Source organism: Neobacillus cucumis, from assembly GCF_023715505.1.
Genome location: NZ_JAMBOH010000033.1, coordinates 1 through 53,979 on the forward strand (window position 1 = coordinate 1; position 53,979 = coordinate 53,979).

The 53,979-nt window shown below is 38.9% G+C and carries 48 protein-coding genes and 1 tRNA gene; 8 read left to right on the plus strand and 41 right to left on the minus strand.

Annotated features, from left to right (window positions below; genetic code table 11):
• Positions 1-133: 133 nt before the first annotated feature.
• Positions 134-496, minus strand: a complete 363-nt coding sequence (locus M3226_RS26930; protein ID WP_251571954.1) for a group I truncated hemoglobin — start codon at positions 494-496, stop codon at positions 134-136.
• 146 nt (positions 497-642) lie between these two features.
• Here M3226_RS26930 and M3226_RS26935 point away from each other — a divergent pair, with 146 nt between their 5' ends.
• Positions 643-1,695 (plus strand): DUF3231 family protein, encoded by a 1,053-nt coding sequence (locus M3226_RS26935; RefSeq protein ID WP_251571956.1) that lies wholly within the window; start codon positions 643-645, stop codon positions 1,693-1,695.
• Positions 1,696-1,717: 22 nt separating this feature from the next.
• Here M3226_RS26935 and M3226_RS26940 read toward each other — a convergent pair whose 3' ends face one another.
• Positions 1,718-2,617, minus strand: a complete 900-nt coding sequence (locus M3226_RS26940) for a TIGR01777 family oxidoreductase (RefSeq protein WP_251571958.1) — start codon at positions 2,615-2,617, stop codon at positions 1,718-1,720.
• 12 nt (positions 2,618-2,629) lie between these two features.
• Complete coding sequence (locus tag M3226_RS26945; RefSeq protein ID WP_251571960.1) at positions 2,630-3,130, minus strand: hypothetical protein; 501 nt, start codon at positions 3,128-3,130, stop codon at positions 2,630-2,632.
• Positions 3,131-3,294: 164 nt separating this feature from the next.
• Between M3226_RS26945 and M3226_RS26950 the strand changes: the two genes are divergently transcribed.
• A complete protein-coding gene (locus M3226_RS26950) occupies positions 3,295-3,447 on the plus strand; it encodes a hypothetical protein (protein WP_251571963.1) in 153 nt (50 codons plus the stop codon).
• A gap of 64 nt (positions 3,448-3,511) precedes the next feature.
• Here M3226_RS26950 and M3226_RS26955 read toward each other — a convergent pair whose 3' ends face one another.
• The gene (locus M3226_RS26955; protein ID WP_251571966.1) at positions 3,512-5,668 is read right to left on the minus strand and encodes a sensor domain-containing protein; all 2,157 of its coding nucleotides are present in this window, start codon (positions 5,666-5,668) and stop codon (positions 3,512-3,514) included.
• Positions 5,669-5,890: 222 nt separating this feature from the next.
• On the opposite strand from M3226_RS26955, the gene M3226_RS26960 reads away from it, so the two are divergent.
• Positions 5,891-5,975: transfer RNA gene (locus tag M3226_RS26960), tRNA-OTHER, on the plus strand.
• Between the two features lie 76 nt (positions 5,976-6,051).
• Here M3226_RS26960 and M3226_RS26965 read toward each other — a convergent pair.
• The 4 genes from M3226_RS26965 to M3226_RS26980 form a co-directional block, all read right to left on the minus strand.
• On the minus strand, positions 6,052-7,134 hold the full coding sequence (locus tag M3226_RS26965; protein ID WP_251571968.1) for an inorganic phosphate transporter: 1,083 nt from the start codon (positions 7,132-7,134) through the stop codon (positions 6,052-6,054).
• 454 nt (positions 7,135-7,588) lie between these two features.
• Positions 7,589-9,151, minus strand: coding sequence for an acyl-CoA synthetase (locus M3226_RS26970; protein ID WP_251571970.1), 1,563 nt, complete (start codon positions 9,149-9,151; stop codon positions 7,589-7,591).
• 345 nt (positions 9,152-9,496) lie between these two features.
• Positions 9,497-9,790: a Dabb family protein gene (locus M3226_RS26975; RefSeq protein ID WP_251571971.1), complete on the minus strand. Its 294-nt coding sequence runs from the start codon at positions 9,788-9,790 to the stop codon at positions 9,497-9,499.
• Complete coding sequence (locus M3226_RS26980; RefSeq protein ID WP_251571973.1) at positions 9,787-11,052, minus strand: flavin-dependent oxidoreductase; 1,266 nt, start codon at positions 11,050-11,052, stop codon at positions 9,787-9,789. The genes M3226_RS26975 and M3226_RS26980 overlap by 4 nt, the downstream gene beginning before the upstream one ends.
• 176 nt (positions 11,053-11,228) lie before the next feature.
• On the opposite strand from M3226_RS26980, the gene M3226_RS26985 reads away from it, so the two are divergent.
• Positions 11,229-11,711, plus strand: a complete 483-nt coding sequence (locus M3226_RS26985; RefSeq protein ID WP_251571975.1) for a DUF2798 domain-containing protein — start codon at positions 11,229-11,231, stop codon at positions 11,709-11,711.
• A 421-nt stretch (positions 11,712-12,132) separates the two neighbouring features.
• On the opposite strand, the gene M3226_RS26990 is transcribed toward M3226_RS26985, so the two are convergent.
• Together M3226_RS26990 and M3226_RS26995 are read right to left on the minus strand one after the other, a co-directional pair.
• Complete coding sequence (locus tag M3226_RS26990) at positions 12,133-12,843, minus strand: DNA alkylation repair protein (RefSeq protein WP_251571977.1); 711 nt, start codon at positions 12,841-12,843, stop codon at positions 12,133-12,135.
• Positions 12,844-12,858: 15 nt separating this feature from the next.
• Positions 12,859-13,014, minus strand: a complete 156-nt coding sequence (locus M3226_RS26995; RefSeq protein ID WP_374110694.1) for a hypothetical protein — start codon at positions 13,012-13,014, stop codon at positions 12,859-12,861.
• A gap of 333 nt (positions 13,015-13,347) precedes the next feature.
• Here M3226_RS26995 and M3226_RS27000 point away from each other — a divergent pair, with 333 nt between their 5' ends.
• Entirely contained in the window at positions 13,348-13,791 is a 444-nt protein-coding gene (locus tag M3226_RS27000) for a GNAT family N-acetyltransferase (protein ID WP_251571979.1), read from the plus strand.
• Positions 13,792-14,026: 235 nt separating this feature from the next.
• Here M3226_RS27000 and M3226_RS27005 read toward each other — a convergent pair whose 3' ends face one another.
• A complete protein-coding gene (locus M3226_RS27005; RefSeq protein WP_251571981.1) occupies positions 14,027-15,421 on the minus strand; it encodes an MATE family efflux transporter in 1,395 nt (464 codons plus the stop codon).
• A gap of 386 nt (positions 15,422-15,807) precedes the next feature.
• On the opposite strand from M3226_RS27005, the gene M3226_RS27010 reads away from it, so the two are divergent.
• A complete protein-coding gene (locus M3226_RS27010; protein WP_144565205.1) occupies positions 15,808-16,278 on the plus strand; it encodes a divergent PAP2 family protein in 471 nt (156 codons plus the stop codon).
• Between the two features lie 59 nt (positions 16,279-16,337).
• On the opposite strand, the gene M3226_RS27015 is transcribed toward M3226_RS27010, so the two are convergent.
• A complete protein-coding gene (locus M3226_RS27015; protein ID WP_251571983.1) occupies positions 16,338-17,333 on the minus strand; it encodes a hypothetical protein in 996 nt (331 codons plus the stop codon).
• A gap of 535 nt (positions 17,334-17,868) precedes the next feature.
• On the opposite strand from M3226_RS27015, the gene M3226_RS27020 reads away from it, so the two are divergent.
• Both M3226_RS27020 and hemG read left to right on the plus strand, forming a co-directional pair.
• Positions 17,869-18,294 (plus strand): YfmQ family protein, encoded by a 426-nt coding sequence (locus M3226_RS27020; protein ID WP_251571986.1) that lies wholly within the window; start codon positions 17,869-17,871, stop codon positions 18,292-18,294.
• Positions 18,295-18,469: 175 nt separating this feature from the next.
• Positions 18,470-19,852: a protoporphyrinogen oxidase gene (gene hemG, locus M3226_RS27025; RefSeq protein ID WP_251571988.1), complete on the plus strand. Its 1,383-nt coding sequence runs from the start codon at positions 18,470-18,472 to the stop codon at positions 19,850-19,852.
• Positions 19,853-19,901: 49 nt separating this feature from the next.
• Here the strand turns inward: hemG and pdxR are convergent, their stop codons facing one another.
• The 29 genes from pdxR to rpiA all read right to left on the minus strand — a co-directional run bounded on the left by pdxR (position 19,902) and on the right by rpiA (position 53,215).
• Positions 19,902-21,335, minus strand: coding sequence for a MocR-like pyridoxine biosynthesis transcription factor PdxR (pdxR, locus tag M3226_RS27030; RefSeq protein ID WP_251571989.1), 1,434 nt, complete (start codon positions 21,333-21,335; stop codon positions 19,902-19,904).
• Positions 21,336-21,537: 202 nt separating this feature from the next.
• Positions 21,538-23,040: a malate:quinone oxidoreductase gene (locus tag M3226_RS27035; RefSeq protein WP_251571991.1), complete on the minus strand. Its 1,503-nt coding sequence runs from the start codon at positions 23,038-23,040 to the stop codon at positions 21,538-21,540.
• 358 nt (positions 23,041-23,398) lie between these two features.
• Positions 23,399-23,761 (minus strand): MmcQ/YjbR family DNA-binding protein, encoded by a 363-nt coding sequence (locus M3226_RS27040; RefSeq protein WP_251571993.1) that lies wholly within the window; start codon positions 23,759-23,761, stop codon positions 23,399-23,401.
• Between the two features lie 41 nt (positions 23,762-23,802).
• Positions 23,803-24,198, minus strand: a complete 396-nt coding sequence (locus tag M3226_RS27045) for a VOC family protein (protein ID WP_251571995.1) — start codon at positions 24,196-24,198, stop codon at positions 23,803-23,805.
• 169 nt (positions 24,199-24,367) lie between these two features.
• Positions 24,368-25,114 (minus strand): hypothetical protein, encoded by a 747-nt coding sequence (locus tag M3226_RS27050; RefSeq protein ID WP_251571997.1) that lies wholly within the window; start codon positions 25,112-25,114, stop codon positions 24,368-24,370.
• Between the two features lie 88 nt (positions 25,115-25,202).
• On the minus strand, positions 25,203-26,258 hold the full coding sequence (locus M3226_RS27055) for an acyltransferase family protein (protein ID WP_251571999.1): 1,056 nt from the start codon (positions 26,256-26,258) through the stop codon (positions 25,203-25,205).
• A gap of 156 nt (positions 26,259-26,414) precedes the next feature.
• Positions 26,415-27,314 carry a formyltetrahydrofolate deformylase gene (gene purU, locus M3226_RS27060; RefSeq protein ID WP_251572000.1) on the minus strand — a complete coding sequence of 300 codons (900 nt, stop codon included), beginning with the start codon at positions 27,312-27,314 and terminating at the stop codon, positions 26,415-26,417.
• 152 nt (positions 27,315-27,466) lie between these two features.
• Positions 27,467-28,462, minus strand: coding sequence for a D-2-hydroxyacid dehydrogenase (locus M3226_RS27065; protein WP_251572001.1), 996 nt, complete (start codon positions 28,460-28,462; stop codon positions 27,467-27,469).
• Positions 28,459-29,682, minus strand: a complete 1,224-nt coding sequence (locus tag M3226_RS27070; RefSeq protein WP_251572002.1) for an aminotransferase-like domain-containing protein — start codon at positions 29,680-29,682, stop codon at positions 28,459-28,461. The genes M3226_RS27065 and M3226_RS27070 overlap by 4 nt, the downstream gene beginning before the upstream one ends.
• A gap of 60 nt (positions 29,683-29,742) precedes the next feature.
• A complete protein-coding gene (gene dat / locus M3226_RS27075; protein WP_251572003.1) occupies positions 29,743-30,588 on the minus strand; it encodes a D-amino-acid transaminase in 846 nt (281 codons plus the stop codon).
• A complete protein-coding gene (locus tag M3226_RS27080) occupies positions 30,566-31,807 on the minus strand; it encodes an MFS transporter (protein ID WP_308211995.1) in 1,242 nt (413 codons plus the stop codon). Before M3226_RS27080 ends, dat begins: the two co-directional genes overlap by 23 nt.
• 119 nt (positions 31,808-31,926) lie before the next feature.
• Positions 31,927-32,922 (minus strand): ABC transporter ATP-binding protein, encoded by a 996-nt coding sequence (locus M3226_RS27085; RefSeq protein WP_251572005.1) that lies wholly within the window; start codon positions 32,920-32,922, stop codon positions 31,927-31,929.
• Positions 32,922-33,911 (minus strand): ABC transporter ATP-binding protein, encoded by a 990-nt coding sequence (locus M3226_RS27090; protein WP_251572007.1) that lies wholly within the window; start codon positions 33,909-33,911, stop codon positions 32,922-32,924. Before M3226_RS27090 ends, M3226_RS27085 begins: the two co-directional genes overlap by 1 nt.
• 19 nt (positions 33,912-33,930) lie before the next feature.
• Positions 33,931-34,815, minus strand: a complete 885-nt coding sequence (locus M3226_RS27095; RefSeq protein WP_251572009.1) for an ABC transporter permease — start codon at positions 34,813-34,815, stop codon at positions 33,931-33,933.
• A gap of 68 nt (positions 34,816-34,883) precedes the next feature.
• Positions 34,884-35,822: an ABC transporter permease gene (locus M3226_RS27100; RefSeq protein ID WP_251572011.1), complete on the minus strand. Its 939-nt coding sequence runs from the start codon at positions 35,820-35,822 to the stop codon at positions 34,884-34,886.
• A gap of 17 nt (positions 35,823-35,839) precedes the next feature.
• Positions 35,840-37,495: an ABC transporter substrate-binding protein gene (locus M3226_RS27105; protein ID WP_251572013.1), complete on the minus strand. Its 1,656-nt coding sequence runs from the start codon at positions 37,493-37,495 to the stop codon at positions 35,840-35,842.
• A 775-nt stretch (positions 37,496-38,270) separates the two neighbouring features.
• Positions 38,271-38,927, minus strand: a complete 657-nt coding sequence (locus M3226_RS27110; protein WP_251572015.1) for a DUF2306 domain-containing protein — start codon at positions 38,925-38,927, stop codon at positions 38,271-38,273.
• Positions 38,928-38,930: 3 nt separating this feature from the next.
• Entirely contained in the window at positions 38,931-39,440 is a 510-nt protein-coding gene (locus tag M3226_RS27115; protein ID WP_251572017.1) for a GNAT family N-acetyltransferase, read from the minus strand.
• A gap of 72 nt (positions 39,441-39,512) precedes the next feature.
• Positions 39,513-40,112 (minus strand): TetR/AcrR family transcriptional regulator, encoded by a 600-nt coding sequence (locus M3226_RS27120; protein ID WP_251572019.1) that lies wholly within the window; start codon positions 40,110-40,112, stop codon positions 39,513-39,515.
• 32 nt (positions 40,113-40,144) lie between these two features.
• Positions 40,145-40,789, minus strand: coding sequence for a VC0807 family protein (locus M3226_RS27125; protein ID WP_251572021.1), 645 nt, complete (start codon positions 40,787-40,789; stop codon positions 40,145-40,147).
• A gap of 457 nt (positions 40,790-41,246) precedes the next feature.
• Positions 41,247-42,314, minus strand: a complete 1,068-nt coding sequence (locus tag M3226_RS27130) for an NAD(P)H-dependent flavin oxidoreductase (protein ID WP_251572023.1) — start codon at positions 42,312-42,314, stop codon at positions 41,247-41,249.
• A gap of 121 nt (positions 42,315-42,435) precedes the next feature.
• Positions 42,436-44,316 (minus strand): sigma-54-dependent Fis family transcriptional regulator, encoded by a 1,881-nt coding sequence (locus M3226_RS27135; RefSeq protein WP_251572025.1) that lies wholly within the window; start codon positions 44,314-44,316, stop codon positions 42,436-42,438.
• A 254-nt stretch (positions 44,317-44,570) separates the two neighbouring features.
• Positions 44,571-45,950: a dihydrolipoyl dehydrogenase gene (gene lpdA / locus M3226_RS27140; protein ID WP_251572027.1), complete on the minus strand. Its 1,380-nt coding sequence runs from the start codon at positions 45,948-45,950 to the stop codon at positions 44,571-44,573.
• A 15-nt stretch (positions 45,951-45,965) separates the two neighbouring features.
• On the minus strand, positions 45,966-47,189 hold the full coding sequence (locus M3226_RS27145) for a dihydrolipoamide acetyltransferase family protein (RefSeq protein ID WP_251572028.1): 1,224 nt from the start codon (positions 47,187-47,189) through the stop codon (positions 45,966-45,968).
• Between the two features lie 15 nt (positions 47,190-47,204).
• The gene (locus M3226_RS27150) at positions 47,205-48,233 is read right to left on the minus strand and encodes an alpha-ketoacid dehydrogenase subunit beta (protein ID WP_251572030.1); all 1,029 of its coding nucleotides are present in this window, start codon (positions 48,231-48,233) and stop codon (positions 47,205-47,207) included.
• 69 nt (positions 48,234-48,302) lie between these two features.
• Positions 48,303-49,295: a thiamine pyrophosphate-dependent dehydrogenase E1 component subunit alpha gene (locus M3226_RS27155; RefSeq protein WP_251572032.1), complete on the minus strand. Its 993-nt coding sequence runs from the start codon at positions 49,293-49,295 to the stop codon at positions 48,303-48,305.
• Between the two features lie 259 nt (positions 49,296-49,554).
• Positions 49,555-50,217: a fructose-6-phosphate aldolase gene (gene fsa, locus M3226_RS27160; RefSeq protein WP_251572034.1), complete on the minus strand. Its 663-nt coding sequence runs from the start codon at positions 50,215-50,217 to the stop codon at positions 49,555-49,557.
• A 123-nt stretch (positions 50,218-50,340) separates the two neighbouring features.
• On the minus strand, positions 50,341-52,335 hold the full coding sequence (gene tkt, locus M3226_RS27165; protein WP_251572036.1) for a transketolase: 1,995 nt from the start codon (positions 52,333-52,335) through the stop codon (positions 50,341-50,343).
• A gap of 208 nt (positions 52,336-52,543) precedes the next feature.
• Positions 52,544-53,215, minus strand: coding sequence for a ribose-5-phosphate isomerase RpiA (gene rpiA, locus M3226_RS27170; RefSeq protein WP_251572038.1), 672 nt, complete (start codon positions 53,213-53,215; stop codon positions 52,544-52,546).
• Positions 53,216-53,979 lie beyond the last annotated feature (764 nt).

The following is a 53,979-nucleotide window of genomic DNA, read 5'->3' on the forward strand; positions in this document are numbered from 1 at the left end:
AAGAAAATTCACTGCCAACAACTAAGATAATAAAAGAATTAAAGCCCAAAAATAGAGAAAGGTGAATTTGAGGACGTTCAAATTCACCTTTCTTACTATTTGAAGCTAGTTATGTCCCAGCCTCTTTATAATCTTACTGGTAAATGATATCATCTCTTAAGGATGCTACTCTTGTTAAAGCTTGATCAATATCAGCTTCACTCACACCATAATGAGCAAGGGCCTTATGTAAATGGTTGACAATTGCATTAAAATGTTCTGGCTGCAAATTCATCCCTTGATGAGCTTTCGCCATGGATTGACCAGAATATTGTTTTGGACCACCGAGAGCAAAGCTGATAAATTTGGTTTGGTGACTCTTTTGTTTTTCCATATTGGTATGTTCAAAAAATTGATTAACAGTCTCATCCTTTAACACTAGTTCATTATAAAAATAGTCGACCACTTTTCCAATTGCCTCTTCCCCGCCAATCTTTTCATAAAGACTATCTTCCATGAATAATCACTCCTGTTCAGTAAAGTACAAAGCTATTTTCCTCAGAAAAATGGTTAATATACACACTTAACCCTAAACCTCTTCAATTGAATAAATTTCTATAGTTAGAAAAAGATAAGAAAAAATTAGTTAAGGGGTATTTTTAAATGCAAACCAATAAGGTCCTTAAACCGTTAAAATTAAGCCCAAATAAGCTAAAACCGGATGCAAAATTAACCGCACCAGAAATGGGAAAACTCTGGGCGACATATGTTGGCAATAGTATGTCATCCTGGATATTAAGGTACTTTCTTAAACATGTGGACGATGAGGATATTACATTATTACTGGAAAACGGCTTAAGTTTATCTGAGGATTTTATGCAGAGAATCGAGCAAATTCTTTCAAAAGAGAACTTTCCTGTTCCCATTGGTTTTACAAAAGATGATGTGAATCTTGGAGCTCCCCGCTTATTCCAAGATGAATTTTACGTTCACTATCTAAAGTATGTAGCAAAAGCAGGGTTAAGTTTATATAATGTGGCAATTCCTTTAGTGCTAAGAGAAGATATCAGAGACTTTTTTGTTTATTGTAATGTCTCTACGATTACTTTTCTCGGTCAGCTGAACGATGTTTTGATGATGAAAGGTCTTATCATCAAACCTCCAATGCTTCCCATACCCGAAAAAGTAGATTTTGTTAAAAAACAAAACTACTTAAAAGGATTTTTGGGAGAAGTTCGTCCACTCCACGCACTGGAAATCACACATCTTTACGATAACATTGAAAATAACACGACAAGTAAAGCCTTATTAATTGCATTTTGCCAGATTGCAAAAGATGAAGAGGTCAAACAATTTTTCATGCGCGGCCGTGAAATAACAGATCGATCCGTCAAGCAATATAGTGAAAAATTACAAAAGGATAATTTACCTTTTCCCACTCAGTTAGATCATTTAGTAACAGAATCTACCTTCTCACCATTTTCAGATAAATTAATGGTCTTTCACAAGGTGGATATGTTCTCGATGAAGATAAGGTCGTTTGGAAATTCAATAGCGGTAAATGGAAGAAGAGATATTGGGTCCATGTATATGCGCTCACTGGCAGAAATGTTGGTATACGTTGAGGATGGAGCAAATATATTGATTGAGAATGGCTGGATGGAGGAGCCCCCTAAAGCGGCGGATCGATCCGATTTAGCATCCAATAAATCTTAGTTATTGGATGCTATTACTATGATTATTTGACCAGTAAATCCTCTAAAGCGGGTTGGAGAGAAGGGTAGGAGAATTCAAAGCCTTCTCGTTTCAAAACTTCCGGAACAACATGCTGTCCTTCTAAGACAAGTGCACTCTTTTGCCCAAGTACCCATTTCATTACTAAGGTTGGTACCCGCAGCCAATGCGGGCGGTGTAATACGGATCCAATCGTTTCACCAAACTCCTTCATTCTAACTGGAGCAGGTGCTGTGACATTGACCGGACCATGTAATGGTTTTTCTAAAACAAAATGAATCGCCCGAATAACATCCATCACATGAACCCAAGAAACCCATTGCTCACCTGAACCAACGGTCCCTCCCGCAAACAATTTATATGGCATTACCATTAATGGAAGTGCCCCGCCTTCTTGGCCAAGCACGACTCCAAATCTCATTAAAACTGCCCGAATACCAGCTGCTCCAACTTGCCCCGCTAGCTTTTCCCAGTCATGAACCGTTCTACCTAAAAAATCATCGGCAATTTCTCTAGATTCTTCCGTATATACAGTATTTTGGGATGCTGGGTATACTCCGATGGCACTTGCATTGACAAGAACGCTGGGCCTTTTTTCCAATCTGTTGATAATCCGAATCAGTTCCTTTGTAGCCTTCATACGGCTCTCATATATTTGCTTTTGATGACTCATATTCCATCTTCCCTGATTGATCGAAACACCTGCTAAATTAATAAATGCATCTGCACTCCTTATTTCATCCTCAGGTGATGCCCCTTCGGTCAGCCAATTCACATAGGTAGCTTTTCTAGATGGTCTATGTGCCGTTCTTGTTAAAATAACTATTTCATGCCCTTTTTTTAAAAGGAAGTTGGTCAATTTTTGGCCGATAAATCCTGAACCGCCAGCGATAACAATTTTCATCTAGTCCCCCCATCATTCATCCACCTTTTTCCAATGATTATAAATGAATTCCTTAAACAATTGATTGATTCGCGCCTTTTTTTGTTTTTTCAACCATTCTACCTGATCAATCGGCAGTTTTAGTTTTAATTGAATATCTTCATCCGGCATCTCAACTTTTCTAATTTCTTCTAAAGTGATGCCTTCTTCGATATTCGGAAACCAAGGATCATTCTCATTCACCTGGTCCAAAAAATAATAGTCACCAGGGTCATCAAGCTCACTAAATAAATTCAACTGCGGCAAGCCCCCTGCTAAGACTTTTACATGCATAATCGAATGAAGCACTCTGCCATCTTCTAATTCTATTTCAATAATGAGATGATCTTCCTTTTTATATTTCTTTACGACAACCTCACTGACGATGAGGTCCAACTCTAAAGTGAATCCTGAACTTGCTGCAAAAACATAGATTGCACTTTTAAATACGTGGATGTTTTCCCCATCAATTTTTACTGATTTAACTACTGCCATAATGGTTCCCCCAAAAAGTTGTTTCTTCGTAAATAGTAATAAATATGTATTGGATTATCTATCATCATAACACCAAATGAGCTTTTTGAGGATGAAAAATGGTCTGGATAAATGTGAATAAGGGAGTAAAAACTAAATCATAACTAAAAAAGGAGTGTTTACTGATGGTAAACGAAAAAAATAATCAAAGTAATGATGACAATACAACGGGACAGCACAAAAAAACATTAGATGATATTAAAAAGAAAAGTCCGATGAATTGGGGTGTCATAGACTTTGCGGAAAGTGTTCAGCATCAAAATACTAGAAAGGATTAATTTTATACACCCAAAAGGAGAGTGGTCAAAAAAGCCCGCTCTCCTTTTCTATTAAGAAGTCTATTTAAATTTTAGAGATAATAAAGGTTTTATTGTTCACAAGCAGACCTTTTACTTCCTGGGGCTCAACAGGTTTGCTAATATAGTTCCCTTGAGCATAGTCGCAAGATCTATTAACAAGGAAATCATACTGTTCCCAATTTTCCACGCCTTCGGCAACGACATTAATTTTTAAACTATGGGCTAAGGAGATAACAGCGGAGGCAATCTTTGCATCTGCGTCGTCCCTCTCGATATTAGCCATAAAGGAGCGGTCAATCTTCAGTGTATCAATTGGGAAAAATTTCAAATAGCTAAGTGAAGAAAACCCGGTGCCAAAATCGTCAATCGATATCTTAATCCCTAGTTGTTTTAATTCTTGTAAAACAAGCACTGCTTCTTCCGGATTCTTCATGACAATTCCCTCTGTCACCTCCAATTCCAGCGAGTTAGGTGACAATCCTGTCTCTTTAAGAAGAGAGATGATGATTCCAACCAAGTTCTGTCTTTGAAATTGTTTTGGTGATAAATTAACACTAATTGTTAAATCGCCGAAGCCTGAATCCTGCCATTCTTTACACTGCCTACAGGCTTCCCGTAATACCCATTCACCAATTGGATTAATGAGGCCCGTTTCTTCGGCGATAGGGATAAAGGCATCTGGAAGAATAATTTGATCCAGTTTATTTTTCCATCGAATTAAAGCCTCCATCCCGTTTATTTCACCTGTATGTAAGTTTACTTTGGGCTGATAATAAAGGATAAATTCATTATCATCCAATGCTTTTCTTAACAAAATCTCTAGGTCCATCCGTTTATTAGCATGATGTTTCATATCAGGATGGTATAAACTATAGCAGTTTCTTCCGAGTTCCTTCGAACCATACATCGCGAGGTCAGCATTTTTAATAAGCGAATTAAGGTCTGTCCCATCTTTTGGATAAAAACTAATCCCCATGCTTGTTGAGATATTGAGCTTTTGTCCATTTATCAAGAAAGGGGCTGCCATCACTTCCATAATTCGATCGCATATCTCAGTTATTTCTTTCTCACTAGATAATTGCGGGATAAGAATGATAAATTCATCCCCGCCAAACCGGGCGAGTTTTACCTCTCTATGATCTGTCGCGGCGTGCAGCCTTTTTGAAACTTCCTTTAGCAGCAAATCGCCCGCTTCGTGCCCCAAGCTATCATTTACGACCTTGAAATAGTCTAAGTCCAGTAAAATAAAACCCAATATGCTAGAGTGTCCGTTCTTTTCGGTGATATGCTCCTCTAAAATGGACTGGATTGCCCATCGATTAGGCAGATTCGTTAAGGCATCATGAAAGGCCATATGTTTGATTTGTGCTTCAGTTCTTTTTTTATCACGAATATCTCGGCATAAAGCAAAATACATTTGATTTTCACCAATATGTATCAGGCGAATATTGATATCAACCGGAATTTGAGTATTGTCTTTCCCCGTCATTAAATCCTCGAAATTGCTGGAGGCCTTCTCTTTGGAATCAATTTTTAAATGTTTTATTTTTTCAGGAAGTTTGGAAAAAACCATTTCCGTACTCATTCTAAGTAGTTCTTCCTTGGAAAAGTTTAATACTTCACAAGCAGTTGGATTGACTTCCGTAAACATTCCATCTGTTCCAATTAAGAAAAAACTATCTGCTGCTTGCTCAGTTAAGCTTCTGAACTTCTCTTCACTTTCTTTTAAGCGATTTTCAGCTCTGACACGATCGGTTATCTCTAAAGCAAAACCCAGTAAAAAGTCCTCATCAGATTCATCAATGTGGATGATCGTTTTTCCAGAAAACATATGATGTTCCTCACCTTTGTATCCACTTGGAAATTCCCTGGTGATCAGCCGCCGCTTCTTCCAAACCTCAAGGTCATAAGCTCGATTAAGTTTGGCGATTTCAAGGGGAAAGTAATCAAAGATTGTTTTTCCAACGATTTTATCTAAACTTACCCCATTCGAAAGGCAAACTTCCTTGTTAGCATAGATGGTGCGCCCTTCTGGATCTTCTAAAAAGATATTAATGGGTAAAGCATCGAGTATACTAAGATATAAGGATTCATTTACGCGTATTTGCTTTGAAAGCTCATGGTTTTGCCGTTCAAGTTCCGCGACTTGTGAACGCAGTTTTTCTAATTCCATTGCTTGCTGATTAGACTGAAAGTTCATCTATACCCTCCTCCAAAAAGATACGATCTTGTATTTTTATTTAATGTAGTTGATTTTAGATTTGTAAAAATGATTACATATATTTCTATTATATAACATTATATAATAGTAATATTTGCTCACTTTTTTACTTTAAGAGCGATTTATGAATTTGAAAGAAAAAAATTGAAGTGCGAGCGTGGGTACTGTATAAAATATCTTATTAAGGGCATTTTATAAATAGGACTTGTAGCTCAATGATAGAGCAACTTGCAGTCATCTATGAAGACTGTAACGTATCTTGTGGGTTTGAATCCCACCAAGTCCTATTAAATGAAGAAGCTCCAGACATCATCATTCATTGGATGAAGTCTGGAGCTTTTTTTTCGTGTAATTGGAACCGATTATATCCCGCCACCCTCGTCATGAATCGTGCTGTTTTCTTTACGGATGTTGGCATATAGGCTTAATGTCCCTAAAGCAGCGATTAAAGTACTTAAGATCACAATGATATTGTAAAAATTAGTCTTGATCAATAGGTTAATCAATGTATAAGAAATTACCAATGACGCTAATGGTGAAATCAGCCATACCTTCAAAATCTTTCTAATTACTGCTTTTTGCCAAAAACCAATCCCATTTTGTGATGCCCCAATTCCTAAGATCCCACATGTGGTGACTTGAGTTAAAGGAATCGGCAGTCCAAAAATAGAGGCAATCGTAACTAATGCTCCACCTGTAAAAGAAACAGCACTACCCTCTAATAAGGATAGCTTTGTGATTTTCTTTCCATTGGTTTCGATCACCCTGCCCCCCAAAAGAATTGCACCTAATGCAACAAATAGTCCGCCGATCCAAATCCCTTTAGATGTAGAAAGCATTCCTGCTCCAACTAATGGTCCCACCGCATTGGCCACATTATTCATCCCTGCAGAAAAGGCTTCAAAGCAGCCCCCTAAGACAAGGATTCTTCCCAGCCATTTTTTCCATGTCCCTTGCTTTGTCAAACTTGGCCAGCGCTTTTCGGATTTGGCAATGATCTTCCCAAAAATAAATGTAATGATGAATGAAATAACTGGAACAATGACCCAAAATGCAATAATAACGATTAGACTATTAATGAATAAACTTTTAAACGCAATTCCGGCACCTACAATGGCACCAACAGTAACTTCGCTAGTCGATAATGGAATTCCCATTAGATTTGCTATAAACAATGTTAGGGTTGCCCCTGACAGAATAAGAACCACTAGTTCAATTGTAAGTATTTTTGAAGGAATGATTCCACTTCCAATCGTCTTTACGACCTCTCCGCCTCCAAGAACGGCACCTAAAAAAGCGGCGATGGCTACTAACACCATTGCAAGCCATTTATTCTTGATCGCATCTGCACCATAGGCCGACCCCATTGATGCGGCTGTTCCGCTAGCTCCAATGTTCATCGCGAAGAAGAATGCTATGATAAAAGCTAAATACGTCCAAAACATATCAATCTCTCCTTATGTATGTCTATCTATCTAGTAGAATAAATCTCGCAATGTTCCGAAACTTCAATTCATACTATTCAGGTAGGATTAATTTTATATTATACAATTCTTTTTTATATTAATCAACAACCAAATTACTTATGTCACAGAATTTTTTAAATATTTCTTATTAAAGCTCGTTTGATGTGAAGTGTTTTAAAAGTTGATAAGGGAACCGCGCAAGCGCTTGAACAGCCCCGACAAGCATAAGACGCTCAGGAAAAGAAGGCATTCTTTACCTTCATTCCCTGAGTGGCTGTAGACCATCGAGGGGCTAGGCGCTGGAGCTGGACGACGATAGTCCGTTTTTAATAGTTATCCACAAGCGAAAATTTTAAATTTCCTGTAATTTCCTTAACGACAAAAAATGCTATAACCCAATAAGGCTATAGCATCCTTTATCATATTTATAACTCTATTGCTGCGCTCTTAATGCCACACGGCGAATTTTTCCTGAATCGGTTTTAGGCAGTGCTTCCATATATTCAATAACACGTGGATACTTGTATGGAGCAGTTAAGTTTTTTACAAAGCTTTGCAATTCTTTTGTTAACTCAGGTGTACCGTCAATTCCATCTTTTAATACCACACAGGCTTTTACAACATTACCTCTAACAGGATCCGGGGATGCGACGACAGCGCACTCTTTTACCGTTTTATGTTTCATTAATGCATCTTCCACTTCAAAAGGTCCAATCGTATAACCGGAGCTGATGATGACATCATCTTTTCTTCCTTGGAACCAATAATAGTTTTCCTCATCTTTATATGCCCTATCTCCTGTTAGAAAATATTCACCAAGATAGGATGCTGCAGTGGATTCTGGATTTTTGTAATAGTGTTGAAAAAGGGCAGGGAAATCCTTTTTAATCGCAATGGTCCCAACTTCCTTTACAGGAGCAGGCTGGCCTTCTTCGTTAACAACTTCAATATAATTTGGCATTAATGGCTGGCCCATTGAACCTAATTTACTCTCATCAATATTTAAATTAGCTATCAATAAAGTGCTTTCGGTCTGGCCATACCCGTCACGGATAAGGATGTTAAATTCATTTTTAAAAACGTCAATGACTTCACGGTTCAGTGCCTCACCAGCGGAAACAGCAGTATGTAAAGCTGCTAAATCGAAAGTTGAAAGATCATCTAATTTTGCCATCATCCGATATTCGGTAGGTGTACAACATAATACATTGACCTTATTGTCCTGAAGAAGCTGTAAATATTTATGAGGTTGGAATCTGCCATTATAGACAAAGCCTGTTGCACCGGAACCTAAAATTGATAAAAACGGACTCCAAACCCATTTTTGCCAGCCTGGTGCAGCTGTTGCCCAAACAAGATCTTCTGCACTAATATTCAGCCATTTTGAGGCAGCAATTCGTACATGTGCATAACCCCATCCATGACTGTGAACAACACCTTTTGGCTGCCCGGTTGTTCCAGATGTATAGGCCAGGAAGGCTACATCTTCTTTCAAGGTATCGGCATCGGTAAAGGTTTCTGATTCATCCTCAGTTAGTGATTCCATAGAAAGCCAGTTAGGTACTTCCTCACCGAAGGCAATCTTAAATTGAAGGAATGGTGTTTCCTCTGTTATATTTTCAAATTCTTTAACCAAATTATAATAAGAAATAACAGCTTTTGCCTCTGAGTGATTCAAGCGATATAATAAATCCTTTGCCCGCAGCAATTCAGAAGATGGACTTATGACAATCCCTGCTTTTAAACAAGCTAAATAAATCACATAGGACTCAATTAAACGAGTCGTCATGACAACTACACGATCGCCTTTCTCTAGTCCTAATTTCGTTAATCCATTTGCCAGCTTATTTGCTTTCTTATTAAGTTCATCATATGTAATTGTTTGAGTATCACCGGATTCATTTACCCATTTCAGAGCAATTTTATCGGATACATGCTTTGAGATTTCACTTGCTAAATTAAAGTGTTCTGGTGCAATTAATGATTTTAAATCCACGGTTGTCAATCTCCAATCAGTTAAATTAAAACACACATATGGTTAATTAAAATTTTGTGCATTTTGAGAATTAGTACCTAGTAATAGTACAAGCCTTTAAAAATTATATACATACTATAATACCACTTTGAATTTGAATGTAAATTATTTAACATCGAAGTTCACCTAATCGTAGGATGTATTAACTAGATAATTGCTATTCCCCTTAAACAAATGGTGCCTGTCACCATTTATAATCTCGGCATAAAAAAAATAGGAGAAAATCAGTGCGATTTACTGATTTCCCCTATTACTAAAAAGCAAAAACGTTTTACAGTGTCAAAGTGCTTATTCAAAAAAATATAACTAGATTTCAAAATCGACAATAATACTATCTTCCAAGCCAATCTCCCTCAAGTAGCTAAAAACTTCTTGATGTGCTGGATGCGGCCCATAGTTTGCTAAGGAAGTTTTGTCCTCAAAGCGGACCGTCAAGCCCATTTCATAACCCTGACTACGGTTTGAAAAATTGGCCCCCTGCTGAATGTCTATAATCCCAGGGATCACATTTTTTAATAATAACGTCCGGCGAATTAATTCGTCTTTTTGTTTTTCAGTCGTTTTTGCTAAAAACTTTAGTAAGACAATATGCTCAATCATGATGTGACTCCTAGTTTCTGATTCAACTTCTCCTTATCAAAACCGGCGATTTGCTTGTATCGATTAGAAATTTCCTCCAGTTCCTGATAGGAAACCACATCTTCTAAATCGGTAAAACCATTAGGGGCACGTTCTTCGACAATTTGCATCACCACTTCTGGACCATTCTTCCGATTTAACAGAACAATATTTGCAGTTGGTTCTAACCTAGACTCTTCATAAACCTTCAATGCTAGCTCAGCATCACGATATTCCAAAATTGCTTCTCCCAAAGCATCAGCATCAAGTATCGCTTGTGAAGCACCATTCGATCCAATTGGATACATTGGGTGTGCCGCATCACCTAATAAGGTTACCCGCCCAAAGGTCCATTGTGGCAGGGGATCACGGTCAACCATTGGGAATTCATATACAGCATCTGTAGTTTCAATCAGCTTTGGAACATTCAGCCAGCCAAAATCCCAAGAAGCAAAGGCTGGTGCAAAAATCTCCTTATCGATTTTCCGATTCCAATCTGCCCTTGAAGGCATTTCATCACCGACCGCTAGTTCCGCAATCCAGTTAACAAGCGATTTACCTTTCGCAGCGGTATCAGGGCAAACGGGATAGGCGACAAATTTTTGATCCTGGTAGCCTGCCATAATCATCGATCTTCCTGAAAGGAAAGGTGTAGATTCTGTAATACCACGCCATAATATACGGCCGCTAAATTTAGGTAATCCTTCATCCGGATAATAAAATTTTCTCACAACGGAATGAATACCATCCGCAGCGATCATGATGTCTGCATGGTGAGTCCCAAGACTCTCGCCCGTTTTTCGGTTTTCAAACTGGGCTACCACTATTTCACCAAAGGTTTGGAAAGATTTCAAATGGTGTCCAGTAAACACCGACTTCTCCCCAAGTTCTTTTTTGACCGCTTCTAATAGCAGCATTTGCAGCCTTCCGCGATGGATGGAATATTGCGCCCAGTGGTACCCCGCTTCAACTCCCCGCGGCTCCCGCCAAATATTTTGACCGAATTTGTTAACATAAATAAGTTCGGCTGTAGGCAAGCCAATCTTTTCTAGTTCACTCGCTAAACCTAGTTCGGTTAAAACTCTTACTGCATGTGGTAAAAGATTAATCCCAACACCTAGAGCTTTAATCGTTTCCACGCTTTCAAAGACACGCACTGACACGCCAATGCGGTGAAGTTTCAGGGCGGTCACTAGCCCGCCAATACCACCGCCAACTATCATGGCTGATTTGATATTAGTCATACAAATCTCTCCTTGTTCTACAAAACTAGCTGATTATTCTTAATTATTACATAAATAATAAATTTATCAATAATAAAAATTCGAGATTCGAAGCAATGTTCACAAAATTTTCACTTACGAGAAAATAAACGCTTCCGCTATAATACGTAAGATAAAATGGAAAGGATGATCGTGTATTGCCATCAACTAGGAAAGAAAGTATTTTATTTGGTACAATAATGTTTTTTGGAATGGTTTTAGTGATGACGATTTATAATTTATTTTTAAATGGATTGTTTGGTGAACTCCCATTAGGTGAAATGGTTGTCGAAGGGATCATTGGGTTTATCATTGCCTTGTTGTTAGATCTATTTATTGTAGGTCCAGTAGCTAAAAAAGTGGCCTTCATACTTCCTTATGACAAATCTAAAAAATTCAATGTGATTTTAGTAATCTCATTTAGCATGGTAGTAGGAATGGTTCTGTTTATGTCCCTATATGGATTAGCAACTGCCTATCTGGAAAACGAACTAAGCTCAAGCGTTATTTCAGACTACTTATCCATAGTAGTTAAGAATTTTATAGTTGCTTTCCCTCTACAATTTTTAATTATGGGACCAGTTGTTCGGTATTTATTCATTAATTTTGTAAAGGGTAAGAAACCTATGAAAGTTGCATAGCAAAATGTGCAACAATAAATATAAAAGGCCTAATTCCTCTTATATTTGAGAAATTAGGCACTTTTTCTGTACTCCATTAAAACAACGACTTTACTTTTTTCCCTTCGGGGGTTATGAACCCTTCTTATCCTTCGAACGACTCTTCTTTTCTCTTCTTCGGGGGTTATGAACCCCTCTTATCCTTCGAACGACTTTACTTTTTTCTCCTTCGGGGGTTATGAACCCCTCTTATCCTTCGAACGACTCTTCTTTTCTCTTCTTCGGGGGTTATGAACCCCTCTTATCCTTCGAACGACTTTACTTTTTTCTCCTTCGGGGGTTATGAATTCCTATTGAATAGCCACTAATCCTTACTTGTCAGCAACCTTCGATTGATGGATGAAGTTCTCGTTTCAGTTAATTTAGTTACACTATTAATGTGCTAACACCTGACATATTTTCGTTTGAAACCCAGCCTCCCTCCTCTATCTATTTCCTTTTGAATATTTTCGGAAGCAAGTAGAATACTGCTTTTTTTCTTGTCCCTCCTGATTTCGACTGGACCAACTGCCCTTGCGGTTTCAACCGCCTTATCATGGAGCGGCAAATAGGAAATCCCAACCGTGTAAATAAAATTATTCATAGCGGATTTTGTTCGATCAGGAGAATTATGTATCGTGTTTTCTACCTGATCAAGCATACCGGAAATCTTGTTTGCACTAAATTCACTGTCAGGACGATTCCCCAAAAGCCAGCAGTAACAGCTCCAGCCAGCCGACATTCTAAGTTCTTCACCGCTAGAGATCCATTTATCAGCAACACCTTGGGCTATATCGGTTTCAGCCAAAGTTACTGCAACCACAAAATCGGACAGCATATAAAAATACGCCGCATCCATCCAACGCTCAAAATCAGCCTCAGTCATTGTCTTTGGGTCTGCAATGATGCCGGCAAAATACATGGCATCGTAGTTCCCAGTGGCATAAAGCTGCTCGGCTAAAGGCTGATTTTTCTTGATTTTCTTTGCAAGCGGCTTCATTGCGCCTGTTGCTACCCCAAAAAGCGGCTCGTGTGCACCATTACGTAAGTAAGTCTTCTTTATTCGTTCCTTGCCGAGCGCTTCCAGTTCTTGCATAACCATTTCGAAATCCATCGTTTTGCACTTCCTTTATAACATATCCATTTCATTGTAACCAAATATATCAAACAAGGCATTAACATAATGTAACTGTTCTTTTGTTAGCTCTTTTTCTTTAAATTCTATTTTGCTTATAGAATCTAATGCCCTAGCTGTCAGCCCAATTCCAACTAAATTTCCCTTCAAATTTAACTCCATAATGCATATTTTTTATTGTATTTGCAATAAAATTGTTATAAATTAGACTGTGTTAAAGTTTATTTTTGATTTTGTAACGATGTTGATTGGAGAGGAAGGCGCGTAGACTCCTGCGGGAGTACGGAACAGGGGAGACCCCGCAGGCGCTGTGGCGCCGAGGAGGCTCCCCTGACCGCCCGCGGAAAGCGAAGCGACCGGAGCGGAAATCAACATCCAAGATTAACACAGCCATAAATTAAAAGTAAACTGATTTTGTTGCAATTACAATAAAATTATCACACTAATTCTTACTGAACAATTAAATCTAAAGGACTGACAAAAATGAATGCAAAAAGAATTAGCTTTGATGAAGATTTAAGGGCAGCCTTTCTGATACGAAAAGAAGTATTTGTGGAGGAACAAGGAGTACCACTAGAAGATGAATTTGATCAATTCGATATACTGAATGGATTTTGCGAACACATATTAGTCCATTACAATGAACAACCGGTAGGAACGGGAAGGATTAGGTTTGTTGATGGCTCAGGTAAATTGGAAAGAATTTGCATCCTGGAACCTTATCGTAAATTTGGTCTTGGCAAAATAATTATAAAAGCTTTAGAAGAAATTGCTGAAGAACGCGGAGCATCTAAGGTTAAATTGCATGGACAAACACAGGCAGAGGGCTTCTATAAAAAACTTGGCTATCGGACTTCATCTAATATATTTATGGAAGATGGAATCCCACATATATTAATGCAAAAAGAATTATCTAACAAATTATGATAAAGACGTTAGTAAAGTGAATATTGCCAGCTAATTTTGGCAATATTCCCAAATTGTAGAGCACTTATTTCATAATTAAATATGATGTCAAGTGTAACTCCAAAACCCTTGGTAAATATAGAAAATGACGTGTTCCAATTCACACGTCATGTCCTATACCATTAAAAAAAATGCAAAAGATTACGGAACCCTTAACCAAAATTCAGGAGTCTTTTTCAAAAATATTCCCCTACCGTCACACGAGCTTATGCGCATACCACTTCTTCCCTTTAAATCGCCAAACAAAGATCAGTGTCCGCATCCCCCATTCAATATTCATCGCCACCCAAACACCGATGATTCCATAACCAAAAGCAATCCCCAATAAATATCCTAGGACGACCCTCAATAGCCACATCGATAGCAAGGATGCAATCGATGTAAAGGTGGAATCCCCTGCTGCCCTTAAAGCTGAGGGCATAATGAAGCTTGCTGGCCATAACAATGGATGACCGACTGCAGAGATTAAAATCAGCATAAAAATGGTTGGGACAATCTCAGCCGGGGGACTGAACAGTTTGACTAATAATGGAAACAAAGGTAGTAACACGGCATCCGCCAGCACAAACAGAATCGTGCCAAGTCCAATCATGGACATAATAAATTTCCTTGCATCCTGGACGTTCCTTCTTCCAATACATTGTCCCACAACTGTTACAATGGCAATACTTAATGAATTGGGTCCTATTTGAAATAGCAAGGCAATCGAATTCCCAATGGCATAAGACGTCAAAGCAAGGGTTCCTAATTGCACAATAAATGTTTGAGTTAACAGCTTACCACCATTGAAAAATAACTGTTCCGCCGCGAATGGAAGCCCTATAAACATTACCTTCTTTAAAATAGCAATATCAATATGTACCGCATTCTTCAACTTAAATCGGATCGTATCGTTGTATTTAATGATATAGATTAAAGAAGCCACTACACCTAGTAATCTTGCAAAAATAGTGGAAATCACAAGCCCTTCTACGCCCATATCAAAAATGGTAATGAGTAAAACATTGAGAATGGTATTGGTTAAATTCATTAATAAGGATAAATTCAAGCATGGTTTGGTCTCGCCGACTCCTCTTAATGCCCCCGTTACAGCTTGGAATATGGCAATAAGCGGATAAGAGAGACAACTGCCGATTAAATAAATTCGGGCATTATGAAAAACATCTGCATCTGCTTTACCAAATAAAAGGTTTAATGTTGGTGTATGAAAACTAATTACCAGTGCACTAAGAACAACTGAAAATAAAGTAACGGCTGTTATAGCTTGTGTCGCTGTTTTGGACACCATCTCCGCATTTCCACTGCCCTTATATTGGGCAACCATTACGGTACCACCTGTTGCGACCGCAATAAAGACGTTCACTAGGAAGATATTCAATGAATCTACCATACTAACAGCACTAACTGCAGCAACCCCTGCCGAGCTAATCATAGCTGTATTTAACAGACTCATAATGATCAAGAATGCCTGGTCAACAAAAATCGGCATGATGATCGCAAATAATTTTTTGTAATCAATCGATTCCCCAGTAAAATACTTATCCAACAAAAAAACAGTTCTAGGTTTTATTCTCACTGCGAGTTTATTCATACGCTACACTTCTTTTCGTTTAATATGTATTCAATCATAATAGTCAAATTAATATGGACTATTATAGCACTAATTATGGAAGAGATAAGGGATTTTTTTGTTATTGTATTTTTTAATATTTATATTTGTAAACTAAAAACAAATCCAAAGAATGAAACACTGCTCTTATCTATATGAATTCCTTCAGATAATTATTATCTGATTTCAAATGGCAAAACACCATGAACAAAAGTCATATTTTTCAAAAAAAATACCACCTCTTGTTTTAAATGGTCTATATTAATAAAATGAAGGGTAATAAAATAGTGGATACATAAGCTCACTTCTCTATATGGATGTAAAAAGGGCTTGTAATAAATTTAATAAGAGGATAAGGAGGATCATCTATGTTTTTATCCTGTCCCATTTTGGCTGCACTTTTAGGGATGCTGATTGCGCAATTTGTAAAAATACCGATCCATTTTATCTCAACAAGGGAGTGGAAATGGAATTTGATGTTTAGCACCGGCGGAATGCCGAGCTCCCATACATCTACCATAATCTCCTTAACGACAGCGATTGGATTAATTGCTGGCTTCAAATCAAATGAATTTGCGATTTGTGTTGTTGTGTCTGCGATTGTTATGCATGATGCGACTGGTGTTCGCAGACATGCAGGCTACCATGCGGAAATTTTAAACACGCTTTTAGTTGATTTCAATAAACTAATCGAGGCATTAAAGAACCCGAACATAAAAATGCCCGAGTCTCGAGAGAAGTTAAAAGAATTATTAGGTCACCAGCCAATAGAGGTTTTTGGTGGAGCCATAACAGGCATCATCATTGGTATGGTTACCTATTATCTATATCCGTTCTAAATCTAAACACAAAACAATCCACCGTAATTCAACGGTGGATTGCTTTAGTAAATAATGATTTAAGCGAATCGATAATAAATTAATAAAAAAGTCGCAAGGACAAAAATAAAATTCAAGAAAACAAAGATAAACTGATCTATTTTTGTTTTGTGCATTTTAATTGGCGGGTTGTAGAATGATACACCTTCAATGATGAAGATTAATAACACAATATGAATCATAAAATGACCAATCACTTCAGTCATACCAAATAACATGGTGGTAGAGATAAAAATACCTGTTACAACAAATCCTAATACTCTATTTAAAATACCCACCACTAATAAATAACCTACGACAAATTCTATAAACGCAGCCATGACTACAAATAAATCTGGTGCAAAACCAAACGTAGGTACATGATGGTGAATAACAATATCTAAGGCCATATCTGGGTAAACCCATTTTTCAACCGCTACCCAGCTAAGCGATAAACCAGTTCCTAAATATAAGAACGGAAAACCTACTTTTTCCAGCTTAGTATTTCCTACTAATAAGACACCAATGATGGCAACATAGAAGCCGTAGTCTAACATATAGAAAATACCATGGTGAATGGTTACATAAATAAATAATCCTAATAATAAAGTTGCACCCATTTTGGTCGAGATATGGTGTGGGATTAATAAAAATCCAATCGTAATCCATGTTAAGATCACAGCCACAGTGTTATGAATATGAATCTCAGGAGCAAATAATGTTCCATTGACCATCTGGATGATCAGCGCTATAGCTGTTCCATATTTTAGGATATAGCGGGAATACTTTCTTAAACTAGAGAGACGGTCTTCCCACTTTTTCATCGGTCCCCAGTCAGCCATTTTCGGAATAATTAGCGTCAATGAAGCTAACACAACCGCTGCCACTATGGCTAAAAATATAAACGCCGGTGATACGATATGTTCAATTGACTCCTTATGCGGCTCAACATTCGTGAACCATTTCACATGAGCTTCGGCAAAAAAAGGAGTCATAATAAGGCCTAACATTAATAAAATCTGAAATATTTTTTTCATCAGTAAATCCCCCTTGGTAACATAAACAATATGAATATAATGTTAATATACATGATAAAATAGTCCCGTAACCGGATCATTTTTGAACATTATGTGAATAAATTCACATAAAATGAAATCAGGAATCTGAATAACATATTCAACCGTAAAAAAAAGAGATTGTCCATCCAACCTCTAAACAAAAAACTTTAAAGTGGATGGTATTATTTTAGGTTAATTGGATGGTTATTTAAGGGTGGTGTTTTGTTATTATTAATATAAACTATATTGATTTAATAAATTTACTGTATCGAGGTGTATCATGAATATAATGCTTGCTTTGGTTACGCTTATTTTAATTTTCGCTGTAGTTTCTACTATACTATTAACTGGGAAGTCAGATGAAAACTACAGCAGTTCCACAAAAAGAAATACGATGAACCTGACTTTAATATATGTTGTCATCATTTTTCTAGCATTAATTTCACTAGGAATCTACATTTGGTTAACCTAGTGAATAATAATTTAATATGATGTTAAACGGAGATGATTAGATATGACATGGACAATTATTTCAATAATCCTCATTAGTCTATTAAAAATATTAATTACCTGCCTCCCAACCGGTCCAGTAGAATGGTTAATCAGGAAATTCGAAACCCATTCAAAACTTGGTGACAAGAATATCACCTTGAGCATTGACGGAAGACGTCTCGAAGGTGAAGACAAAACGAAGGTGATTAATGACTTTAACGAAGCAATATTTCTAAAGAAACACTATATATTTCCAGGCACCGAGGAATTATATTTAAATCCTGAAAACAGTGACAGTCCTATTGTGATTGAAACTAAAAGAGGCAATAAAGAGGTGAAGTTATTTGTGTACCGATACAAAGATCACGTTGATGTAGTAAAACAGTTTAAAAAGAAATTGGTTGCATATAGTCTTATGTCTGAGAGTCTTCAAAAGTTCTCTATGTAATCGAAAGCCCAAAGATGGTAAACGGTTCAATATCTATCAGAAGAAAAAAGGCTCAGTTCAGTTTACTGAGCCTTTTCTTATACTTTCATGCTTTTTATTATCTATATGATTTCAACTTCCATGGTATGGTACACTAGAAGGTACAAAGTATCAGATTACATAAGAGGTGGCAAGCGTGAAAACAGTTGTAGTGATTGGCGGCGGTATTACAGGATTATCTGCCATGTATGAGTTACAAAAATGGAAGTATTCCAATGGAATAGATATCAGGCTGGTTCTGGCAGAAGCATCCAATCAACTCGGAGGGAAAATTCGAACCCTAGCACAAGATGATTTTATCATGGAAGCCGGAGCGGATTCGATTGTTGCCCGTAAAATGGAAGAAATGACATTATTTGAAGAACTTGGTCTAGGAAAGGAAGTCGTTTACAATGCGACTGGCCGTTCCTTTATCTACACAGATGGTGAATTGAAACTGATTCCTGAGGATTCTGTCTTCGGAATCCCTGCAAGCATTGAATCGTTGGCGAAAAGTACACTCGTGTCTGCAGAGGGAAAAGTGGCCGCACTGCAGGATTTTTATACACAAAATGAGACGTTCACCAAACATGATTCCATCGGTTCCTTTCTTGAGTATTTTCTTGGAACAGAATTGGTGGAAAAGCAAATTGCCCCTGTCCTTTCCGGCGTCTATTCAGGGAAACTTAGTGACTTAACACTGGCATCAACCCTACCATATTTGATCGATTATAAGGAGCAATACGGAAGCATCATAAAAGGGCTCGAAGCGAATAAACAGAAATTCAAAGGCAGAGATAAAAAGTTTCTTTCCTTTCAAAATGGCTTAGGCTCTGTGATTGACGCGTTGGAAGAAAAGCTTGATGAAACTGAAATCTTAAAAAATACAAAAGTGATTAAAATTGAAAAAAACAACAGTGGATATCAAGTGTTTCTTAACAATCAGGAAATCATCGAAGCAGATTTCGTAGTACTTAGTATTCCGAATACAGCTGCCGAAAATCTAATCGATGATCCGGACCTTAAAAACGAATTTTCAAGATTCAAAAACAGTTCACTAATTAGTGTTTATGTGGGCTTTGATGTGCCTGACAGCATCCTTCCCGCAGATGGAACGGGGTTTATCACGGCGGGTACGGATGAATTGTCCTGCAACGCCTGTACATGGACAAGCCGGAAATGGGAGCATACCTCAAAATCTGGCAACTTGCTTGTTAGACTCTTTTATAAGAATAGCCATCCTTCCTACGCTTTGTTAGAGAAAATGGATAAAGAGGAACTGCTTGAGATTGCACTTGGCGATATTTATAAAAGTCTTGGGATTAGTGCCACCCCAGTTGCAAGTGAGGTCACGAAATGGGCCGATCAAATGCCCAATTATTTAATTTCTCATCCTAAAAGTGTAGAGACGCTTGAAAGCAAAATGGAAGCCGATTATCCAGGAATCATCCTGGCTGGTTGTTCCTATTATGGAGTCGGTATCCCAGACTGTATCCAAAACGGGATAGATTCAGCAAGGAAAATCACTCAAACTTTATAATAGAAAAGGATAGCTGCCTGTTACAGCTATCCTTTTCTTATTTAACCTTTTATTTAACAGAAAGCAGGGCATCGGCAAATCTTTTGATTCCTTCATGAATATTTCCTTCATTCTCCCTAGAAAAGGTAAATCGGACAAATCCCTTCTCTGAGCCCATTGTGGAACCCGGGACAAAAATCACGCCTCTTTTAATGGACTCTTCTAATAATTGAATTTCATTCACCGCTTTTTTTATCCTGCACCAGATATGAATGCCTCCATTTGGAATCGTAAATTCAACCTCTTCCTTTAAAAAGGACTGAAGACTAACAACAATTTGATTTCTTCTGCTTTCTAACTGTTTAGCCAAACCCTTGATATGTGATGTAAAATCACATGATTCTAAAAAGTCATTTGCAACCCATTGACTATAACTGGCATGTCCAAAATCAACTTGCTGCTTTGCATCAGATAACCTTTCAATCACCGCTCTTGGTCCTATAATCCAGCCTATCCTTAATCCGGAAGCCACTATTTTTGTTAATGAGCTAATATATAAAACATTCCCATTATGATCTAGTGATTTAAGCGTCTTCATCTTTTCTCCACTAAAAGATGTTAAACTGTACGGATCGTCTTCCACTAGAGGAATGCCATATTCAGATGATATTTCAAGTACCTTTTTCCGCTTGTCCAAGTCCAATAGAGTACCAGTAGGATTTTGAAAAATGGGACTCAAAAAAATCATTTTAATTCTATGTTTTTTATATAAAGCGGTAATTTCCTCAGGGTTTATTCCGTCATTATCCACTTTTAAAAAATAAGGTTTAATTCCAGCAGATTTAAAAACTGGCAGATTGTAATGATAGGAAGGATTTTCAATCGCCACTGAATCTCCTGGTTTTAACAAACATTGAACGACAAGATGCAATGCCTGCTGTGCCCCTGACGTAACTAAGATTGATGATGGGTCCGTTTCTATTTCGCGATACTGTTTAACATGTTTGGTAAGTGTATCCCGGAGAATCGCATTTCCCTGCGGATGGTCATACCCTAACGATCCAATAAAAGACCTATTCGATGTAATTTCTCTAAGCGAGGTCAATGGAAATAAATCCTGAGACAATTCCCCACTGGCTAGATTGATGAGTTTATGTTCTGCCATTTCTTTATGGATTCTTTGTGTTACAGGAAGATTTGGTAAAAACGAACCGGCCTCAATATACCGGTTCCAACTTGGAATCCGTTTCTTAGTTATTCCCCAGATGTCTTTACTGACGGTGGTTCCACTGCCCCTATTTCGATTAATGAGTCCATTTGATTCCAGCTCATCATAGGCAGCTATTATCGTACTTCTGTTGATTCCAAGTTCTTTCGCCAAGCCTCTTTCCGAAGGCAAAGGTTTATCAGGCGGAAAAGTCCCATCGGCAATTCCGTTCTCGATAAATATAGCAAGCTGTTTATAAATCGGTGTCTTTGATTTTCGATCAGGTTTCCAATCCATTTGTTACTTCCTTTAATTTAATTAACTCTCTCTATTTTATCATTCTGCTAATTTTAAAAAAAGAACCTTTAATCCAAAGCTAGATCAAGGTTCTGTGTTTTGTTTCCATTCATATTCAATTATTACTCAATTCCTTAAAAAATATTTTGAACTTGTTTTCCCAACTAATACCACTAATACCCTGGTTTCGCATCCATCAAATTTAATTAAAGACCAGCTCTTTTTCGCGAAGGCCAAGCGTCTGTGCTGTTGAAGCATGAATTTCCTTCAGAAGTTCTGGGTTTTCCATTAGTGACACACCAAAAGAAGGAATCATTTCTTTAATTTTCGGTTCCCACTCCTTCATATTCTGCGGGAAGCATTTTTTGAATACCTCAAGCATAACATGAACGGCGGTAGAAGCACCTGGAGATGCGCCAAGTAAGGCTGCAATTGAACCATCAGCTGCAGTAATTACTTCCGTACCAAATTGAAGAGTTCCTCTTCCGCCCGCTTCAGTATCCTTGATCACTTGCACACGTTGGCCCGCTACTACTAAATCCCATTCCTCACTCTTAGCGTTAGGGATAAACTCACGTAACTCTTCCATGCGCTGTTCTTTCGATAACCTCACTTGCTCAATTAAGTATTTAGTCAATGACATATTTTTTGCGCCTGCTGCCAACATCGTGACAAGATTATCCGGTTTTACGGAAGTTATTAAATCTAACATAGAACCATTTTTTAAGAACTTAGGTGAGAAGCCGGCAAATGGTCCAAATAGCAACGATTTTTTATTGTCGATAAATCTTGTGTCAAGATGTGGAACAGACATTGGCGGAGCACCAACCTTAGCTTTGCCATATACTTTTGCATGATGCTGCTCTACTACATCCGGATTATTACATACCATAAATAGACCGCTTACAGGAAATCCACCAATATGTTTTCCTTCAGGAATACCAGATTTTTGTAGTAAATGCAAGCTTCCTCCTCCGCCTCCGATGAAGACGAATTTTGCAGTATGGCGTTCGACCGTACCACTATCGAGATTCCGTACTTTTACTTCCCACGAGCCATCGCTTTTTCGTTTGATATCCTCAACACTATGCTTGAAGTTTAGCTCGACGTTTTTACTCTTTAAGTGGTCAAACAACATGCGCGTTAAAGCACCAAAGTTGACATCCGTTCCAGAGTCGATTTTTGTTGCCGCTATTGGTTCATTCCATTTGCGGCCTTCCATGATAAGTGGAATCCATTCCATCAATTTTTCCGCGTCATCGGAAAATTCCATCCCTTGAAAGAGTGGGTTGTTTGACAATGCTTCAAAACGCTTCTTTAAAAAAGTTATATTTTGTTCCCCTTGTACTAAACTCATATGAGGTAATGGCATGATGAAATCCTGTGGATGATCTATCAGCTTGCTGTTTACAAGATAAGACCAAAACTGCATTGAAAGCTGAAACTGTTCATTAATTGTTATCGCTTTACTAATATCTACAGATCCATCTGGTTTTTCGACTGTGTAGTTAAGCTCGCACAGTGCGGCATGTCCCGTCCCCGCATTATTCCATTCGTTAGAACTTTCCTCACCTGCGCTACTTAGCTTCTCAAACACTGTAATTTCCCATTCCGGAACTAATTCCTTCAAGAGTGTCCCTAACGTCGCACTCATGATTCCGGCACCAATTAAAATGACGTCTGTTTTAGTTTCACTGTTGTTCATTTTTACCAACCTTTTCCCCTAAAATTTGCAGAATAGATGTAGGTCTCACACAAACATAGGGATGACCTAATCAAACACCATTCTGTCTCAATAATAAATCTATTACAATTATTTATAAAATTAAAATATCTACTATTATATTATAATTATAAATTGTATTAAAATATAGTAAAAAGTAATAATTCCCTCCACAAGTCGTAGGAACACACAAATATCAAGGCCTTAACTTAGCTTCTTGGTATGGATTTAAACTATTTTTATATTAATAGACATTTATAGTTATAGAAACGAAGCTTGATTGGTTATAGAATAGATCACCTTCATTATACTCTTTTTTCTTCAAACAAAAAAAGGCAGATTATTCCGCCTTTCTTCCATTGATAAACTCCTCATTCCATTTCTTAACCAAACGCTTTGGTGCTGCACGTAAATAGGCTTCTTGAATTAGGTCGGTCAATTCATCCCAATTTTCCTTAGCCGGATTTTGAATCGATACCCAGCCGTGATGTCCTATATACGGAGTTTTGAAAAAATATTCTTTTTGCAGCAATAATTCTTGGGTTTCCCTATCTGACTTGAACGACAAGCTGAACCCTTTCTCGCTTTCACCTGATATCACGAAGGATTTTCCATTAATTTTAAAAGTATTATGACCGAAACCGTCGATAAGTTCAACAGCCTCGGGCAGGGCAAGACAAATGGCGCGGACTTTTTCAAGCATTTCTGCCGACTCTTGTAATTTCATGTTTTTATTCATGGATTCTATTTTGCATTTACATCAGGTTGATGAATTCCGAAAATATTGCCCTCTGGATCCTGATAGTATCCTTGCCACGCCATTCCAGGCAGGGCGTATTTGGCCAATGCCACCTTGCCGCCATTCTCAATAATTTTCGCTTCCGTTACATCATAGTTTTCCACACCCATTGTACAAGCATATCCATTTAAAGGTTGATTTGTTTCTGGCGGAGCACTTTGACGCTGCATCAAAGCACCATTGATTCCAGGCTCATCTTCATTACCAGTTACGGCTCCAAAGTAAGGCATCCCTGCATAATCACTCCAATCTTGAAAAGACCAGCCGAATACCTCACCATAAAACTTTTTTGCCCGATCCATATCACTCACATGAATTTCGAAATGTACTAATCTTCCCATGATTACCTCCAATTTTATAATTAATCTTATCTAAGACGTTAACTTCCAGTTTGTCCCTTAATTTTATTATAAATATGGAATAAAACACAATTTTTATCAATGTTTTTCGCACAAAAGAGAGGCTGTCTCCCAAATTGACAAGCCTCTCTATTTGTTTCTCTTACTAGTGTTATTCTGTTTTTGGTTCTTTATAGAAAAAATGCATTCCGCGTCCTTTATGAGGAAACAGATCTAATTCCTTCACCTTATCTGCATGGTTAGTCATCATCTCATTGAAAAGCTCGTCCGCAGATTTATCTTTTGTGTTTATTCCCAACTTTTCTGCTGCTTGGAAGATCTTTTTATCTCGGACTTCATGGGCTATTTGATGAAAATCCTTATTGGCAGTTGAAATCCCTAGTTCTTTAGCATCTTTCTTTATTTGGGTCTCACGGACTTCCCTGGCTACATCACGGAGGTCCTTCCCATCCGTCGAAATTCCCAGCTCTTTCGCCGCTTTTTTTATTTGGGTTTCTTGTATTTCCTGAGCTACATCACGAAGGTCTTTTCCTACTGTTGAAATCCCCAACTTTTTGGCCTCATTTTTAATGGTAGCTTCAAAGACCTCTTTCGCTAGTGAATCAATCTCTTTCCCTTTCGTACTAATCCCAAGTTCCTCCGCTCTCTTTTTAATCATGGCTTCCCTAACTTCTTTTGCAATCGCCTCTGTATCTTTACCATTTGTTTTTATTCCCAGCGATTCTGCCTGTTTTTTAATAAATTCAGGATTTTGTCTGAAGTGACCATGACCATGGCCATGGACCTCTGAGGATTGATTTTGTTCATTTGGCTGTGCAGCTGCGAACGCTTGAATTGGCCCAAAAACTCCAATCAGTAATGCAAAGGCAAAAAAATAATTCATCAGCATCTTTCTCATCTTGTAACTTCCTCCCAAAAAATGGTTTTAGTTTTACAGATGGTAGGATGCCCATGAATTATGACCAAATTTTGAACAAATTGTTAAATTAATATGCATTCAGTGAAACTTCTCTCATAGTCTTTCTTGTTGTTTTTCCCAACATAAACGGGAAGTAATGATTAATGGTATAAACGGCGGGTATCAAAATAACGACCGTTATAATTGTGTATAGTACCCCTTCAACTATCGGATGATTGATTATGCTTTCAAAATTAAGAATCGATTTTTGAATCAGTAAATTAAAGACAAAAAACGCGATTTTTTGGTGGAAAGCTAAATAGATGAATGAATTCTTTCCAATATACTGGAGAACCTTATTTTTCTTCATATGTTTAATTAAAATAACAAAGGCTCCAATTCCAGAAAATCCTGATAGATAGAAAAGAATAATATTTCCTAAGCTGCTATTATAAAAATCTACTCTTTCTCCTGTAAGTAGATAATTAAGGTAACCTGTGAAAAGATTAACGATTAATAAAAGGATAAGAGCTTTTAGATGGTTAAACCGTTCCAAATTCTTATTATTTTCTTTGAATAAATAACCCGCTCCATAAAAACCAACGCTAATCATGGCCACGTCTATATTCCAAGGCAGCGGTTGTCCAACCATCTTGTTATAAAAACATCCAAAAACTGAAGTGACTAGTAGAAAGAATCCGATTGCCTTTTTCGTTTGTCCTATTTTTGTAATAAAATAAAAAAGTAATTCCGTACAGAATAAACAGGCAACAAACCATAAAGCACCGGTATGAACGGTCCAGATTGTTTTTCTTTCAGCTATGACAGAACCTAATAACGGGGTTAATAGATTGTTTTTATAATTCACCAGTCCAAAATGATTTAATAGTAAAAACCATAGGTATGCCATAAATGAAAAAGACAAGTACGGGAGGATTAATGACTTTGTCCTTTTTTTAAAAAACACCTTTAGGCTTGGAAACTTATCTTTATTATATAAATATCCCGATAGGAAAAAGAATAACGGCATATGAAATGTATAGATATATGTTTTAAGTGGAGTTGGGATATCTGCATGCCCTAACATCACTAGCAGCATTCCTAATCCCTTCCCGATATCTAACCAATCTAATCTCTTACTCATTGGATCCCCTCTCTTCTATTCAAATTTGAGGTTGACTGGCATTGAAATTCTAAATGACTAACGAGTAAGAGTATAGTATGACTTTCTTAATTTAAACTTAAAAAGAAACAAAGCCGTAATCAGTAATCCTGAATAACGGCTTTGTTTCTTTGTTTATTAGAAAACGATCGTCTTATTCTGATGGACGATAATTCGGTCCTGGATATGCCATTTTACTGCACGAGCCAACACGCTTCGTTCAATTCTCCGGCCAATCTTTTTAAGACTATCAACATTATCATGATGACCTACCCTGCTAATATCCTGTTCGATAATCGGTCCTTCATCAAGATCATTGGTTACATAATGTGAAGTCGCACCGATTAATTTCACCCCGCGGTCAAAGGCACGTTCATACGGTCTTGCCCCCACAAAGGCAGGTAAAAACGAATGGTGAATATTAATAATTTTATTAGGATTTTCCTTTATAAAATTCGGCGTTAAGATCTGCATATAACGTGCCAATACGATGAAATCAATATCATACTCTTTTAAAAGCTTAAGCTGCTCGGCTTCTGCTTGTTGACGAATATCCTTATTTGCCGGAATATAGTAAAACGGAATATTAAGTCCTTCAACAACCTCTCTCGCGTTTTCATGGTTACTGATGACAAAGGCAATATCAGCCATTAAATCTCCGCTTTGCCACTCCCATAAAAGTTCGAGCAAGCAGTGTAGTTCTTTAGAGACAAAGATGGCAGCTTTCTTAAGATTGTAAACATGCGTAAATTTCCATTCCATTGAAAAATTCTCAGCAATATCAGAAAACTGTGTATCCATATCTTTTGCTTTATCCTTTAGGCCTGGGCATTCAAATTCAATCCGAATGAAAAAGATGCCTCCCTCAGGATTGGTAGAATACTGACTGGATTCGATAATATTTGCGTTATAGGAGAATAAAAACTTTGATATCGCCGAAACAATTCCTGGTTGGTCCGGACAACTAACTAGAAGACGTCCACGATTTTTATTTTGTTCTTGAAATAATTCAATTTGCTCTTTAATAAATGCATTCATATCTAAAACCTCACTATCTTGTTTGAAACATTATACATGAAAAACACTTATTAGTTAATAATTATTTGAAAATTCTCTAATATAGTAAAAATACCAGGTTCCACTTTGAACCTGGCACTTTGATCTCATACTATTTTTCAGAAAAAACTATCCTAGTAACCTAATTTTTTATCAACGACGTTAAGAAGTGGGACCCCCTCATAGAAACGCGTAAGGTTTTCTAAAATCAACTTCATAACCCGTTCTGAATGATTACTCGAGTTATAGGCATTATGCGGTGAGACAATCACATTGTCCATATACCAAAACGGATGATCTTTAGGTAACGGCTCGACCTCAAACACATCAAGCCCAGCCCCAGCGATTTTGCCATTTCGCAGGCAATCGACTAAATCCTTTTCGGCAACTGTATTCCCACGTCCGACATTGATTAAGTAACTATCTTTTTTCATTTTGCTAAAACGCTCTTTATTCATAAAATGGATGGTATCTTTTGTGGAGGGAAGGGCCACTACGACATAATCTGATTTCGCGAGCACTTCATCTACTTGGTCCATACCGACGACAACATCTGCTGGTTCATGTTTCTTGTTTTTCTTATCAGGGTTTCTGCGGCAGCCAATCACCTTCATTTCTAAACCTTTACAACGTTTGGCAATTTCATAGCCGATTTCTCCGTAGCCAATAATCCCCACTGTAGAGCCTGCGAGGGTTCTAACTGGCAGCATTTTGCACCATTCCTGCGCTCTTTGTTTTTTTACCATCGTCGGTATATCCCTAGAAAATGCTGAGATTAACGCAATCGTGTGTTCTGCGATTGGAACAGAGGTACATCCTTTGGCATTGGTAATGATGACATCACTGTTTTTCACCACATCGGTGAGCATCGCATCCAACCCAGCACTAATGGAATGAACCCATTTTACGTTTTTAGCCTTTTTGAGAATATTCAGGTTATCACGCATGCCTAAGGTTAAAAGAATCTCGCATTCAGATAAATCGGCGGTTACCTCTGGTTCAGGTTCATCAAAATTCCATGGTTCCACCACAATATTAGGGCAAATCTCCTTAAATTGTTTAAGGTACACCTCCGGAAGGTTGTAGCGGATATATATAGAAGGTGAAACTTTTGGGGTCATTACCTTCATTCACTTACCCCCTCTAAGACGAAGTTTTTTTGCTTGTGTTCTTGATAGGACTCCGCCAAACGCTCAATTCCCCGTTTAATTTCTTCCTCGTTGCAGTAGGTAAAACCGAGGCGGATATGATTCTTTTCATCTGCATTCAAATAAAAATGTGCCCCGTCTAAATAGCTGACACCCTTTTGTAGTGATTGCTGCATAAACTGACTCGTATCAGTACCTTCTGGGAAGGTTAACCAAAGGAAAAAACCCCCTTCTGGCATAATATAAGAGACGTCTCTATCAAATGCTTCCTCGATCGCCACCACCATGGCTTCCATCCTTGAACGATAGATAGAGTTCAGGAAATCCACATGCTGATCAAAATCAATCGTTGTTAAAAATTGCGAAACGATTTCTTGAACAAACACACTTGTCGAACCGTCCGATTTTAACATCCGCATTTTATTAATTAACGGTTCGCTCGCAACGGCCCAGCCCATGCGGATGCCCGGGGCAACTATTTTAGAAAAGGTACTTAAATAAATCACACGGTCAGGTCCAAAGGAATAAATGGAAGGGACGTATTTTCCTGTAAAGCTTAACTCTACATAAGCGTCATCCTCAAGCACATAAAAGTTATATTCATAAGCCAATTCCGCCAGTTTTTTTCTTCTTTCAAGCGAAAGACTAACCCCTGTCGGATTATGGTAGTTTGGCATAACATAAAGCACTTTTGGCATTGGACCGCCATTTTTTCTAGCTTCCTTCAGCTGATCCTCAACTAAATCTACCCTTATGCCATCTTCGTCGATCGGAAATGAAGTTAATTTTGTTTCTGCCAATAAAAACTGCCGAATGGCTCCGAAAAAAGATGGCCCTTCCACCCATACATGGTCTCCAGGGTCTGTTAATGTCCTAGTAGCGATATCAATAGCCTGACTCGAGCCGGCTGTAACGAGTATTTCATTCGTCTCCGCACGAACCGAACGTAACAGCGATCTTTGTTTAATCCATTCGGCAACCATCTTAGGACCATTTCCACCTCCATATTCAAGCGGTTTTACGCCCCCTTTTTGGATGGCCACAACAGAAGACTCCTCCATAAGCGATAGATTAAAAGATTCTTTCGCAGGCAAACCAAAAGCGAGGGGAATTAAGTCAGGGTGCTGATCCGCAAACGCAGCCGCGATTAAAGGCAGCTTGGGAAATCGTTTTGAATAGGTAAATTCTTTTAAGGTTGTCAAAATAATACCTCCTAAAAGTAAGTTATCGATTTCAAATACTTATTCAAGTTAATCTTCCTTTTAGATAGAGATTACAGAACCTAACAATGCTTCAAAGGCGGATTGTAACAGACGGGTATAGACCCCAGGTGTTCCTTTACCAATTTTATACTCGTCAACTTGAATAACAGGGCATATTTCCTGGCCCGTATTTGTTATGAACACCTCATCCATTTCTAATAATTCATCGAAAGTAAATGGAGTTTCTTGTAAAATTAAATCGGTCTTTTTCAGCAAACGAAGCACCACTTGCCGAGTGATTCCATTTAAAATCAAGTGATTGGCAGGGTGTGTAAAGCATTGCTTGCCTTTGATTGCAAATAGATTCGAGCTGCTTCCTTCTGTCACAATCCCGTCCCGGATTAGAATCGCTTCCGCTCCACCCTGCTCAACTGCTTTTTGTTTAGCCAAAACATTGCCTAGCAAATTAAGACTCTTGATATCTACTCTCAACCAACGGATATCCTCAGCAGTAACGACTTTTATACCGCTTCTCATTTGTTCGAGTGGCCGCTCCATTTCGCGTACATACGCCACTAACGTTGGCTCTGTTTTTTGCGGAAAGGCATGTAACCTGGGCGCTGTACCGCGGGTCACTTGGATATAGACAGTACCATTGGTAACTTTATTGTCTTTCACAAGCAGCTGAAGATTTTGATAGAGTGTATTAATGGCTGCCGGCAATGGGAGCATCAGTTCTTTGGCACTCCGTACTAACCTTTCAAGATGTGCCTCCCATTCGAAGAAGACTCCATCATAGATTTGAATAACCTCGTAGATCCCATCGCCAAATTGAAAGCCTCGATCCTCTAAGTCTACTGTAAAGCTTTCTCTTGGAACGATCTTATTGTTTAGCAAGATATTCATTTCCCGTCTCCTTTTCTCGTATATAAGAATGACTTTCTTTTTTGAGATTGAATACGATAAACACAAAGAGGAACAAACAAATACAAGATGAAATGACAAACGGTGCTGAAGGGTGGAACAAGAAGATCCAGCCGGCAAAAAGCGGTCCAACACTTCTTCCGAGGCTATCCATGGATTGCTGAAATCCCATCACCGTCCCTTGCCCAACAGATTCCAACTTTGATATGAGCGAGATAATCGTTGGTCTTGCGATGGCCTGCCCTGCCCCAACCAATAAACAGCCCGCGAAAACCATCCAAGTGATAACAGAAAATGCGATACAGGCAAACCCGATAATCTCTATTAGTAACCCTATTTTCGTAATAGACACTTCATGAAGTTTCGATAGAATGAAACCCATGAATAACAATTGAATAACGACAGATGACAGTGATTGAGCACTAAAGGCAAGCCCTGTTTCGCTGGCAGAGGATTGAAATCGGTCAATCATAAAGTAGCCTAAGACCCCAAACAAACTAGAAGTTGAAACGGCTAAACCAAAGGTAATCAGCAGCAGATTACGATAGCCCGGCTTCACCATATGCTTTAACGTATCCTTAAAGGAAACCTCCTTTAGCTTTTGATTTTTCTGATCCGGCTCACTCAAGAGAAAATGTACAAATGGAATGGTACTCAGACTAAGTATTCCGGCTGCAATAAAGGGCGCATGCAATCCCATCGGGGAAAAAATCCCGCCTACGGTTGGACCGCAAAGGAAACCAAGGGCATTAGCAGCTCCCATGTTGGCAAGGGCCTTGCTCCTTTTTTCCTTTTCATTTGAATCAATTACCAATGCCAGGGCAGCAGGCTGTGTTCCGCTCGACAACATCGCACCAATGATCCGAATAACAAGGAGCTGCCCGTAAGATTCAGCAAAAACCATCAATAAAAAGGCTATCCCAAATCCAAACAATCCAATCAGCAATACAGGTTTTCGGCCGATACGGTCAATAAGCCTCCCCCAAAACGGTACCACAAGGAATTGAGTTAACGCCCAGCCAGTAATCAAACTTCCCATTTGAAAGGAACTCAGACCCAAGTTGTCGGCCAAATATGGCAATGCTGGAAGAACGACACCATACCCTGTCATTGATAGGAACATAATGAAAGATAATAAATAAAACGACTTTCTGGTCATAGTTGATCCTTTCTTATTAAGCCTGCTTTTTGCCGAAATCACTGATAAATTCTTATTTTCGCTGATATCCCGTTTAAAATAACCGATACCCGTTAAAGAACCGCCGATATATACCTTTAGACCTCCTGAAAGTGTACTATTAACCTAAAAAAATTCTCTTCTTATATTAAATGACAAGCAAGTTGATGACCGTCTCCAATATCTTTAATGTTAGGCTCCTCAACCACACATCTTTCCGTTTTAAAAGGACAACGTGTATGGAAACGGCAGCCACTTGGGGGATTCAGAGGGGTTGGCAGCTCCCCTTCAAGTACAATCCGCTCCATTTGATCCTTATCATGAATCATAGGTCTTGCCGATAATAGCGCTTTGGTATAAGGATGTTTAGGCCGATTAAAAAGATCCTCTGTTTTAGCGATTTCTACCAACTTCCCTAGATACATGACGCCCACACGATCAGAAATGTGCTTTACAACACTTAGATCGTGAGAAATAAATAAGTACGTTAAATGGAATTCCTTCTGGAGGTCTTTAAACAAGTTAATGACCTGTGCTTGGACGGATACATCAAGAGCAGATACTGGCTCATCACAAATGACAAGCTTGGGATTAAGTGCCAGGGCCTTGGCGATGCCTATTCGCTGCCTTTGTCCGCCTGAAAATTCATGTGGATACCGATTCTTCATTCTGGAAGAAAGACCCACGGTTTCCATTAAACTCTCGACTCTTTTCCCCCGTTCCGCCATTGTCCCAACCTTATGTATATGGAGGGGTTCAGCGATGATTTCAGCCACTGTCATCCGAGGATGAAGGGAAGCATAAGGATCTTGAAAGACAATTTGCATCTCCCTTCTGGCTTTCTTTAGTTCCTGACTTGAATGCTCAAGAATATTTTTCCCTTCAAAAAGCACTTTGCCATCGGTTGGTTCAATTAACCGCAATAAGGAGCGCCCTGTTGTACTTTTTCCACAGCCGGACTCCCCAACAAGTGCCAGAGTTTCTCCTTTATAAATGGTAAAGTTCACATCATCTACGGCCTTCACAACCGGAGGTGCCTGACCCTTGATGCGATTAAATAATCCTTGTTTAATAGGAAAGTATTTTTTAAGATGACTAATTTCCATTAAAGGCTCTTTTTCAGCTACAACTGTCAACATTACACGCCTCCCCCTTCCAGGATTTCTTTATGGCGGAAACAACTGACCTTTCGTCCATCTTCTAAGCTCATCAGCGGTGGTTCTTGGCTAGAACATTGATGGATCGCGTATGTACAGCGATCATGAAACACACAGCCTTTTACCTGCTCATCCGGTAATGGAACCCGGCCTGGAATCGAATAAATCCGTTCACTTTGTTCTTCAATGGACGTAACCGATTGAAGAAGGCCTTTGGTATACGGGTGAAGCGGTTCAGCAAATAATTGATCCTTAGTCGCTTCTTCCATTACCTTTCCAGCGTACATCACAATGACTTTTTCACAATAATTGGCGACCACTCCTAAATCGTGTGTAATCAAAATCAACGACATATCCATTTTTTTCATGACCACAGATAAAAGGTCCAATATTTGTGCCTGTATCGTTACATCGAGGGCGGTAGTTGGTTCATCCGCAATCAGTAACCTTGGTTCACAGGATAACGCCATCGCAATCATAGCCCTCTGCCTCATCCCACCAGATAATTCATGCGGATAGGCTTTCATTCTCTGTTCAGGAGATGGAATCCCAACAAGCTTCAACATCTCGATGGCTTTCTCGTTCGCCTCCTTTTTACTGATCGATTGATGAGCAACAATTTGTTCGGTAATTTGCTTGCCAATCGTTATTAGCGGGTTTAGAGCTGTCATCGGTTCTTGAAAAATCATCGCGATATCATTCCCGCGCAGACGCCTCCAGTCTTGATTTGTATTAGTTAACAGATTATCTCCTTCCCATAAAATTTCGCCTTTTGTTGCAATCAAACCCTTGTTTTTTAACAAGCCCATGATTGCCAAGGAAGTCATGCTTTTACCGCAGCCCGACTCTCCTACGATTCCAAGACTTTCCCCTTTTTTAAGTGAAAAATTAACACCTTTTAATACATCAGTGATTTCACCATTTTTCTGAAAACCGACACGTAAATCTCGGACATCTAAGAGAGTAGACATAGTAGATCCGACCCCTTTCTTATTTAGATGATTTCATTTTCGGATCAAAATAATCGCGAAGAACATCGCCAAGTAAATTAATCCCTAAAATCGTGACAAACATCACAATGCCTGGAGTAAACAAATACCATGGGGCAAAGAACATATAATCTTTTCCTTGATTGACCATGGAACCCCAGCTAGGATCTGGAGGCTGTACTCCTAGCCCAAGAAAGCTTAGACTAGATTCAGCAAGAATGGTTGTCGCCATCCCAAGTGTCATGAGCACCGCTATATTTCCGTAACAGTTTGGCAGGATATAACGAAAAAGAATCCGGCTTACACTTGCACCAAGGGCGTGACCTCCCTCAACAAATTCCCGTTCCTTTAACGAAAGTGTTTGTGAGCGAACTAACCGGCATATTTCTGGCCAGCTGACAAACCCCAAAGCAAGAATCAGATTAAATACACTTGGTCCAAGCGCTGCCATAATCGCAATGGCGAACAATAGTCCTGGGAAACTAAATATGATATTTGTAATGGCCATAATCACCTTATCGGTTTTCCCGCCAAAATAACCGGAAAACAGGCCCAACAGCGTTCCAATCAGCACGGCCATTAGCTGCACAGCAATGGCAATAAGTAATGATTTTTGACCGCCATACAATACTCGGGTAAACAAATCCCGCCCTAAATGATCGGTACCAAACCAGTGAGCTGCACTTGGGGCCTGTAAAACCTGCGTCAGGTCATTGGTATTCGGATTATAGTGTGTAATAAGAGGAGCGGTTATTGTACCTAATAAGATAATTCCGGCAAAACCAATCCCGACCATAGAAAACGAAAGCCTCATGCTTCTCTTATTTGCTTTCTGCCTTGGAAAAGTGGACGTTTGCTCTAAAACCGTTGTTTCAACAGTTTCCATACAATCATCTCCTTTAGTCTTGTTTTAGTCCTCCATCTCTACTAATGAGTGATGGAGGTCATGTGGAGTTAAGCTTCAATCTTAATTCTCGGATCAATCCAGCGGCAACAAAGGTCTGTCAATAAGTTTACTAGTAAAAAGACAGTGGCAATAAAGACAACGCAGCCTTGGACGGTCGGCAAATCCCGTTGCAAAATGCTGTCAATCATCAGCCGTCCAACCCCTGGGAGACCGAAAATAGTTTCGGTAATCACGGCACCTGATAGCAAAAGTCCCATTTGAACACCGATAATCGTCATGATGGGCGGCAGTGCATTTTTCAACGCATGTAACACCGTAATTCTTAGTGAGGAGATTCCTTTGGAATAAGCTGTGGTGATAAAGTCATGCTTCAATACATCAATCATCGACGATCGGGTAATGCGAGCAATCACACCACTTACTGCCAATCCAAGGGTCGCAGCCGGAAGGATTAAAAATTTTAATTCTCCTGCTTGGTACCCCGAAGACGGTAGGATCTTAAACTTTACGGCAAAGATATACATTAAGATCAATCCTAAAAAGAAGGAAGGAATAGATACTCCCGAAACCGAGAAAGAACTCACAAGAGAATCAACCCAAGTACCGCGTTTATATGCACCAATCACTCCAATCGTTATTCCTACTCCAATCGCCATGAGTAAACCCAATACCGTAATACTGACTGTTACAGGAATACGTTCCAACAATAACTCAGTAACTCCACTGCGTGTTTGATAGGAGGTACCGAAATCCCCAACAACTGCTCCTTTTAGAAAATTCAGATATTGAAGGGCGAGAGGGTCATTCAGACCCCACTCTTCCCTTATTTGTTCAATCACATGTTTATCCAAGGCACCTGAGCGTGCATCCATTAATTGCGCCACCGGGTCGCCGGGGATAATATTCATTAAGATAAATACAATCAGCGTAATCGCAATCCAGATTGGAATGGCTTCTAGTAAGCGGCGAACCGTGTATCCCAGCATTTTGCTTCCTCCCTCAATTATTCTTGGCTTTCATCTACCCACACCTTTGTCAGATCTTGATAATCGATATCGGTCGGTACAGGCTGCAAGCCCTTAATCCACTTCTGATGCACAATAACGGCTTTATTGTAGTTAAAGAACCACCACGGCGCATCCTTGACGATTAAATCCTCCGCCTTTTGGATGTCGGTAATCATTTCCTTGTCGTCAGTCGTCTCACTAGCTTTATCCAGTAAAACATCTACCGTAGGGTTGTTATAATGACTCGTATTTCCAGAGGCTCCATCATTTTTCGAATGGAAATAGCGGCTTAAATATTCAACTGGATTGGTAGAACCGCCGTTTGAGGACATCGCCACTTCATAATCACCGCTATTTAATCGATCGGTTAATGTAGCAAAATCAACTTGCTCTGTCTTCACTTTAATTCCTACTTTTTCTAGATATCCGCTTAATGCTTCAACAGCTGGTAATCCAAAAGCTGGATGTGAAGTGGTTAAGATATTTAATGTGAAACCACCAGAGTAGCCAGCGTCTGCAAGCAATTTTTTGGCCTTGGCAGGATTATATTTATAAGTTGTAACCCCTTTGTTAAAGCCTTGAATCGAAGTTGGAAGTACTCCAAGAGCAGAATAGGCTTTGCCCTGGATAACAGAACCGATAATCGTGTCACGATCAATCGCATAGTTAATAGCTTGACGGACACGAACATCTTGCCATGGTCCCTTTTTCTCAAGATTAAATTTCATATTTCGAGTAAATAATTCTGGCACTTCGACAATTTGGGACTTAAATGTCGGGTCTGTCGCATAACGCTTATACTGTGCATCACCTAAAACCATCATATCAATTTGGTTGGAAGCAAACGCGTTGTCGCGGGCCGTTTGATCCATCATGATTTTATAAACAACTTTTTCTAAGTAAGGCTTTCCAGCGTAATAGTCCTCGTTTGCTACTAAATCTATCTCGCTATCTCTTACCCACTTCGAGAATTTGAATGGTCCTGCGCCAACTGGATCCTGACCAAATTTCTCTCCTTTTTCTTCGACTACTTCTTTTGGCACAGCACCTGTAAATGGTAAGGACATGATCGTTAAGAAGGTGTTATCTGGTTTTGAAAGAGTAATTTCTAACTTTGTAGGATCAACCACTTTAATCCCTGTTACTTCTTTACTGGTTCCAGCCATAAATTCTTGGCTGCCGGCAATTCCTGTTAGACTACCGGCATTTGGCGAAGCTGTTTTGGGAGCAAGCACTCTTTCTAATGTGTATTTAAAATCTTCAGCTGTAACTTCTCGTCCGTTGTGGAATTTCACTCCCTTTCTTAAGGTAAAGGAATAGACCTTTCCATCTGAGCTAATGTCCCAGCTTTCCGCATTCGCTGGAAGGAACTTACCTTTTACCGCATCGTAGCGAACAAGAGGTTCAAATATGTTCCAGGTAATCATTGAAGTATTCGTTCCATGTGAGCGAATAGCCGGATCCAAGTTTTGTGGATCACCATATATATCTGCTCTGACTAACGTCCCACCGTATGTAGGCTTTCCCGTTTCCTTTGTAGAGGCTTCTTCAGTTGAAGTGGTCGTACTAGATTCACTGCTGCAGGCACTTAATACTAAAATTAATACCAACATCGCTACTAAACTTTTAAAAATACTTCCAATTCCTCTCATCACATTGCCCCCTTGTTTTTTAATTTACTTAATATTCAGATATATAGAGATAAAAAAAGTATCTTTTACCTCTCACCCCCTTAAGTGGATTGATATTTACAAAGATCTTCTACCAATTAATTAGTAGAAGTTAAAAACCGTTGTTAGATCTTGTTACTGGGATTAAAAGAGTGTGTTCGTTCGTTCATAGGGGTGAAATCGGTCTTGTTAAGCTGGTTCTGCAGATTATGTAATTTCCAGGAGGTATGTAAGATATTTTAACATTAACGTTAGGTTTAGTTGATTTTTTCTTCCATCCGTTCCACTTAATGTTAATTTAATACAGATTATATACCTCGTCTTTTCTTTCGTAAATAGGGAAATGATAAAAAAATATTTTTTTACAATCACTTTTACATCGAAAACATTTACAAATCTCCAAATAAAACGTTTACTTTTCAATACTTTGTTAGAATTTCTTACAAATAATCTTTATACTAAAATAATAAACTGACCGAACAAATCTGATATATATCTTCTTATTTTTAACGTCATATTTTCTAACACAACTATTTTTCTAGGACTAAACAGGGAACCAGCTTTTAATTAGGGTTTTATTATATTTCTGGTTAAAAGAACATAAAAAATCCCTATGGAATTGTTCATAGGGATTCAAGTTTATTTTTAAACACCTTAATTGGCAAAGAGTATATTAAAATACTATAAGAAAAAGTTTACTCTGCAACTCTTCTTTTATTGAAAAAATTTTTGTGTTTTTGGCTAAAAGATTAAAGATTCATTTAACAAGTGGGTCGGCCGTTCGGATTTTCCTGTTTTTTGGTAAGTCTTTATTTCTCCGGTTTCGCCATTCCACAAAAAATAGGTTAATACTAATCCCAATGTAGACTGCAAGAGGAAAAGATAAAGATGGACCTAGAAAGATTGAAAGTGGAATTATGACAATCCGAAAGGTGACAAACACCCATGTAATCGCATAACTGCGGAGAATCCATTCCTTATGGTCACTTATTTTCCGCTGAGCTGCTTTGATAACCCCTATTGAAGTCGTCCACAGCCAGAAGAAGTTAAGAACAAGAAAGGCAATTGATGACCCCAGGCCGCCAGTTGCAGATAGGGTAAGATAGGGAACCATTAGAATATTAATAAAAATAGCCACCGCATACACTTTACCAAACACTTTATGAAGCCCTGGTTTTTTCCTACTTAACTTTGTCATTTGCAACGGTCCAATCGCAAGTGAAATCGTCCCTAATAGAATATGAGGATAGAAAAACCATTTCCACGTCGACACAGAGAAATGGGGGTCTTCCATCTTCCCTTTGACCATTGGGGCATGCTCAACCCCATTAAGGAGGAACATCCAAAAAATATAAATCATAAACAAACCAATCACACCATACATCGATCCTACAGTAAACCTTCCATTTTTCATGTTCTATACTCCCCCTATCATTTTTTCATAGCATTTATACGGAGCTGATCGGAATGGATAGCGGACATTTCCTCTTTCTTGATAACCTGCTTGTTCATACATCTTGACGGCCCCATCATTTACACTAAAGACATCAAGACGAATACTGGTATATCCATTTATAACGGCATATTCTTCGGCAAATTGGAGCAGCTGTTTTCCATATCCCTTGCCTTGGTTTAAAGGATGAACGGCTAAACGATGAATAACCAAAGGGTTCCCCTCCCTATCCTCCCAGTTAAGTTCTTGATATTTTTTGCTTTGGTTTGTATCTACGACAACAGCACCGATTAATTTTTTGTCTGATAGGATGCCATACAGATTTCCTTTCTTTAAATCTTCTTTAATAATAAAACGGTTAGGGTAGTATCTGTCCCACTGATGAATGCGCTTTTTCCTTAAATCAGATGAAATCTCTCGATAAAATTGAAGGACTTCTTTCAACTCTTTCAGTCCCATTTCTTGAATGACCATAAATGTCACCTCAATAATTATAAAAACCGACCGTCGGTATATTTGTAAGAATAAGTCCCCATCACTAGGGGATTAGGTTAAACTCTTACTTATCACTTTAAAAATATCATTCATATTCACCTTATCCTTTTCATCTGCGGATAAGATTTGGGTGACCCGTATTCCATATGAAAATGTCATCATCAAAGTAGACATTTTTTCAGCGTCAATATTTGCAGGTATTACTCCATTCTCCTGCCCCATTTTGATCCATTTGGTTCCTATTTCTTTCGTATATTGAAAAATATCCTGGAGGATCTTTTTAACCTTTTCGTTATCCTGGCTTAATAAATAGATAAAAATTAAGTTTCCTGTATCATATGGATCTTGCCTGGAGTTAAAAAATTGACTGACCACACTAAAACTTTTATTCTCAGTGGTTTCGTCTTTAATGGATTGCGTAATGGCCTGGTGAAAGGTTTCATTCATTTCTTCAATCTTGGATTTTAGAATGAGCCCAAATAATTCATCCTTACTCTCGACATAATGGTAAATGGCCCCTTTTGACAACCCGGATCTTTCGATAATGTCCTTCAAGGTGGTATTACGGCAGCCTTTTTCAAGTATGATTTCTTCGGTGATGGCCAGGATGTGTTGAAAGCTTTGATTAATGTAGATGGCTGAATTCGTCATATGATTACCTTCTTTACTAAATCTAGGAGTATTTACTGAATATGAGTCAATTTATCTAACCGTACTTTCGCATATCGGCGGTACACAATGGTAAATATAATGGCGGCCCCAATGATACTATAAAAAACAAGTTGTGAGATGGCTAAAAAGGCGGTTATTGAAAGTTCATAGACAAGGATGGTCTTAACGATGGCCTCGCCCACTAAAGCGATGCCCCAAATGGCTGTCATGATTCTTAGTACAGTGCGGAAATAGGGGATTTCCCAGTTTCTCTCGAATTTGCCTTTCTGTTGAGATGCATCTTCTGAGGTGAATTTTATCGCAAAGTGATAAATTAATGGTTTAGAAAAGAATAGGGATGCAATAAAAATGAGTCCTAATAAACCGGTGACCATTGATTCCCTTAATAAAATGAGCCTTTCGTTTCCACCGAGGACAAATGCCAGTAAGCTTAAGATGAAGCCGGTTAGCATAAATAGCCCAAAGGCATCAGCTTTTTTATATTTCACGATATGGTATAGATTATCCCCTAGTGGAATTAAGGTTGCAATTAACAAGGAGACAAAGCTTGAATAATAGTCTGTGAGAAGATTATAGACTATTACAGGTATGGCACCATTGACAATCAAACTGACAGCAATCATTTGGATTAATTTCCTTTTGGACGAAACTTTCACGTTCCGAACACCCCTTTTTAATTTCCATATTTTACAATTTTTATTTTACAAACCGACGGTCGGTTTGTCAATTAGTTTTTTTACTTCAATTCCTCCAGACGGAACCATACCCGGTAACACTTATTTCCATTTATTGTAGAATAAGCGTTGGATTTTGTAGAATAAATCTTGAATTACGTTGAATTAAGACCTTTTAATTATTAAAGTGGTAAATAATTTCCAATTTTTTTGAATTCAAGCTTTGTTTTGTAGAAAAAAATTATTAATGGTAGAATTACTCCCCAACTTCGTAGAATTTAGTTCCTAATTTGTTGAATTCCTCCTACAGGACCCAAATTTATTAATTTTCTTATAAAATCCACTTAAGTTAAAAAGGAAAATTCCTCAATTAACCGTATAATTTCTTGTTAGAAGAAAAAAGAGAACCTCAAAATTTATATTGAGGTCCCCTACTGCTTTATGAAAGTATCCTTTTTGCCCCTGCCACCAAGTCACTTATCAGTTTCTCCGCAGGTATCTCATTTTGTAACAGTCTTGTCCCCTGGCCCGCCCATAACGACATAAATTCTGGATTATTTTGTAAAGCAGCTTCCTTACGAATATCACTCGACAGCGTATTTTGAGTTGGAAAATCAGCAGGACTAACTTTCGCATCTTGGTATGCTTGAATAAAAGCATTCTTAATTCCCCTCGCTGGACGACCCGAAAAAACTTTAGTAATAACCGTACTTTCTTCCGTACTATTGACAAGTGCTTCCTTATAAACTGGATGCGCTCCCGACTCTACCGTCGTTAAAAACGCTGTTCCCATCTGAACTCCTTGTGCCCCTAAGGCTAATGCAGCAACAAGGCCTCGGCTATCCATGATTCCTCCGGCCGCGACCACTGGGACCGAAATTGCATCAACTACCTGCGGGACAAGAGAAAACGTTCCGATTGTGGCACCAAGTGTGTTTTTTTCAATTTCAAAAGTACCTCGATGCCCACCAGCATCACTTCCCTGGGCAATAATGATATCTGCCCCCTCTTTTTCGGCCAGCTGTGCCTCCCGAACCGTCGTGACCATTGATGTAACCTTCATTCCTTGCTCCTTAACTTTTGCCATTTTGTCTCGAGGAAGTATACCAAAAGCAGTAGATATGACGGGTACTTTTTCTTCAATTAGGACTTCAAACTGTTCCTCAAAAAAGTTGTTGGTTTCCACTTGATTGTCCAAATACTCCATCCCTAGCTTTTCTCGAATCACATTTAGAACTCTCTGAGACTCTTCCACTCCGTCATATTGATCTTGCCAATCCGTACAAAACAAATTTACAGCAAATGGTTTTGAAGTTTGCTCCTTTATTTTCCGAATAGCTGCCCTGATCTCTTCCGGCTTCATATAGGCAGCACCCAAGGTTCCTAGGCCGCCAGCGTTCGAAACACTTGCAACAAGCTCTATTGTCGTCGGACCTCCAGCCATTCCCGCTTGGATAATAGGATTGGTAATACCGAGTATTTCGCATAGTTTTGTGTCAAGATACATTTAGTACTTCCCTCCACTCAAATTTTGAACCTATATAACTACTTTCTAATTAAAAAATTATTTGGTCAATCTAAATCTTCAACTCTAAAAAATAGCACACACTATTGTGCTATTTTTCACCTTACATTCCAAACTTTTGAAGTCTTTTATAAAAAGTACTCCTTGGGATGTCGACTAATTTTGCTGCTGCAGTCACATTTCCTTTTGTCTTTTTTAATGCATCTAACATTATATCTCTTTGTATTTTCTCACGTGCGGTTAATTGTTTCTCATCGTCCTCGATATCCTTTTGTTCCATAGTTGGAGGAATGGAAGGATAATTTATCTTTAATACCTCGATAGAGTTACCTAAAATGTCCATAACACCTTGATTATCATGTAACATGATGTTCAATCTCTCGAGAATATTCGTTAATTCTCTAATGTTTCCTGGCCATTCATAATCCCTTAATCTAGTTAATACATCGTCTATGTGAACATTGTTCCAGTTATTCTTTTGACAAATATGCCTTATAAGATAGGGGATATCTTCTTTTCTGTTTCTTAATGGAGGGACATTAATCGGGTACACGTTCAAGCGATAATATAGATCCTCTCGAAAATCTCCGTCTTTTACAAGTTCCAATATGTTGCGGTGGGTAGCTGTTATAACACGTACATCCAATGGTACTTCCTTCGTACTGCCTAGAGGAGTAATCTTTCTTTCCTGAAGCACTCTCAATAAAGCAACTTGCATCGTATGAGGGATTTCACCAATTTCATCTAGAAAAATAGTTCCCTTATGGGCCTGTTCGAATTTTCCTTTATAGCCCTTCCGTCTTGCCCCGGTAAATGCTCCCTCTACGTAGCCAAATAGCTCACTTTCCATTAAGTCCTTGGGAATGGCACCACAATTTAACGAGATAAAAGGACCATTCTTTCGCGGGCTGTTGTCATGGATTGCCCGTGCAATCAGTTCTTTCCCCGACCCAGTTTCACCAGAAATAAACACGGTCGCATCTGTTGGAGCGACAAGTTTTACCTTTTTTAGTGTGTTCTGAAAAGCTTCACTTGTCCCAGATTCACCTTTAAATACAAAGGGGGTTGATGGGGAAGAGGAAGTAAATAAAGTCTGTCGATTAGAAGCAGGTAATTCTGATAAATAAAAGCAGCTTCCTAATAAGCTGTTGTCATCTTTTGATCGGAAAGGCATTTCAAAATCAACCTGGTACCCGTCTTGTATAATGTCAATGAGATTCATGCCAATGGACTGCAGGCTTCTATCGCGAAAGGATTTGCTAGCCGCTACTATCATTTGTTTTTGATTACACACGATGAAGAGCTGATTTGGATGTGTCTCAGATAATTGAGTCGCCTGTTGAATAAGTTCTAATTCTTTTTGATAGTACCTCCTGCTTATTTCTTTTTCAATTGCATAAGCAACCGAGGTAACCATTCCAAGCATAAAAGGATGGGAATAATCAATCGGGCATGATACATCAATAACCCCCATTAAGTTCCGACTATCATCAAAGATAGGTGTTGCTGAACAGCTCCATTGATGGGAAGCTACGGAATAATGCTCAGCACCATTAATAATAACGGCTTCTCTAGTTTGTATAGCCGTCCCAATCGCGTTGGTACCTACTTCACACTCAGTCCATCGCACCCCTTCAACAAAATTAATTTTCCTGGCATCATTTAAGGTTTTTTCATTTCCGGTTAATGATAGTACATAGCCATCTGGATCCACCAATAATGCCATCATTCCTGATTCTTTTATGGCTTGATCTATCTTTTTTAAATATGGAGATGCTATATCTATCAACATGGAATTTTTATTTTTTAAAGTATGTAATTGCTTTTCAGTTAATAAATTCCGGCCTCTATTTAAATAGGGGTTTACCTTTTCTTCCTTACAGCGGTACCAAGATTCTAAAATTAGTTTGTTTATCCGAGCTGTATCAAGAACGTCCTCTTTAACGAAACGCTTCCACGCATCTAAATATAAGGTAGTATTCATAGAACCTCCTCTAATCATAGCCAAAAATTTCTACATCGATTTGAGATAGATTTCTTGTTTTTACATCTAGCGAAGGTGATAGGAGTATATGAAGTAGTTTTATAGATTGAGGTATAAAGAACAATTTAATTATAGTAAATCATGAATTCGCTTTCAACAAATAACTAAGACTGTAAAGAAAATTTAAAAAAATAAACTTCGCGCAACAAACGCGAAGTTTAGCAAAATTCGTAGAATTTTCCGAGAAACTTTTTTTAAACATGTACTGCGTGGCCAACTGCATTTAGTAATGCTTCATGGACTGCTTCAGAAAGACTTGGATGGGCAGCAATGAAATTTTCCATTGTTTCTGTTGTTAATTCAGCATGGAGCATGACAGTACCTTGTCCAATTAGTTCCGTAGCGTGGGGACCGACAATGGAGACCCCAAGGATTTCCCCAAATTGTGGTTCTATTAACACCTTAACTTTCCCGTTCCGTTCGTTAGCAATAAGTGCCTTTCCGTTAGCCGAAAACGGAAATTCTCCTACCCTTATATCGCCATACTGTTCACTTGCCTGTTTTTCTGTTAACCCTACCCCTGCAATTTCAGGAGATGTATAGATACAGCGGGGAACAGCACGATAATTCACCTGAGATTGTAGTTCGCAAGCATTTAAAGCAGCCACTGCTCCTTCATGAAAGGCAACATGGGCAAGTTGTATACCACCGATGATATCTCCGCACGCATATATAGTTGGAATATTCGTTTGCATTTGATGATTAACCGTAATGCCTTTACTTGAAAAATCAATTCCGATTTTTTCAAGACCTAAATAATTCACTCGCGGCTTACGACCGATCGCCACAAGGACGTAATCTGCCTGAACCTCATGCAAACCATTTTCATTTTCAAAATAGGCTGACTTTTGTTCGGAATTCAATTCCTTTAGTCCGGTGGAAGGATAAATTGTTACACCATCACTTTCCAACTGCTTATGTAAGATCAAGGCGACATCTTCATCCTCTCCTGGAAGCAGCTGATCAGCCATCTCAACCATCGTGACTTTTGTTCCCAATCTGCTATAAATGCTAGCAAACTCGCAGCCTATTACACCTCCGCCGACGATCAGTAAAGAGGATGGGATCGACGAAAGCGACATCGCCTGACTACTATGAATGACCCAATTCCCGTCAAAGGGAGCATATGGTAATGAAATGGGGTCAGAACCTGCAGCAATGATTACCTTGTCCGCTGTTACCTCTACTTGTTTCCCGCCAGTATCAACACTTATAACATGATCAGTGACAAAAGAACCAGCACCTTTAATAACTTTTACTTTATTTTTCCTCATTAAATATTGAATCCCGTGTACAAGTGTGGAAACAATATTATTTTTACGAAGCAGGACAGTCTTCCAATCAATCTCTAATTGACCAGACGGAAGCCGTATTCCAAAATCACCCGCATGTTTAACCTTACTGTATATCTCAGCACTTTCTAACAGTGACTTTGTTGGCATACATCCTTCATTTAAGCAAGTTCCTCCTAGCGGTCCTTGATTAATGATTGTTACTTCTTGCCCCTGCTGGGCTGCAGTAATTGCAGCCACATATCCAGCAGGACCACCACCAATAATGGCAATCGATGCCAAGGCAATCCCTTCTTTCTATAAAAGCATGGTTATTGGCTCTTCTAAGTACTGTTTCACCGTTTGTAAAAACGCTGCCGCCGGGGCACCATCCAGCACACGGTGGTCAAAGGTCAGACTGAGCGGAAGAATGCTTCTTCTTTCTACCTTATCACCTACAAAACTTGGAGTGTCATAAACAGCCCCCACTCCTAGAATTCCTGTTTCAGGTGGATTTAAGACAGGTGTAAAGTGCTCGACACCATAGGAACCCAAATTACTAATCGTAAACGTAGAACCTTGCATCTCTTCATTCGAAAGCTGCCCTTGTCTTGCCTTTTGTGCCAGCTCTTTAATCGTTTGTGATAAATCAATCAACTTGTACGTATCTGCATTGCGAATAACCGGAACAACCAAGCCTCTTTCCAGCGCAACGGCCATACCAAGATGAACGGGCTTAAACAAATGAATTTTATCGTCGATCAAAGCACTGTTCATTTGCTGATGCTGCTGTAGTGAAAGGACAACTGCTCGTGCGATATAGTCGGTCAATGTTAATTTTTGTTCGTAACGATTTTTAATGGTTTCTGCTGTTTGTTTTTGTAAAGCAATGAGATCAGTTACATTTATTTTCATATTTATGGTTAACTGAGCGGTTTTTTGTAAACTATCGTACATACGTGTTGCAATAACCTTACGGATTCCGCTGACAGTTACTTGTTGTGTCTCTTCTTGCAATTCCACCGGTTTTTCTTCGCTTTTTTCTTTTTTCTGAATAGATGACATCTTTAATGCTTCCTGAACGTCCTCTTTGGTAATCCTTCCTCCAGGTCCCGAACCCTGGATTTCCTCAATATCAAGGTTTGCTGCCTCAGCCATCTTTTTAGCAATTGGAGAAATTTTCACCCGTTCCCCTGCTTTTCTGGCTGGTATGGTTGATTCCGCAGGTTTGTTTGCAGAAGCCTCATTTTCCACTTCAGGCTTTTGATCAGGGACTAGAGCCTGCCCCACAGCTACTTCTTCGCCAGGTTTCCCAATAAAACAAATGACAGTTCCAGGCGGTACCCCTTCTCCCTCGGGAACAGTAATTTTCAATAGCGTTCCCTCTGCTGGAGATTCTACGTCAATTTCAATTTTCTCTGAATTGACACTCGCAATAGGTTCTCCCTTTTCAACTGTATCCCCGACTCCCTTGTTCCATAAGGAAACCGTTCCTTCTTTCATGGCCATTCCCAGTTTCGGCATGACGACTTCTACTGCCATTTTTAATCTCCCCCTTTATACTTCTAATGGTGCACCTACTAGCTCTGAAACTACCCTAACTACTCTCTCTGGTGTAGGCAAATATAGATCTTCTAGTGCAGGAGAGAATGGCACTGGAGTATGTGGTGCGGTAATGCGTTTAATTGGTGCATCTAGATAATCGAAACCTTTATCCGCCACAAGTGCCGCAATATCCGTAGCGATACTGCATCTTGGATTAGCTTCATCAATGACGATTAAACGGTTTGTTTTTTCTACAGAGGTAAGTATTGTTCCTTCATCCAATGGTGATAAACTGCGAGGGTCCACAATTTCTACTTCAATTCCTTTAGCAGATAGTTGTGAAGCCGCCTCTAATGCGGTATGAACCTGTTTACCGATAGCTACTATTGTGACATCCGTTCCCTCCCGCTTGATATCTGCTTTTCCTAATGGGATTGTATAATAATCTTCCGGAACATCACCTGTCATATTATAAAGAGTCTTATCTTCAAAAAAGATGACCGGGTCGTTGTCTTCAATCGAAGCAAGTAATAATCCTTTTGCCTCATATGGCGTGGATGGAACAACCACTTTCACACCAGGAATGGCCGTAAACAATGCATATAGACTTTGTGAATGCTGGGCAGCCGCTCTAAATCCAGCTCCGTGCATTGTCCGAATAGTAACTGGAACCTGTGCCTTGCCGCCAAACATATAGCGGAACTTTGCTCCCTGATTTAATACTTCATCTAAACAGCTTCCGATAAAATCATTAAACATTAACTCTGCAATTGGTCGCAGTCCAGTAGATGCTGCGGCCATTGCTGCACCCATATAACCCGCTTCAGTAATCGGAGTATCTAGTATTCTCTCACGGCCAAATTCCTGAACAAGCCCTTTGGTGACCCCAAGTACACCTCCCCATGCATCTTCATCTTGCAAGTGATCGACCTGAGCTCCACCAGCAACATCCTCACCCATTAGAATGACATTCTCATCCTTACGCATTGCAAGTTTCATCGCCTCATTTATGGCGGCTGACATACTCAATTTTCTTGTCATGATTGAATCCTCCTTTTTATTAAAAATCCAGAAATTATTTTTTGTTCCCCTTTGGCAAGTTTTCATTAATTAATAGGAAACGTAGACATCGGTTAACAATTCGGATGGACTTGGATACGGACTCTCTTCACTAAATTTCACCGCTTGGTTAACAGCTTCTTGGACAGATTCTTCTAACGAGATTATTTCTTTTTCAGCCAAAAGCTGCTCAGTTAATAAATGATTTCTGAATAAAAGAATGGCGTCTTTTTCTTGCTTATGCTCTGTTTTTTCATGCTCTGTTTTGTATTTCTGGGCATCGCCCTCAAAGTGTCCGTAATTACGATAAGTCACACATTCAATTAAGGTTGGGCCCTCGCCGCGCCGCGCTCTTTGAACCGCTTCTTCCGCCGCCTGATAAACAGCCAAAACATCCTTTCCATCAACCTTAATTCCAGGAATGTTATAACCGATCGCACGGTCCACAATGGATTTACAGCTGGATGCATATGAAAATGGTGTTGCTTCTGCATAACCATTATTTTCCGCAACGAAAACAACTGGAAGCTTCCAAATGGCAGCCAGATTTATTCCTTCATGGAATGTCCCGTGGTTTTGAGCACCGTCACCAAAGAAGCAAACGCTTACATTATCTGTCCTTTTATACTTGGCAGTTAAAGCTGAACCGCATACGAGTGGAAATCCGCCGCCAACAATTCCATTTGCCCCAAGCATCCCTTTATCAAGGTCCGCAATATGCATGGATCCACCTTTTCCTTTACATAACCCGGTAACTTTCCCATAAATTTCAGCCATCATACCGTTTAAATCGCAGCCCTTTGCAATACAATGCCCATGTCCGCGATGGGTGCTTGTAATACTATCCTTATCATTTAAATGGGCACAAACCCCAACGGCTACTGCCTCTTCTCCAGCATATAAGTGAACAAATCCAGGCAGGATTCCTTGGGCAAATAACTCATGGACCCTGTCCTCAAATTTACGGATTTCTAGCATTTTTTGATACATCCACTGTGCTTTTTCCTTAGTTAAAGCTACATTTTTGCTTTCCACCGTTCTCATTATTTCAACCTCCCTGAAAAAATTGATTACAATCTTCATAGTTGCAAGAACCATGCCAAAAATTTAAACGGGACAAAATCAACATTCAACAAAAATCAACGAACAAAAAAAGAGACAAAACGAGACAGATGTCTCGTTTTGTCTCTTTTTGATTGAGCTATCATGAGAAAAAAACTGGATATGTGTAATAACAAGAAAAAGCAAAAGGGTTAGAGATTTTTTGAAAAAGTCTCTAACCCTTTTGACTGTTTAATAATAATTAAAGAGCATTTTTCCAATCAGCAGCAAACTTTTCAATACCTTGATCAGTTAATGGGTGTTTAGATAATTGCTCAATTACATTAAATGGAATTGTTGCGATATGAGCTCCAGCCAATGCTACACGAGTAACATGGTCTGGGTGACGAACGGATGCAGCAATAATTTGTGAATCTAATTTATGAACACGGAACAATTCAGCAATTTTTGCAACAAGTTGAACACCGTCTTCGCTAATGTCATCTAAACGGCCCAAGAATGGGGAAACATAGGTAGCACCGGCACGTGCTGCCAATAACGCTTGGTTGACAGTAAAGATAAGTGTAACATTTGTTTTCACACCTTTTTTAGTAAGGTAGCGGCAAGCCTCTAAACCATCTAACGTCATTGGAAGCTTAATGGTGATATTTTTATCCCCGCCATTAATTTTAATGAGTTCGTTTGCTTCCGCAATCATTTGATCCGCTGTTAAAGCGTTTGGAGTTACTTCAGCAGATACAGATTCTACCTCTGGAACGGCATTTAAGATTTCAGCGATGCGATCTTCAAATTTAACTCCCTCTTTAGCAACCAAAGAAGGATTTGTTGTAACACCTGATAAAACCCCGATTTTATAAGCCTTTTTAATGTCGTCTAAATTCGCAGTATCGATAAAAAATTTCATGTTCTTTCCTCCAATTCATATTATCTCTCTTATTTTGACTCTTTTTCGACAACATGTCCACAAAATTGATTTCTAATCTTGACCAATTAACCCAACTTTCATGAAATATTCTCCCAAATTTTTTTACTTATTTAAAACAGTTTTGGTGATATGAACGACATTTTCAGTCGTAAATCCAAAATGTTTCATGACGGCTGCACCATCTCCTGAGGCACCGAATGACTCAATCGAAAGGACTTTTCCTTCAAATCCAACATAGCGTTCCCATCCTAATCGAATCCCCATTTCGATTGCCACACGTTTTGTCACCGAAGAAGGAAGCACAGCCTCTTTGTAATCAGCTGATTGCTTGTTAAACAATTCCCAGCTCGGCATTGCGACAATTCGAACAGAGATATCTTCTTTTTCCAGCTCAGTTTTTGCATTGACAGCTAATGAAACCTCTGAGCCTGTGGCCAATAAGATTACATTGGGGTTCGAATTAGTTTCTGTCAATACATAAGCACCCTTAGATACATTTTCTAAATTGGCCTTCGTTTCATTATATACCGGTAAGTTTTGACGGCTTAGAACCAAGGCGACTGGTCCCTCTGTTTGTTGAAGAGCATAGGCCCAAGCACTTGCAGTTTCATTTGCATCTGTTGGTCTAATCACAGTTAGGCCTGGGATCGCACGAAGAGCAGCCAGATGTTCCACTGGCTCGTGTGTTGGCCCATCTTCCCCAACAGCAATGGAATCGTGTGTAAACACATAGATAACCGGAAGTTTTGATAAAGCCGCTAAGCGAATAGAAGGACGAAGATAATCATTGAACACAAAGAATGTACTTACAAAAGGCTTTAATCCGCCATGATAAGCAATCCCGTTTGCTGCGGCACCCATTGCATGCTCGCGGACACCGAAATAAACATTCCGAGCACCGTAAGATTCAACTGCGTAAATTTGTTCCCCTTTAATCTCCGTCATCGTAGAGTGAGAAAGGTCTGCGCTGCCTCCAAAAATAGATGGCACGGATTTCACAAAATGGTTAATGGCATCCCCGCTGGCAACACGAGTTGATACCGCTTTGCCGCTATCAAACGTTAAAATATCTTTGGCATCTATGAGGACTTTTCCGGAAATCGCATTCGATAACTGTTCTGCCAATTCTGGATTCTCTTTTTGATAAGAATCAAATAATCGGTTCCAGCTTTGTTCTGTTTCGATTCCCTTGCGCTGTAATTGTTCAAAATGGGCTTTAACTTCTTCAGGAACGTAGAAATCCTCTTCATAAAGCCAATTATAAGCTTGTTTCGTTACTTTGCCTTCTTCTGCTCCAAGCGGCGCACCATGGGCCTTATTGGTTCCCGCTACTTTCGGACTACCGAAACCAATGATGGTTCTGATTTCAATCAAACTTGGCTGGTCCGTATTTTGTTTTGCCGTTTGGATTGCCTTTGTAATGGCCTCAATATCGTTGCCATCTTCCACTCTTAAATAATCCCAATGGGCAGCTTCTGCTCTTTTTTTGACATCCTCGGAGAATGAAACGTTTAATTCCCCATCAAGAGAGATATCATTTGAATCATATAAAACAACCAGCTTTCCTAGCTTCATATGGCCTGCCATAGACATTGCCTCGTAGGAGATACCCTCCATTAGATCACCATCGCCGACTAAAGCATAGGTATAATGGTCGACAACAGGAAATCCTTCTTTATTAAACTTGGCTGCTAGATGGGCTTCAGCCATTGCCATTCCTACAGCATTCGCAATCCCTTGTCCTAATGGACCTGTCGTTGCTTCAACACCAGGAGTATGACCGAATTCAGGATGACCTGGAGTTTTGCTGTTTAATTTTCGGAAGTTTTTCAAATCATCCATCGATACATCATACCCGAATACATGAAGCATGCTGTATAATAAGCTAGAACCATGCCCGGCAGACAAAACGAATCGATCACGGTTAAACCAGTGTGGATTTTTTGGATTGTGGTTCAAATGATTGGCCCAGAGTGCATAGGACATCGGTGCTGCCCCCATCGGGAGACCCGGATGGCCAGAATTGGCCGCATTGACCGCATCGATGGACAATGTCCGAATCGTTGTTACCGCTAAGTTATCAATGTTTTGTGTCATATCATTTTCCTCCTAGAGCTTCTTTAATTCTGATGTGCTATCTCTTTTCACTTTTTAGACTATTATCGAACCACCAGGATATTTTTCTCTTTGCTAAATCCCGTTACTCCAAATAATAGTCATTGATTCCAGGGTTTGCTTCTCCTCTTAATTGAAAAAATTATCTATAAATTGTGCTACTGATTTATTTTTCCTAATTTAATCCTATTTATTTTCGTATATTAATGTCAATTTCCCTTTGCCTATCCAAAGTAATAACAATGTCGGCCATTCCAACAAATAATCCATTATCCACAACACCAGGTATGAGATTTAGATCTCTCTCTATCTCTCCAGGATGGGTAATCTTTTGGAAGCTGCAATCAAAAATATAATTCCCATTATCTGTTTGATATAGACCGCCATTGTTTTGCCGCAGCTTTGGTGAACCGCCAAGTGTTTCCAAATATTTTCGTGTCATTTCCATGCCAAAAGGCACCACTTCTACGGGAAGTGGGAAAACTCCTAATGTATTGACCAGCTTGTGTGAGTCGGCGACAACAATAAATGTTTTAGCTGCTTTGGCGATGATTTTCTCTCTTAAAAGGGCACCTCCGCCGCCTTTAATAAGGTCTAAATCAGGGTTTACTTCGTCGGCTCCATCTATCGCCACATCAATATGGTCTATTTCTTTAAACGATGCCAATGGAATACCTAACTCTCTAGCTAATTTTTCCGTCTGGATGGAAGTTGGAATGCCTTTTATAGTGAGACCTTGTTGAACTAATCTTCCTAGTTTAGTGATCGTATAAAATACAGTTGAACCCGTCCCAAGTCCAACGACCATTCCATCTTTTACATAATCGGCCGCTTTTTCTCCGACTGCTTTTTTCTCATTCAAGGAAGTTTTGCCCCTTTCATTCAAGTCCTAGAGATATCAAACTTGTCTATTTAATTTAACCTTTGTTTCTTAATTGTTCCTTTGCAACTGGTGTGTACTTTACACAAGAACAATAATTTATGCGAAAATAACATATATTAAAGATAAACTTTTCTATAAGGTGAAATAAAGCATCTGACTCTTATTGGCGAGGCAACAAATGCAACTCATGAAAAATGGCACCTCTTCAGCTGATAGGGCAGGCAAATTGTGAGAAGCAATTGTTTTTCCTGTCATGGTCAAAACCTTTAAGGCGCTGCAGGTCCAACTTTAACAAAAATAGGCTCTTAGTATTCACAAAGTGTGATATATCTTAACCACGGAAGAAATGTGATGCCTTCTGGCGTCATTTCCCCTGATCAAGCAAAGATTGTTTCAGAGTGGCTGGCTCAGAAAACGTAATAAACAATAAAAGGAATTACCTTTAAGAAAATTCAAAAAACAGTGGATTTTTTATCACCCACCGTTTGTTCCCCATGCTAACTTTCCTCATTAATTTTTATGCGTTTCTATTATAATTAAATAAACCATCAAGGGTTTCCGGCTTTAGATTCTGATGATAATTACGATAAATAAAATCTTACTAACTTTTTTTTTTCTTACACGGCACAACTAACACAATGAATTAGTTGTGCCGATTCCATTTGCTTTCAATATTGATTAAATATGCATCTGGATCCTTTTTAAATCTTCTCTGTTTTGTGTGTTCATGTATTCGACTGTCC

Bases quoted from the DNA above. Each gene is read 5' to 3' on its own strand.
- M3226_RS27010 (WP_144565205.1), top strand. From the start codon at position 15,808: ATGTTTTTATCCTGTCCCATTTTGGCTGCACTTTTAGGGATGCTGATT.
- M3226_RS27115 (WP_251572017.1), bottom strand. From the start codon at position 39,440: ATGGTCATTCAAGAAATGGGACTGAAAGAGTTGAAAGAAGTCCTTCAA.
- M3226_RS27005 (WP_251571981.1), bottom strand. From the start codon at position 15,421: ATGAATAAACTCGCAGTGAGAATAAAACCTAGAACTGTTTTTTTGTTG.
- dat (WP_251572003.1), bottom strand. From the start codon at position 30,588: ATGAATATCTTGCTAAACAATAAGATCGTTCCAAGAGAAAGCTTTACA.
- M3226_RS27040 (WP_251571993.1), bottom strand. From the start codon at position 23,761: ATGCTTGAAAAAGTCCGCGCCATTTGTCTTGCCCTGCCCGAGGCTGTT.
- M3226_RS27015 (WP_251571983.1), bottom strand. From the start codon at position 17,333: ATGAAAAAAATATTTCAGATTTTATTAATGTTAGGCCTTATTATGACT.
- M3226_RS26935 (WP_251571956.1), top strand. From the start codon at position 643: ATGCAAACCAATAAGGTCCTTAAACCGTTAAAATTAAGCCCAAATAAG.
- M3226_RS27150 (WP_251572030.1), bottom strand. From the start codon at position 48,233: ATGACAAGAAAATTGAGTATGTCAGCCGCCATAAATGAGGCGATGAAA.
- M3226_RS27065 (WP_251572001.1), bottom strand. From the start codon at position 28,462: ATGAAGGTAATGACCCCAAAAGTTTCACCTTCTATATATATCCGCTAC.
- pdxR (WP_251571989.1), bottom strand. From the start codon at position 21,335: ATGGATTGGAAACCTGATCGAAAATCAAAGACACCGATTTATAAACAG.
- M3226_RS27045 (WP_251571995.1), bottom strand. From the start codon at position 24,198: ATGGGAAGATTAGTACATTTCGAAATTCATGTGAGTGATATGGATCGG.
- M3226_RS26965 (WP_251571968.1), bottom strand. From the start codon at position 7,134: ATGTTTTGGACGTATTTAGCTTTTATCATAGCATTCTTCTTCGCGATG.
- M3226_RS26955 (WP_251571966.1), bottom strand. From the start codon at position 5,668: ATGAACTTTCAGTCTAATCAGCAAGCAATGGAATTAGAAAAACTGCGT.
- purU (WP_251572000.1), bottom strand. From the start codon at position 27,314: ATGAATGCATTTATTAAAGAGCAAATTGAATTATTTCAAGAACAAAAT.
- M3226_RS27095 (WP_251572009.1), bottom strand. From the start codon at position 34,815: ATGGAAACTGTTGAAACAACGGTTTTAGAGCAAACGTCCACTTTTCCA.
- M3226_RS27050 (WP_251571997.1), bottom strand. From the start codon at position 25,114: ATGAGAAAGATGCTGATGAATTATTTTTTTGCCTTTGCATTACTGATT.
- M3226_RS27035 (WP_251571991.1), bottom strand. From the start codon at position 23,040: ATGAACAACAGTGAAACTAAAACAGACGTCATTTTAATTGGTGCCGGA.
- tkt (WP_251572036.1), bottom strand. From the start codon at position 52,335: ATGACACAAAACATTGATAACTTAGCGGTAACAACGATTCGGACATTG.
- M3226_RS26990 (WP_251571977.1), bottom strand. From the start codon at position 12,843: ATGGATTTCGAAATGGTTATGCAAGAACTGGAAGCGCTCGGCAAGGAA.
- M3226_RS26980 (WP_251571973.1), bottom strand. From the start codon at position 11,052: ATGACTAATATCAAATCAGCCATGATAGTTGGCGGTGGTATTGGCGGG.
- M3226_RS27100 (WP_251572011.1), bottom strand. From the start codon at position 35,822: ATGCTGGGATACACGGTTCGCCGCTTACTAGAAGCCATTCCAATCTGG.
- M3226_RS27090 (WP_251572007.1), bottom strand. From the start codon at position 33,911: ATGTCTACTCTCTTAGATGTCCGAGATTTACGTGTCGGTTTTCAGAAA.
- M3226_RS27155 (WP_251572032.1), bottom strand. From the start codon at position 49,295: ATGAGAACGGTGGAAAGCAAAAATGTAGCTTTAACTAAGGAAAAAGCA.
- M3226_RS27135 (WP_251572025.1), bottom strand. From the start codon at position 44,316: ATGAATACTACCTTATATTTAGATGCGTGGAAGCGTTTCGTTAAAGAG.
- M3226_RS26940 (WP_251571958.1), bottom strand. From the start codon at position 2,617: ATGAAAATTGTTATCGCTGGCGGTTCAGGATTTATCGGCCAAAAATTG.
- M3226_RS27020 (WP_251571986.1), top strand. From the start codon at position 17,869: ATGACATGGACAATTATTTCAATAATCCTCATTAGTCTATTAAAAATA.
- M3226_RS27130 (WP_251572023.1), bottom strand. From the start codon at position 42,314: ATGTATCTTGACACAAAACTATGCGAAATACTCGGTATTACCAATCCT.
- M3226_RS27085 (WP_251572005.1), bottom strand. From the start codon at position 32,922: ATGTTGACAGTTGTAGCTGAAAAAGAGCCTTTAATGGAAATTAGTCAT.
- M3226_RS27145 (WP_251572028.1), bottom strand. From the start codon at position 47,189: ATGGCAGTAGAAGTCGTCATGCCGAAACTGGGAATGGCCATGAAAGAA.
- M3226_RS27110 (WP_251572015.1), bottom strand. From the start codon at position 38,927: ATGAAAAATGGAAGGTTTACTGTAGGATCGATGTATGGTGTGATTGGT.
- M3226_RS27120 (WP_251572019.1), bottom strand. From the start codon at position 40,112: ATGACGAATTCAGCCATCTACATTAATCAAAGCTTTCAACACATCCTG.
- M3226_RS27105 (WP_251572013.1), bottom strand. From the start codon at position 37,495: ATGAGAGGAATTGGAAGTATTTTTAAAAGTTTAGTAGCGATGTTGGTA.
- M3226_RS27000 (WP_251571979.1), top strand. From the start codon at position 13,348: ATGAATGCAAAAAGAATTAGCTTTGATGAAGATTTAAGGGCAGCCTTT.
- M3226_RS26950 (WP_251571963.1), top strand. From the start codon at position 3,295: ATGGTAAACGAAAAAAATAATCAAAGTAATGATGACAATACAACGGGA.
- M3226_RS26945 (WP_251571960.1), bottom strand. From the start codon at position 3,130: ATGGCAGTAGTTAAATCAGTAAAAATTGATGGGGAAAACATCCACGTA.
- M3226_RS27055 (WP_251571999.1), bottom strand. From the start codon at position 26,258: ATGAGTAAGAGATTAGATTGGTTAGATATCGGGAAGGGATTAGGAATG.
- fsa (WP_251572034.1), bottom strand. From the start codon at position 50,217: ATGAAATTTTTTATCGATACTGCGAATTTAGACGACATTAAAAAGGCT.
- M3226_RS26930 (WP_251571954.1), bottom strand. From the start codon at position 496: ATGGAAGATAGTCTTTATGAAAAGATTGGCGGGGAAGAGGCAATTGGA.
- M3226_RS26975 (WP_251571971.1), bottom strand. From the start codon at position 9,790: ATGATTGAGCATATTGTCTTACTAAAGTTTTTAGCAAAAACGACTGAA.